This is a genomic window from Actinomyces haliotis (genome assembly GCF_015355765.1).
Lineage (GTDB): Bacteria > Actinomycetota > Actinomycetes > Actinomycetales > Actinomycetaceae > Actinomyces > Actinomyces haliotis.
This window is the reverse complement of sequence record NZ_JACWNA010000003.1, coordinates 1-57,671: the sequence shown is the minus strand read 5'-3', so window position 1 is coordinate 57,671 and position 57,671 is coordinate 1. Positions and strand designations below refer to the sequence as shown.

The following is a 57,671-nucleotide window of genomic DNA, read 5'->3' as shown; positions in this document are numbered from 1 at the left end:
GGGCGACGTGTCAGGGTGGTGCGCTGGTGGCCGCACCGCTGCGGCGATAGCATGCCCCTCATGTGGATCTTCCGTATGCGCTGAGCCGGCGGTGGCGCAGCGCGCCCTCGCCACTGACCCCAACCGCCCGGCAGCCGCCGGGACGGTCCGTCGAGCCTCGCTCCGGACCACTGCACGCATACGCACGAAGGACTCTTCTTGACCCACGAGAACCACGACCACACCGAGAACAACGGCGCCCTCAACCCGCGCAGTACCGACCATGAGCCCACCGAGGCGCCCACCCCCGAGGACATCGTCAGCCGCATCCTGTCGCGCACCGGCACGGCCCTGGCCTCGACCGCCGGCGAGCACGACCGCCGCGAGGAGATCGACGACGGCGCCCTCGAGCGCGAGGCCCGCGCCGGAACCCGCCGTGTCGAGGGCCTGAACACCGACCGCGAGGACATCAGCGAGGTCGAGTACCGCCAGGTCCGCCTCGAGCGCGTCGTCCTGGTCGGACTCGAGCTGCCCACAGCCCACGCGAGCACCACCGGCTCGGCCGGAGCCCGCCACGGCAGCGCCGTCGAGCTCGCCGACGCCCAGGACGTCGAGACGAGCCTCGCCGAGCTCGCAGCCCTCGCCGAGACCGCTGGCAGCCACGTCGTCGACGCCCTCATCCAGAAGCGCGACCACCCGGACCCCGCCACCTACCTCGGCTCCGGCAAGGCCAAGGAGCTCGCGGAGATGGTGCGCGACGCTGACGCGGACACCGTCGTCGTCGACGGGGCTCTCGCCCCCTCCCAGCGTCGCGCGCTCGAGGACGTCGTCAACGCCAAGGTCGTCGACCGCACCGCTCTCATCCTCGACATCTTCGCCCAGCACGCCAAGTCCCGGGAGGGCAAGGCCCAGGTCGAGCTCGCCCAGCTCGAGTACCTCCTTCCCCGTCTGCGCGGATGGGGCGACTCCATGTCCCGTCAGGCGGGCGGCCGCGTCGCCGGCGGTGCCGGCATCGGCTCGCGCGGACCCGGTGAGACGAAGATCGAGCTCGATCGCCGTCGCATCCGCGACCGCATGGCCAAGCTCCGCCGCGAGATCAAGGCGATGGCCCCCTCCCGTGAGGTCAAGCGCGGCTCGCGCCGCCGGGGCCCGATCCCGAGCGTGGCGATCGCCGGGTACACGAACGCGGGCAAGTCCTCCCTCATGAACCGGCTCACCGACGCCGGGCTCATGGTGCAGGACGCCCTCTTCGCGACCCTCGACCCGACCGTCCGCAAGGCGGAGACGTCCGACGGACGCGTCTACACGCTCACCGACACGGTCGGCTTCGTCCGCAACCTGCCCCACGAGCTCATCGAGGCCTTCCGCTCCACGCTCGAGGAGGTTGCCGGGGCGGACCTCGTCCTCCACGTCGTCGACGCCGCCCACCCCGACCCGCTCAGCCAGGTCGCCGCCGTCCGCGAGGTCCTCGCCGACATCCCAGGCGCCCTCGACGTCCCCGAGCTCATCGTTCTCAACAAGGCCGACCTCGCCGACCCTGTCACGCTCGCCGCCCTGCGCACGCGCCTGCCCGGCGCCCTCACCGTCTCCGCGTACACGGGGGAGGGGATCGACGAGCTGCGCGCCCGCGTCGACGAGATGCTCCCGCGCCCGGACGTGGCCGTCGACGTCGTCGTGCCCTACTCACGCGGCGACCTCGTCTCCAGGGTCCACGCCGACGGCGAGATCGACGAGGTCTCCTACGTCGAGGAGGGCACGCGGATCCGCGCGCGCGTGGACGCGCCGCTGGCCGCGGAGCTCCGCGCCGCCGACGTCGCCGCCGGCTCCGACGAGCAGTGAGCGACCGCCCGTGAGCAGCAAGGAGACCGAGGTCGAGCGCTCCGAGAAGGCCCTCGCCGAGGCCGTCTCGCGCCTCGGCGGCGCGCCGCGCGAGGGCCAGCTGGAGATGGTGCGCCGCGTCTCCGACGCCGTCGAGACCGGCAGCCACCTCCTCGTCCAGGCCGGCACCGGAACGGGGAAGTCCCTCGGCTACCTCGTGCCGTCGATGGTCCACGCCGTCGACGCGGACGAGCGCACCGTCGTATCGACGGCGACCCTGGCCCTCCAGCGCCAGGTCCTCACCAAGGACGCGCCCCTGGCCGCCGACGCCGTTGAGGCCGTCACGGGCACGCGCCCCACGGTCGCCCTGCTCAAGGGGTGGCAGAACTACGTGTGCAAGCACCGCGTCGAAGGTGGCTACCCGGCCGACGACGCCGACGCGCTCTTCTCCGCCTCCGACGCCACCACCCGCAAGCGGGTCGGCGAGGCGACGACGGCGAGCCTCGGCGAGCAGGTCGTGCGCCTGCGCGAGTGGGCGGCCGAGACCACCACCGGGGACCGCGACGACCTCGTCCCCGGCGTCTCCGACCGCGCCTGGGCCCAGGTCTCCGTCTCCAAGGCCGAGTGCCTGGGGTCCTCCTGCCCCTTCCATGAGGAGTGCTTCCCCGAGCTCGCCCGCGCAGCCGCGGCGGAGGCGGACCTCGTCGTCACCAACCACGCCATGCTCGGCATCGCTGCCGCCGGCAACCCCAACGTCCTGCCCGAGCACGACGTCCTCGTCGTCGACGAGGCCCACGAGCTCGCCGACCGCGTGCGCTCCCAGGGGACCGTCTCACTCTCCGCCTCGGCCGTCGCCCGCGTGGCCTCCACGGTGCGCCGCGACGCCGGCGTCATCGCCACCGAGCTCGAGGCCGCCGGGCAGACCCTCCAGCTGGCGCTCGCCGACCTCCCCGACGGGCGCCTCGCTGACGGGCTCCCGCCCGCCCTGCGCGACGCGCTCGTCCTGCTCGACACCGCTGGACGGCAGGTGGCGAGCGACGTCCGCGAGGCCGCCAAGGCCAGGAAGGGCGACGAGGCGGGGGCAGTCGCCCTGGCGCGCACCGCCGTCGGCGACATGGTCGACGCCGTTGAGCGCATGACCTCCGACTCCGTCGAGAACCACCGCGACGTCGCGTGGATCGAGCGCCCGCGGATGGGGCAGGAGCCTCCGCGTCTCACGCTCGCGCCCATCGACGTCGCCGGCTCCGTGGCGGACACGCTCCTCGCCGACCGCGCCGCCGTCCTCACCTCCGCCACCCTCGCCCTCGGCGGCTCCTTCGACTCGATGGCCCACGCCCTGGGACTCACGCTCTCGGACGCTCCGTGGGACGGGATCGACGTCGGCACTCCCTTCGACTACGCCCGCCAGGGCATCCTCTACACGCCGACGCACCTGCCCAAGCCGGGCTTCGGCATCTCCGAGGCGGCGCTCGACGAGGTCCTCGCCCTCGCGGAGGCGTCCAAGGGCGGGATGCTCGGCCTCTTCTCGTCACGTCGCGCCGCCGAGGACGCGGCCGAGCTCCTGCGCAAGGCCACGGACCTCACGGTCTACGCCCAGGGGGAGGACCAGCTGCCCACACTCGTCGAGGCCTTTGCCGCCGACGAGAACGCGTGCCTGGTGGGGACCCTGTCCCTGTGGCAGGGCGTCGACGTGCCTGGACGAACCTGCCGCCTCGTCGTCATCGACCGGATCCCCTTCCCTCGGCCGGACGACCCTGTCGCCCAGGCACGCTCCGAGGCGGTGCAGGCGGCGGGTGGCAACGGCTTCATGAGCGTCTCGGCGACTCATGCGGCGCTCCTCCTCGCCCAGGGTGCCGGCCGCCTCGTCCGACGGGCGGATGACCGCGGCGTCGTCGCCGTCCTGGACCCGCGCCTGCGCACGGCCCGGTACGGGGGCTTCCTGGCCCGCTCGATGCCGGCGCTGTGGCCCACGCGGGACCGGGACACGGTGCTCGCGGCCCTCGGCCGGCTCTCCGAGGCCGGGGAGTGACGGGGCGCGGCGTGGCGGTCCGGCAGCTGCTCGGGCCGCGACTGCCGCCGGACCTGCGGCGGGTCGCTTGCACCACGACGAGCGACGGCTACCGACCGATCGGTGGGGCAGGACCCTGGGCCCAGGTCGTCTGACGACCGTTTAGCTCCTCACACGGCAGATCGGGCGGATTCCTCGCGGCTGTCCCCCAGGCCGGGTGTCGCCGCGTAGACTCGGCCCTGGACGAGCACGCGAACGTGCTACCCGATCCCGATACCGGAGGAAACAGTGTCCGAGGCCGTCATCACCAACTCCGCGCAGGGCTCCTACCCCGTCAACCCGGGTGGGCGTCCCTCCAAGGTCGCCATCATCGGAGCTGGCGCCGTCGGCTCCACGCTCGCCTACGCCTGCGTCACCAAGGGCGTCGCCCGTGAGGTCGTCCTCCAGGACATCGCCAAGGAGAAGGTCGAGGCCGAGGCCCTCGACATCGCCCAGGGCATCCAGTTCACCTCCGCGGGCTCGGTCCAGGGCTCCGACGACCCGGAGATCTGCCGCGACGCGGACGTCATCGCCATCACCGCGGGCGCCAAGCAGAAGCCCGGCCAGTCCCGCCTCGAGCTTGCCGGCGCCACCGTCGGGATCATGGAGAAGATCCTCCCCAAGCTCGTCGAGGTCGCCCCGAACGCGATCTTCCTCCTGGTCGCCAACCCGGTCGACGTCGTCACCTACTGCTCCAAGAAGATCACCGGTCTGCCGGACAACCAGGTCTTCGGCTCGGGCACGGTGCTCGACACCGCCCGCATGCGCTACCTGCTCTCCCTTGAGACCGGCACCGCCACGCAGAACATCCACGGCTACATCGCCGGTGAGCACGGCGACTCCGAGGTCGCCCTCTGGTCCTCCACCGAGATCGGCGGCGTGCCGATCACGCAGTGGGGCGACTCTGTGCGCGGCGGCGGCATCGACCAGACTGTCCTCGACCGCGTCGCCACCGACGTCGTCCAGTCCGCGTACCGCATCATCGACGGCAAGGGCGTCACCAACTACGCCGTCGGTCTGGCCGTCCAGCGCATCATCTCCGCCATCCTCAATGACGAGCAGCGCGTGCTCACCATCTCCCCGGTCCTGCAGGACTGGCACGGGATCTCCGACGTCTGCATGTCGGTTCCGACGATCGTCGGCCGCGAGGGCGCCGGCCGTCGTCTTGAGCTCCCGCTCACGGACGATGAGCTCACGCGTCTGACCGAGTCCGCCTCACGCCTCCGTGAGGCGGCCCGCGGCCTGGGCTACTGACGCAGGGCTGACGTGGCGCAGGAGTCTCTCCGGCACTGATCACGCGAAGGAGGCCGGGGCCCCGACGGGGTCCCGGCCTCCTTCGCGTGCTGGAGGAAGGGCGAGGTGCGCTCAGAGCGCGCGCAGGACGGTGACGACCTTGCCCATGATGGTCGCCTCGTCACCGGGGATCGGCGCGTAGTCCGGGTTGCGGGGGAGGAGCCACTGGTGCCCGTCACGTCGCGAGAGCACCTTGACCGTTGCTGAGGCGCCGTCGACGTCCTCCAGCATCGCGGCGACGACGTCTCCGTTCGACGCGTCCGCCTGGGCCCGCACGACGACCCAGTCTCCGTCGCAGATGGCGGCGTCGATCATCGAGTCACCGTGGACCTCGAGCATGAAGAGCTCGCCGTCGCCGGTGAGGCGACGGGGGAGCGCCATGACGTCCTCGACGTCCTGCTCGGCGAGGATGGGAGATCCGGCTGCGATGCGGCCGACCAAGGGGACCGCCACCGCCTCTCCCTCGCCGACGCCCGGCAGCTGAGGGAGCGCAGGCGGCTCGGCGCCGGCTCTGTGCGAGTCGAGGTCGACGACGGCGGCGCTCGGTGCCTCCTCCGTGGTGCCCCCCGGGACGATCACCTCGAGGGCGCGAGGCCGCTTCGGGTCGCGGCGGACGAGCCCGAGCCGCTCGAGCTTGTCGAGCTGGTGCTTGACCGAGGAGGGACTCGTCAGGCCCACCTGCGCCCCGATCTCGCGCATGGAGGGCGGGTAGCCGTGGGTCGTGACCGCCTCTCGGACAGCCTCGTAGACGGCCCGTGCGCGCGCGTCGAGCGAGTGCAGTGCCTGCGCGGCGTCGTCCGTGTCCGTGAGCGGGGTGGTCATGACGGTGTCCTCGATCCGGGGCGGTCCGGCTGAGCCGGGACCCCTGGTGGTTAAGGGGGCCGAATTCGTGTCAGTGGCCGGTGGTGGTCTTGACGGGTCAAGCCTACGGGCGATCGACCGAGCGTTCAAACATGAGTTCGAACCCGCTCTGGACGTGTCGCCCATGGACGGATATCGTATCGAACAGGTGTTCGTCGAACACGTGTTCCCCAGGAGGATTCCCATGAGTGCTCTCGCTGCCATCCCCGCGCCCCGCCTTCGCGCCGTCCCCAGCGCCTCTCGCCCGGGTCGCGCTGGCGCTCCGCGCCGTCCGCACCTTCGCCTCGTGACGTCCGACTTCGTCCCGGAGCCCCGCCGCAACGCCGCCGTCGAGCTCCCGGTCGAGGTCACGCGCCGCCCCGCCCTGCCTGTCGCCGCCCGCCCGGCGGATGGTTCCCTTCCGCGCTCGCAGCGTCGGCTGCGCCGCACGGTCCGCGCCGTCTCCTCGGCACCGGTGGACGCCGTGGACGCGGCCGTCGGCGTGGGCGCCGGCCGAACCGCCGTCCGTGAGGACGCTCCGGTCGTCTCCTCGGCTCCCTCGGAGCGCCGCTCCTCGCAGCGCGTCGTCTCCGCGACCCCCGCCACCGGGCTCACGGTGCTCCCCGTCGTCGTGCGACGCGCCGTCGTCGCCGGCGCGGTGGTCCTCGCTGCGGTCGTCCTCGCCGCCGTCGGCATCATCGCCTCGGGCGCCGTCCAGGCCGACGCCGCCGTTCTCACCCGCACCACCGTCGCCACCGTCCAGTCCGGCGAGTCCCTCTGGGACGTCGCAGCGGCCACCGGCACCTCGGACGTGCGCGAGACGATGGCGCAGATCGCTGAGCTCAACTCTCTCAGCGGCTCCACCCTTGAGGCCGGTCAGACCCTGGTGGTGCCGGCTCACTGATCCGCGGTCCTCATGCGCAGCGCGCCTCCAGGCGTGCTCGGTCGCTTGGAGCCCCTGACCGCTCGGCGTCCCGCCCCCGCAGCGGCGGTGGTGTGGTCGGGCCGTCGAGGGCGTGAGGTGGTCGTCGTGCCGCTTGCCACCCCGGTGGTGCGCGCCTACGCTCCGAGGGACTGACCCCGCATCCCCGGAGAGGACCCGCGCGTGCACTGTCCCTTCTGCCGCTACGACGGCTCACGCGTCGTGGACTCGCGGACCTCCGAGGACGGCCTCTCCATCCGGCGCCGCCGCGAGTGCCCTGAGTGCGGTCGGCGCTTCACCACGACCGAGACCGCCAGCCTCTCCGTGCGCAAGCGCTCGGGCGCGGTCGAGCCCTTCTCCCGCGACAAGGTCATCGTCGGCGTGCGGCGCGCCTGCCAGGGCCGGCCCGTCTCCGACGACGACCTCGCCTATCTGGCTCACAAGGTCGAGGAGACGATTCGCTCCTCCGGCCAGGCCATCATCGACTCCCACGACGTCGGCCTCGCGATCCTCGGCCCCTTGCGGGACCTCGATGAGATCGCCTACCTGCGCTTCGCCTCCGTCTACTCCGACTTCAGCTCGCTCGACGACTTCGAGGAGGCCATCGCCGAGCTGCGCGCCGCGCACGCCGAGCGGGGCGCCGCTGAGGCCTGAACGGGCACTGAGCGCGCGTCCCCGAGCGTTCAGTCTCGAGCGCTCAGTGGCAGGCGTCCCGCTGACCGCAGGGTCGGACGAGGGACCGTCGCCGCGCAGGAGCACCAGGCGGTGGACCGCGAGGACCGTGTGCGCCGCGCAGGCACCGTGGCCGGCCGCTCATCGGTTCCCGTCCAGGGTCACCGTGCGTCGATCGTCTCCACGAGGCTCTCGACGAGCCTCGGCCACGTCCACTCCGACTGCATGAGCTCGCGGCCGGCGGCGCCCATCCGCGCACGCTCCTCGGGGCTGGTGAGCAGCCGCACCAGGGCGGCGACGAGCGCGTCCTCGTCGCGGCCGTCCACGACGAGACCGGTCACCCCCTCCGTCACCGTCTCCGGCGCACCGCCGCTCGTACCCGCGATGACCGGCACGCCCGCGGCCGAGGCCTCGAGGAAGACGATGCCGAGGCCCTCGACGTCGAGCCCACCGCCGCGCGTCCGGCACGGCATGGCGAAGAGGTCGCTCATCGCGACGTGCCGGGGCAGCTCCTCGTAGGGGACCTTGCCCGTGAGGATGATGTGGTCCCGCACGGGGGAGCGGCGCTTGAGCTGCGCGAGGCGCTTCGCGTACGGTCCCCAGCCGACGACGACGAGCCGGGCGTCCGGCACCTGCTCGACGACGCGCGGCCAGGCCTCGATGAGCGAGTCCTGACCCTTGCGCCGCACCAGCCGCGACACGCACACGACCGTCGGGGCGTCGGCGAGGCCGTAGCGCTCGCGCAGACGCGCCCGGGCGTCCGCGTCCGGGTGGAACCGGTCGACGTCGATGCCGCTCGGCAGACGCAGCGTGCGCGCCTCCGCGGGCATGAAGGGCCGCAGCCGTCCCAGCGTGTACTCGGAGATGTACGTGATGACGTCCGCGCCGGAGAAGATCCTCTCCAGGAGCTGGCGCGCCCCCGGGATCATCGACCAGCCGACCTCGTGGCCGTGCGTCGTCGCGATGACGCGGCTCGCACCGGCGGCCCGCGCCGCCCGCCCCAGCAGGCCGAGCGGCGCGGCGGCGCCGAACCAGACCGTCTCGACGCCGCGCTCCCGGATGATCGACTGCATCCGGGAGCGCACGTCGGGTGTCGGCAGGAGCACGTGCGTGGGCATGCGCACGACCTCGAAGGGGACCGTGGCGTCGTAGGCGGCGGCCGCCTCCGGCCCCTCGGGCGGGGTCGAGCACAGGACGATGAGGTCCTCGGCCGGCAGGCGTCTCGTGTAGTCCTCGAGGTAGGACTGGATCCCGCCCACGACGGGCGGGAAGTCGTTCGTCACCAGCAGGGTCGTGCGCATGCCCGCGAGTCTACGGTCGGCGTCAGGCGCTGGCCCGGACGCCCTCGCGACGCGTCCGGACGACGGCCCCGGATCGGGGCATCGTCGGCATCGTCTTGAGGTCGACGTCGAGGCCCGCGCGGGACAGCTCGACCTCCGGGAGGCACAGGGCTGCGACCGTCGTCGTGAGGGAGTCGACGACGATGCGCTCGCCCGGGCAGCGGTGGCCCGTGTGCACGTCGGCGCCGCCCTGCGGGATGAAGGAGGCGTTCGCCTCGGCCTCGGCCTTCGACGTGCCGAGGAACCGCTCGGGGTCGAAGACCTCAGGGGCGCTCCACGCCGTCGGGTCGGTGTTCGTGCCGAGGACGTCGAGGACCACGCGGTCCCCGGCAACGATCTGCTCGCCGTCGACCTCGAAGTCGGTGCGCGCGAATGCAGGCAGCATCGGCACGAAGGGAGAGAGACGGCGCACCTCCTGCGCGACTGCCTGCGCCACGGGCCCGTCCGTGAGGGCGCCGCCGCGGGAGGCCGTCTCCTCACGCACGCGCTCGAGCCACTCCGGGTTCTCGACGAGGTCCTTGGCGGCGAAGGCCGCGAAGCGGGCGACGGCGACGTGCGGCCGGATGCAGTTCTGGAGCTCCAGGCCGGCCGTGCGCGGGTCGAGCAGCGTGCCGTCGGGCTCGCGGTAGGCGGCCCACTCGTGCAGGGCCGTGCCCGGGGCGGCCGTGCGGCGGCCGGAGCGCTGCTCGCGGATGAGACGCGCGAACCAGGCGTCGGTGCGGTAGCGGTCGACCCAGGCGCGGGCATGATCGAGGTTGACGTGACCGAAGCCCTCGACGATGTCGCCGAGGCGCTTGGCCTGGACGTCGAGCTCCGAGTCCGGGCCCTCGATCCCGGCCCAGCGCAGGGAGGCACGGCCGTAGGCGATGACCATGGCGTCGTAGACGGTCTCCGGGTACTTGGCCCAACGGGCGACCGCCTCGCGGACCTCGGCCTCGACGAGGGGCTTGATCCGGTCGACCTGCTCCTGCTCGTAGCACACGGCCACGAAGAGCTCCTTGCGAGCCAGGTGGGGCTCGCCGTCGAGGGAGTGGACGGAGCCCTTGCCGAAGAGCGAGCCCTGGATGGGAGTCGGCATCGCGCCGTGGCGCTCGATGAGCTCCGGGTCGTAGAAGGTCGGGACGGCGCCCGAGCCGCGCAGCGCGTGCGCGCGTCGGCCGAGCAGGCCGAACCGGAACGGGCGGTCGTCGTCGGCGCCCGTGCGCTCCTCGCGCAGGGTGGGCAGGAAGCGGTAGCCGAGCCGCAGGAGGGAGAGCGTGTCGTCCTCCCCCCGGTGGAAGGGGCAGCCTCCTCCTGTCGTCGAGGTGCTCGGGGAGGTGTTCGAGGTGCTCATGGGAGCTCCTTCCGTCAGTGTGGTCTCCGCCACGCTACGGTCGCGAGGCCGATCGTGCGCGCCGAAAAGCGTTGTTTCGGCCCAGCGCGCACCCGGGCACGTTCCTGTTGACTCGCGGCGTCGACAGTGGCCTCCGGTCGTGCGCGACCGCCCCGACCGAGCACGGCTGCTCGGTCGGGGCGGTCACCCGCAGGGCTGGTAGCGGCTCGGCCGGTCGCGCCCGGCTCAGCCCTCCTCGGAGTTGCGGAGCGCCTCGCTCAGCCGGCGGGCGGCCGCCATGACGACGGGGCCGTGGACGCGGCCCGGCTGGCGGCCCATCCGCTCGATGGGGCCGGAGATGGACACGGCGGCGATGACCTTGCCGCTCGCCCCGCGCACGGGGGCGGAGACGCTCGCGACGCCGGGCTCGCGCTCGCCGACCGACTGCGCCCAGCCGCGACGGCGCACGGCGGAGAGCATGGTGGCGTTGAAGCGGGAGCCGACGAGGCCGCGGTGGAGGCGGTCCGGTTCCTCCCAGGCGAGGAGCACCTGGGCCCCTGAGCCGCCGAGCATGGACATGGTGGCGCCGACGGGGATGGAGTCGCGTAGGCCGATGGGGCGCTCGGCGTTGGCGACGCAGATGCGGACGTCGCCCTGGCGGCGGTAGAGCTGGGCGGACTCGTGGGTCTTGTCGCGCAGGGCGGCGAGCACGGGGCCCGCGGCGGACAGCAGGTGGTCCTCACCGGCGGCGGTGGCCAGCTCGGACAGGCGCGGCCCCAGGATGAAGCGGCCCTGGGAGTCGCGGGAGACGAGCCGGTGGAACTCCAGCGCGACCGCGATGCGGTGCGCGGTGGGGCGCGCCAGGTGGGTGGAGGTGACCAGCTGGGCGAGGGTGGCGGGCCCTGCCTCCAGCGCGCTCATGACTAGTGTGGCCTTGTCGATGACGCCAACGCCGCTGCTGCTCTCGGTCTCGCTCGAAGCGTCCATACTCTGATATTGCCATCCCACGCAGTGAGATATCAAGTGAGCGTTCCTCCAGAAACGCCGTCTCCGTGCGTGAAGGAGGCTGCGGGGCGACGAGCCCCACGGCGCTCGGGCCGAACAGGTCCCGACCGCGGCCCGATCGTGCCCCTCCGTCTCACACGTCGACGCCACCGACCCGCCCGTGGGCGGCCTCGGTAACCTCCCCTCCAGCCTCGCGGCAGCGCCCCCAGCGGCGCGGGCCGCACGCCGTCTTGCAAGGCCCGCAGCGCGGGCACCCCCTCGAAAGGAAGCGCAGCGATGGGACTCACCCTCGCCGAGAAGGTCTGGCGCGACCACGTCGTCTCCCAGGGCACCGACGGTGCCCCCGACCTGCTCTACATCGACCTTCACCTCGTCCACGAGGTCACCAGCCCTCAGGCCTTCGAGGGCCTTCGGCTCGTCGGCCGCACCGTCCGCCGCCCCGACCTCACGCTCGCCACCGAGGACCACAACACCCCGACGCTCGACATCGACCTGCCGATCGCCGACGTCACGAGCCGCACCCAGATCGAGACCCTCCGCAAGAACTGCGAGGAGTTCGGGGTGCGCATCCACTCCCTCGGTGACGCGGACCAGGGCATCGTCCACGCCGTCGGCCCCCAGCTCGGGCTCACGCAGCCCGGCATGACCGTCGTCTGCGGCGACTCCCACACCTCGACCCACGGCGCCTTCGGCGCCCTCGCCTTCGGCATCGGCACGAGCCAGGTCGAGCACGTCCTGGCCACCCAGACCCTCCAGATGGCGCCCTTCAAGACGATGAGCGTCCGGATCGACGGCGACCTGCCGGCCGGCGCCGGCGCGAAGGACATCATCCTGGCCATCATCGCCAAGATCGGCACCAATGGGGCCCAGGGCCACGTCATCGAGTACCGCGGCCGCGCCATCGAGCAGCTCTCGATGGAGGCCCGCATGACCATCTGCAACATGTCCATCGAGGGCGGCGCCCGCGCCGGCATGATCGCCCCCGACGAGACCACCTTCGAGTACCTCAAGGGCCGTCCGCACGCCCCCGAGGGCGAGGACTGGGACGCTGCCGTCGAGTACTGGCGCTCCCTGCGCACGGACGACGACGCCGTCTTCGACACGGAGGTCGTCCTCGAGGCCGAGGACATCGAGCCCTACGTCACCTGGGGCACCAACCCCGGTCAGGGCCTGCCCATCTCCGGCTCGGTCCCCGTCCCGGAGGAGATCGCCGACGAGACCCAGCGCCTCGCCGCCGAGCGCGCCATCGAGTACATGGACCTCACGCCCGGCACGCCGCTGCGGGACATCAAGGTCGACACCGTGTTCCTCGGGTCGTGCACCAACGGCCGCATCGAGGACCTCCGCGCCGCCGCCGAGGTCGTCAAGGGCCGCACCAAGGCCGAGGGTCTGCGCATGCTCGTCGTGCCCGCCTCCGCCCGGATCCGCATCCAGGCCGAGGAGGAGGGGCTCGACAAGGTCTTCACCGACTTCGGTGCCGAGTGGCGCAACGCCGGCTGCTCCATGTGCCTGGCCATGAACTCGGACAAGCTCGCCCCCGGTGAGCGCAGCGCCTCGACGTCGAACCGCAACTTCGAGGGGCGTCAGGGCAAGGGCGGTCGCACGCACCTCGTCTCGCCGGTCGTCGCCGCCGCCACGGCGGTGCGCGGCACGCTGTCCACGCCCGCCGACCTGCCTGCCCTCGAGCCCGTCGCCTGAGCCGGAGAGAAGGAACCCAGCCATGGAGAAGTTCATCCGCCACACCGGCGTCGGCGCCCCGCTGCGCCGCAGCGCCGTCGACACCGACCAGATCATCCCGGCCGTCTACCTCAAGCGCATCACCCGCACCGGCTTCGACGACGCCCTCTTCGCGGGCTGGCGCGCGGGCGAGGCCGACTTCGTCCTCAACCAGGACGCCTACAAGCGTGCGAGCGTCCTCGTCGCCGGCCCCGACTTCGGCACCGGCTCCTCCCGTGAGCACGCCGTGTGGGCCCTCAAGGACTACGGCTTCAAGGTCGTCCTCGCACCGCGCTTCGCGGACATCTTCCGCGGGAACGCCGGGAAGCAGGGGCTCGTCGCCGGCGTCATCACCCAGGAGGACGCCGAGCAGCTCTGGAAGATCCTCGAGACCGAACCCGGCACCGAGGTGACCGTCGACCTCGAGGAGCGCACCGTCACCGCCGCCGGCTTCCGCACCACCTTCCAGATCGACGACTACGTGCGCTGGACCCTCATGGAGGGGCTCGACGACATCTCCCTCACCCTCCAGCACGAGGACGAGATCGCCGCCTACGAGAAGGCCCGCCCAGCCTTCAAGCCGCGCACCCTGCCCGCCAAGCACCTGCCCGCTGCCGAGGTCGTCCCGGCCCGCGCCGTCGAGCTCGGCACGCCGACGCTCCGTCCGGGGGCCTGAGCCCCTCGCCCACCCGGAGCCGACCGGGCCACCGGGTCGTACCGAGCCTGGTCGCACCGTCCTGTCGCCCCACTCACGCCGCCCCACCGTCGCACGCCGACGGCGGGGCGGCGCCGTGCCAGCGCCGCGGACCAGTGCGCGGGCCGGTTCGGGGACGCCTGCCGTCTCGCGCCGCTGAGGCGCACGCCACGGGCCGTTCGCCCACGGCGCGCCGCCCACCGCCGCCCACCGCACCGAGGTCCCCCTATGCTGGGACGGCCCTGGGAACCTGCACCTGGGGCCGCGCGCGGTCCGGCACCTGCCGGTCCACCCCACCCGCGCGCACCACGGCTCCACGGGAGGTACGCATGGTCGACGGTCTGCTCCAGGTCCAGGGCGGGCGCCCGCTCACCGGTGAGATCACCGTGCGCGGCGCGAAGAACCTCGTCCCCAAGGCCATGGTGGCCGCGCTCCTGGGCACGACCCCGTCCGTCCTGCGCAACGTCCCCGTCATCCGCGACGTCGACGTCGTCTCCGGGCTCCTGTCGCTCCACGGCGTCGAGATCGACTACGACCAGACCGAGGGCGTCCTGCGCCTCGACCCGTCGAGCGTCGAGACCGCTCACATGGCCGACATCGACGCCCACGCCGGCTCCTCGCGCATCCCGATCCTCTTCTGCGGCCCGCTCCTCCACCGACTCGGAGAGGCCTTCATCCCCGACCTCGGCGGATGCCGCATCGGCGACCGCCCCATCGACTACCACCTCAACATCCTGCGCCAGTTCGGCGCCACCGTGGACAAGCTCGACGCGGGCATCCACATCACCGCGCCCGTGGGCCTCCACGGCACGGTCATCGACCTGCCCTACCCGAGCGTCGGCGCCACCGAGCAGACGCTGCTCACGGCCGTGCGCGCGGACGGCCTCACCGAGCTGCGAGGCGCCGCCGTCGAGCCCGAGATCATGGACCTCGTCGACGTCCTGCAGAAGATGGGTGCGATTATCTCGGTCGACACCGACCGCACCATCCACGTCGAGGGCGTCGACGAGCTCGTCGGCTACAACCACGCGGCCCTCCCGGACCGCATCGAGACCGCCTCCTGGGCCTCCGCGGCCCTGGCCACCCGCGGTGACGTCCTCGTCCGCGGCGCGCACCAGAGCGACATGACGACCTTTCTCAACGTCTTCCGCAAGGTCGGCGGCGCCTTCGACGTCCGCGACGACGGCATCCGCTTCTGGCACCCGGGCGGCGACCTCAAGCCCGCCGTCGTCGAGACCAACGTCCACCCCGGCTTCATGACGGACTGGCAGCAGCCCCTCGTCGTCGCCCTCACCCAGGCCGAGGGCCTCTCGATCGTCCACGAGACGGTCTACGAGAACCGCTTCGGCTTCACCCGGGCCCTGAACAAGATGGGCGCCCAGATCCAGGTCTACCGCGAGTGCCTCGGCGGGACCGCGTGCCGCTTCGGGCAGCGCAACTTCTACCACTCTGCCGTCATCTCCGGGCCGACGCCGCTGCACGGCGCTGACATCGTCGTGCCGGACCTGCGCGGTGGCTTCTCCCACCTCATCGCCGCGCTCGCCGCCGAGGGCACGAGCCGGGTCGAGGGCGTCAACCTCATCGACCGCGGCTACGAGAACTTTATGGGCAAGCTCCGGGCCCTTGAGGCGGACGTCACCCGTCTCGCCTGAGGCGCCTCCCAGGACTGGAACCTCCGCGCGCCGCTCCCGACGGGGAGCGCTCCCCACGGCTCCGGACGACGCCGCCGCGCCCACCGGTGCGGCGGCGCCGTCGCGTCCGGGGCCCGGCGGCTACCCTGGTGGGGTGGCCACTCGACGCATGACCCCCTTCTACCGCTTCGCCGCCCGCGGCGCGATCATCCCGTTCCTCAAGGGCGTGAGCCGCCAGCACGTCACGGGCGCGGAGAACATCCCCAGGGACCGCGGCTTCATCGCCGTCGCGAACCACCTCTCGGACCTGGACTCCCTCACGGCCATGCGCGCCCTCGTCGACGAGGACGTCCCGATCTACTCCCTCATCAAGTCCGGGCTCTACGACGCCCCCGTGCTCGGGCACGTCTTCAAGGCCGGCGGGCAGATCCCCGTCTACCGCGGCACCGCCAAGGCGGGCGACGCCCTCGTCGAGGCCGAGCGACGCCTGGCCCTGGGCGACCCCATCATGATCTTCCCCGAGGGCACCCTCTCAAGAGACCCCCTGCGCTGGCCCATGACCGGCAAGACCGGTGCCGCCCGCCTCGCCATGCGCACCGGCGTGCCCGTGCTCCCCATGGGGCAGTGGGGCGCCCACGAGATCCTCGACACCTACAACAAGAGCTTCCGGCCCTTCCCGCGCAAGGACGTCGAGGTGCGAATCGGGGAGCCGCTCGACCTCACGAGCTTCGGCTCCGACGTCGAGGACAAGGAGACCGTGCGCGCCTGCACCGCCGAGATCATGCGAGCCATCACCACCCTCGTCGAGGAGATCCGCGGCCAGAGGGCGCCCCGTCCCTTTGACATGAAGTACGACGGCGACCCCGGCAAGGGCCGTCTCGGTACCCGCCGCCCCGACCCGAGCACGGGGGAGACCGCCCCCGATGCCACGGCAAGCGACCCCTCACCTGCGCGCGGCGAGAAGGAGCCGCCCACGGGCCCCGACGTGGCCGCCGACGAGCCGGGACAGCCCGCGTGAGCGCCGCCGCCCCGTCGACGGCGCCCGTGGAGCCGCTGCCCTTCGAGCGCGCCGCCGTCATCGGCTCGGGCGCCTGGGGCACGACCTTCGCCTGCCTCCTTGGCGAGGTCGGTGTCCCGACGACCGTCTGGGCCCGCCGCGAGGAGGTCGCCCGCGAGATCACCGGCGGCACCAACGAGCGCTACGTCCCGGGCCGCCGCCTCCCGGAGGCCGTCACCGGCACGAGCGACCTGGCCGCCGCCGTCGACGGCGCCGGCCTCGTCGTCGTCGCCGTCCCCTCCCAGTCCGCCCGCGGCGTCCTCGCCCCGCTCGCCGGTGCCCACGCGGACGACGCCGCCGCCGTCTCCCTCATGAAGGGCGTCGAGCTCGGCACCGGGATGCGCATGAGCCAGGTCCTTGGCGAGGCTCTCGCCCTGCCCGAGGAGCGTGTCGCCGTCGTCTCGGGCCCCAACCTCGCCGACGAGATCGCCGCCGGGCAGCCGACCGCGACCGTCGTCGCTGCCCGCGACCAGGAGCTCGCCGCCCGCGTGGCCGCCGCCTGCGCCACGAGCACCTTCCGGCCCTACACGAACGCCGACGTCCTCGGCGTCGAGCTGTGCGGCGCCGTCAAGAACGTCATCGCCCTGGCCGTGGGCTGCGCCGTCGGGTGCGGCTTCGGGGACAACTCCAAGGCCACGATCATCACGCGCGGCCTCGTCGAGATCACTCGCCTCGGACTCGCTCTCGGGGCCAGCCCGGAGACCTTCGCCGGCCTGGCCGGCATGGGCGACCTCGTCGCCACCTGCTCCTCGCCGCTGAGCCGCAACCAGACCTTCGGCCGGCACCTCGGCGAGGGGATGAGCGTCGAGGAGGCGGCCGCCGCCTCACGCGGCGTCGCCGAGGGCGCCAGGTCGGCGCGCGCCGTCCTCGACCTCGCCACCTCGCACGGCGTCGACATGCCGATCACCGCGGGCGTCGTCGCCGTCGTGGAGGGCGCCGCCAGCGTCGACGAGGTCACCGACGCGCTCCTGTCCCGTCCCCGCAAGACCGAGGGCGTCCACGGCGCCACCCTCAGCTGAGGGCGGCCCCCGGCCCTCCCGCCCTCACAGCTCGATCGTCGCGCCCACCAGCACGGTCCGGTCCGGAGGGAGGTGGAGCACGACGGCGCCGTCGGCGGCGTTGCCCGCCATCGCCATGTAGACGCGCTTGCGCAGCCCCGTCCGCGAGCCGGGGCGGGGCCGGAGCTGGATGACCGGCAGGTAGTAGCGCGCGTCGGCCTCGCAGGAGTCCTCGAGCCCGTGGAGCCGGGGCAGCGCCAGGGCGAGCGCCTTGGGCACGTCCTGGGAGTCGTTGAAGCCCACGTGGCAGTCGACGTGGTGGATGCCGGAGGCAGGGCCTCCGACCTCCGTCACCTCGATCCTGTCGGCGTGCCGGACGTGCGGGACGTTCTCGTGGATGACCGAGATGATGACGTTGTGCTCGTGGAGGACGCCGTCGAAGTCGAGCGAGTCGCGCAGTGCCAGCGGCGTCGTCGTCCTCGACAGGTGCGGGTACACGGCGAGGCCGGGGACGCGCACCACGTCGCGCGAGGCGGCCGCCTCGGTGAGGGCCTCGACGGGGCCCTCGAGCCCCGAGCGGATGGCGACGACCCGCCGGTGCCCGGAGTCCCACACGACCATGAGCGAGCCGAGCACGAGGGCGATGAGGAGGGGCAGCCAGCCGCCCGAGACGATCTTGGTGCAGTTGGCCAGGAGGTAGAGGACCTCGAGGCCGCCGACGAGGACGGCGTAGAACCACCACTTCCAGGCCGCGACGTGCCACACCCGGCGGGCGAGCAGGAGGAAGAGCGCGCTGGTAAGGACGAAGGTGCCGGTGACGGCCAGACCGTAGGCGTCGGCGAGGCGGCTCGAGCTGCGGAAGATGAGGATGAGGACGAGCACGCCTGCGAAGAGCAGCCAGTTGACGGCCGGGACGTAGATCTGGCCGGCCTCCTCCCTCGACGTCTGGATGACCGTGAGCCGGGGGAGGAGCCCGAGCCGGTTGGCCTGGCGGGAGACGGTGAAGGCGCCGGAGATGACCGCCTGGGAGGCGATGATCGTCGCCAGGGTCGCGAGGACCACGAGGGGCAGCCGCGCCCACGCCGGCGCCAGGAGGTAGAAGGGGCTGCTGATCGCCGTCGGGTCCTTGAGGATGAGGGCGCCCTGGCCCAGGTAGTTGACCGTGAGCGCCGGGAAGACGAGCGCGAACCACGCGAGGCGGATCGGCCGCGAGCCGAAGTGCCCCATGTCCGCGTACAGGGCCTCCGCGCCGGTGATGGTGAGGATGCAGGCGCCGAGCGCCACGAAGGCGACGCCCGGCCGCTCCAGGAGGAAGAGGACCGCGTGGTGCGGGCTCAGCGCCCACAGGATCGCCGGGTCCTCGGCGATGCGTGGGATCCCGAGCAGCACGAGGACGAGGAACCAGACGATCATGACGGGTCCGAAGGCGCGCCCGACGGCGGAGGTGCCCTTGCGCTGGATGAGGAAGAGCCCGGTGAGGATGACGACGGAGACCGGCAGGACGAGCGATCCGGCGCCGGAGTCGACCACCTGGAGGCCCTCGACGGCGCTCATGACGGAGATCGCCGGCGTGATGACCGAGTCCCCGTAAAAGAGCGCCGCGCCGATGACCCCGAGCATGAGCACCGTCCGGGTGAGGCGGCGCCGGTCGGCGAGCCGGTCGCGCAGGAGGTGCACCAGGGCGAGGATGCCGCCCTCGCCGTCGTTGTCCGCCCGCATGACGAGCGCGACGTACTTGAGGGAGACGATGACGGCGATCGACCAGAACACCATGGAGATGACCCCGTAGACGTCGCCCTGGGTGGGCTGGACGTCGTTGTGGTCGATCGAGAAGACCGTCTGCATCGAGTAGAGCGGGCTCGTGCCGATGTCGCCGAAGACGACCCCGATGGCCGCCAGGACGAGAGCGGCCAGAGGCGAGCGGTGGGCCGCGGCTCCGATCGCCTCGGCGCCTCGCGGTGGGGTGGTGGGAGCGACCGGGGCAGTGCCCGACGTGCTGGCCGACGACTGCCCGGACTGCTCAGGGGAGGGCGGCACGGCGTCGCCGCGCTCAGCGGAGGGCTGCGAGCCCGCCTGCGTGCTGTTCACGGGTCGTCATCATGCTCCTGTCCGGAGCTGAGTGCGCTACCGGTCGCGGTGTGCTGCGCACGACTCCACGGCCGCTCCACGGGGAGTGCCCGTCCGCGCGGGCTCAGGGGCGCTTGACGTCGATGACGAGGCGCGTCGGGTTGCTCAGCGTGAAGACCCGGTACTCGGTGGCGTCAGTTCCGATGACCACCTGGAACTGGCCCTCGAAGGTCCCGTCGAGGTACACGCCGGCGATCGTCTCGTCGCCCACCTCGTGCAGGCCGAGGTCCGTGTAGGCGACCTTTCGGAGCTCCTCGGTCACCGGCATGGTCGTGCCGCGGCCGATGACCTGGAGCGTGTGGGTCCCTCCCACGGAGATCGGGTCGCCCTTGCCCTGGGTGGCGGCCGCGTCGACGTAGGTGGCGCGGAAGCCGAGCGTGCCGTCTCCGCTGGTCTCGACGACGACGCGGTCGTAGCCGTCGTGGGATCCGATCCGCAGGTCGGTCTCGACGCCGGCGTCACCGGCTGTCCCGCCGTCGCTCGGCCCGGAGACCCAGCCGGCGTCGTCGGCGGGGTCCTCGGTCGCCTCGGTCCGGGTGAGGCGCCCGGGCGTGCCCGAGGCCGTGGCCTTAGGGCCGGGCGCACCGGTGGTGCTGCTCGTCGTGGCTGCCGAGGCCGAGGCTGCCCCGCTCGCTGAGGGTGCGGCCGGGGTTGACGAGGTCGTGGGTGCCGAGGAGCCGGTTGAGCCTGCGGACGCGACGCTCGCGGTGGAGGAGTCGTCGCCCCCGCAGCCGGCGAGGCCGAGGGACAGGGCGGCGGCCGCGGTGAGGGCGGCCGCGCGACGGGTCGCGGGGGAGGTGCGGAACGGGCTTCGCTGGGATCGCATCGGAGGCTCCTGGGGACGGGGTTCCTGGCTCGTGTCCCGCAGGCGCTGCGACGCGGTGACCAGCGGGACGGCGTCACCAGCGTATCGGGTCCGGCGGTAGCGTTGGGGGCATGTCTGACACGTCGGCGCCCCTGAGCGCGAGCAGCACCTCACCCGGCTCGGAGACCCCGCGGGACGCGCGCCGGACGCGCGTCGCCGTCGTCTTCGGAGGACGCTCGGGAGAGCACACGATCTCCTGCGCCACCGCGGCCGGGGTCCTCGCCGCGATCGACCGCGACCGCTACGAGGTCGTCCCGGTCGGGATCACCCAGGCCGGCCAGTGGGTGCTCGTCGACGACGACCCCGCCCCCCTCGAGCTCACCGACGGCGCCCCCGTCGAGATCACGGCCGACGGCCTCGGCCGCGGCGAGCTCGCCATGGAGCTCGGAGGCGGGCCACTCACCGCCCTCACCCCGACCGGCCCGAGCACCCTCGGCACCGTCGACGTCGTCCTCCCGCTCCTCCACGGGCCCTACGGTGAGGACGGCACCATCCAGGGCATGCTCGAGATGCTCGACCTGCCCTACGTGGGCTGCGGCGTCCTCGCCTCGGCCGCCGGCATGGACAAGCAGGTCACCAAGGTGCTGCTCAACGCCGCCGGCATCCCCACCGCGCCGCACGTCGTCGTCGGGCCCCACCAGTGGAACCGGGACCGGGCCCTCATCCTGGACGCCTGCGCCTCCCTCGACTACCCGCTCTTCGTCAAGCCCGCCCGCGCCGGCTCCTCGCTCGGCATCACGAAGGTCGAGCGTCCCGACGACCTTGAGGCCGCCATCGAGGCCGCCCGCGCCGTCGACCCCAAGGTCCTCGTCGAGTCCGGCGTCGTGGGGCGCGAGGTCGAGGTCGCCGTCCTCGGCGGTCACGGCGACGACGCCCCCCGCGTGGCCGAGCCCGGCGAGGTCGTCATGGACGCCGAGCACGGCGCCGGCGAGTTCTACGACTACGAGACGAAGTACCTCGCCCACGACGCCGTCCAGATGGTCTGCCCAGCGCGCGTCACCCCGGAGGAGCGCGAGCTCCTCATGACCACCGCCGCCCGCGCCTTCGAGGCCATCGGAGGCGAGGGCCTCACCCGCGTCGACTTCTTCCTCACCCCGCGCGGCGAGGCCGTCGTCAACGAGGTCAACACGATGCCGGGCTTCACGCCCTTCTCCATGTACCCGTACATGTGGCAGGTCTCCGGCCTGGGCTACACCGAGCTCGTCACCGAGCTCATCGAGCTCGCCCTCGAGCGCCCGCTCGGCGTCAACCGCTGAGGCAGTCGTGAGCACCCCCGACGCGACCGCGCACGAGCCCGCCACGGCTGCCGCCGACCTCCTCGTCTCCGAGCTGTCCGAGGAGGCGCTGCTGGCCGCCTTCACCCCGCTGCTGCCCCGCTCCGACCGCGAGGTCGTCGGCAACGGAGACGACTGCGCCGTCCTCGCCTCCCCCGACGGCCGCTACGTCGTGAGCACGGACGTGCTCGTCGAGGGGCACCACTTCCGCACCGACTGGTCGTGCGCCCGGGAGGTCGGGCGGCGCGCCGCCGCCCAGAACCTCGCCGACGCCGCCGCCATGGGGGCCCGCCCCACCGCTCTCGTCATGAGCCTCGTCCTGCCCGGCTCGACGCCCGTCGCCTGGGTGCAGGACATGGCGCGCGGACTCGCTGAGGCCTGCGCACCGGTCGGCGCCGGCGTCGTCGGCGGGGACCTGTCCGGAGGGGAGGCCCTCGTCCTCGCCGTCACGGTCCACGGCGACCTGGAGGGGCGCGACCCCGTGCTGCGCTCCGGGGCGCGCCCCGGCGACCTCCTCGTCCACGTCGGAGTCCCCGGGCGCTCACTCGCCGGCTACGAGCTCCTCGCTGCGGGGTGGGAGCCGAACGGCGCCCCCGCGCCGGGACCGAGCGACGTTACCGCGCCCGCGCGAGCGACCTCGCAGCCCGGATCGAGGAGCGCCGCCGACGTCGCCTTCCGCTGCCAGAGCCTGTTCCGGGCGCCGGAGCCTCCGCTCGCCGCCGGGCCCGCGCTCGCGGACGCCGGCGCCACGGCGATGATGGACGTCTCGGACTCCCTCCTGCGCGACGCCGGGCGCATCGCACGCGCCTCCGGCGTCCTCATCGACGTGAACGACCCTGCCGACCCCGGCTCGCCGCTGCACGCCGACGTCCTCGCCCTCGCACCCGTCGCGGCCCTGCTCGAGCCCGATGCTGAGTCAGCCGGCCGCGACGTTTCCGCTCGAGCCCGCCGATGGGTCCTCACCGGCGGTGAGGACCACGGGATGCTCGCCACCGTCCCCGCCGACGCCGTGGACCGCCTCCCGCAGGGCGCCGCCGTCATCGGGACCGTGGAGACGCCGGCTGAGTCCGGCCCGGGCGTGCTCGTCGGTGGCCGTCCCTGGGAGGGGTCCGTCGGCTGGGACCACTTCAGCGCCTGAGCGTCAGCCGCGCGGGTCACGGGGAGGAGGGGCCCGCGCAGCACGCCGGTCAGGGGGGGAGCACCACGCGTCGAGCCCGGCCAGCAGCGCACCGGGCCCGTCGGCGCCATCGCCCCCGACGCCGAGACTCGTCCCCTCGGGCACCACGGAGCGCAGCGCCTGGGCGGCGGCCCGCGCGGCCTCGGGACCGTGGGGCAGCGTCGGCAGCTTGAGCGCGACGACGCCGTCGACCCCGGCGAGGCGCTCGTAGAGGGGCAGGCCCATGACCTGGTGGGTCGTGCCCGGGTTGTCGTAGACGACGACGGGCAGGTCCGCACGCGCCGCGACGCGCTCGACGAGACCCACGACCTCGTCGTCCGTCAGCTCGTGGTACGCGAGGGCCGGCAGCAGGACGGCGGCGGCGCCCGCACGCGCAGCCGCCCGGGCACGAGCGACGACGTCGGACTCGCGCAGCGCCCCGACGCCGACCAGGACGGGGAGACCGCCCGCGTGCGCGACCGTGATCGCGACGGCACGGTCCCGCTCGGACGGGGAGAGGCACGGGTAGCAACCCGTCGAGCCGAGCGCGCCGATCGAGTCGACGCCCGAGGCCGCGAGGCGATCGATGAGCGTCGCGAACGCCTCCTCGTCGAGGGTGTCGTCGTGCAGGGGAGTCAGGGGAAGGCGGACAGACCTGTCAGGGTGAAGGACATGACGGTTCCTCTCGGAGGACGGGACCCGGGCCATCATGCCGCCCGGGGCTCAGGGCGTCGGACGCCGAGCACGACGAAGGCCGCCACCCCATCGGGGTGACGGCCCTCCAGTGCCTGATCGGCGGGTACGCGCTCAGATGTTGCGCGTGACCTTGCCGGCCTTGAGGCAGGACGTGCACACGTTGAGGCGCTTGGGGGCGCCGTTCACGATCGCACGAACACGCTGGATGTTGGGGTTCCACCGGCGGTTGGTCCGCACGTGGGAGTGCGAGACGCTCTTGCCGAAGATGGGGCCCTTGCCGCAGACGTCGCACACAGCAGCCACGGTTCACTCCTGAAATCTTCTTGCTTCAACGCTCGAACCATCCGGTCCGGCGCCAGGTCCACCGCCCAGGGACAGACGTCCCGGGCAACCCGAACACAATAGCCGACGGCGGTACCGCGTCCCAAGCAGGCTGGGCGTGGGCTGAGGCACACGGCCACCGGGGCCGGAGTCAGCACAGGCCCGCAAGGACTCGGCCCGCGGCAGGAGAGCGCGCTCGCGCCAGGGTACCCTGACGGTGCGGGCCATCGCCCCCGATGCGGGAGAGGCGCTGGACCCGCCGACGCACCGGGACGCCCCCGGTGGCGCAGCACAGCAGGGGAGGGGCACGTGACACCGACGCCGGCAGCTCCCGCCGCCCTCGACGCCGCGCTCCTGCGCCGCTGGATCCGACTGGCCGAGCACACCGCCGGCACCACCCGCGGCCTGGTCGACTCCCTCAACGTCTTCCCCGTCCCGGACTCCGACACTGGCTCCAACGTCTGGCTCACCCTGCGGTGGGCTGCCGACGCCCTCGACCTCCTGCCCGCCCGTGCCGACCTCTCGCAGACCGCTCGCGCCGTCGCCGACGGTGCCGTCCGAGGAGCCCGCGGGAACGCCGGCCTCCTCGTCTCCCAGGCCATCGCAGCCGTCGCCGACGTGGCCGCCGAGGCCCCCGACCCCGCCCGGCTCCGCCCCGTCGAGCTCGTCCACGTCTACGAGCGCATGGCTGCCACCACCTGGGCCGCCGTCTCCCGACCCGTCACCGCCACCCTTCTCACCGTCGCCCACGACGCCGCGGCGTCAGCCCGCAGCAGCCTGGAGGAGGCCACGCCCGCGCGGCCGGTCACCATCAGCCTCATCGCCTCCTCGGCCGCGCTGGGTGCCCAGGAGAGCGTCGTCGAGACCGCCGGACTCGGCCACGGCCCCGTCGACGCCGGTGGCGCCGCCCTCATGCTCCTCCTCACCAGCCTCACGGACGCCGTCGAGTCGGCGGGGACGCGGGACCCCGCTCTCGGCGGGGACGTGAGCGCGCTGCCCGCGACCTACACGGAGGTCGCCCGGCAGATGCTCGTCGACCTCGCCTCCGGCGGCGTCACCCACGCCGGTGAGGACCGCCTCGCACCGGAGGACGCCTCCCAGGGCGAGTTCGAGGTCATGTACCTCCTCGAGGCCACCGCCGCGCAGGCCCGCGAGCTGCGAACCCGCCTCGAGGCCATCGGGGACTCGGTCGGCGTCGTCGGCACCCCGGACGCCCTCGGCGTCGGCCTCTTCCAGGTGCACGTCCACACCGACACCCCGCGCGCCGCCCTTCCCGCCGTCGGCCGCGCCCGCCAGGTGTGCGTCCACCACCTCCACCCCACCGCCCTCGCCGTCGCCACCGGCTGGGAGGCCGACGAGCCGCCCCTGCCGTGGGGCGCCTCCGAGGACGCGGACGACGGCCGCGTCGTCTCCTTCGAGCGGCTCGCCGCCCGCCGCGAGCAGCGCCGCGCTGCGGAGCGCGAGAGCTCGCGTCGTGTCCACCCCTCCCAGCGCGGCGCACGTCCCCACCCGACCGCCGCCCGCCGTGGCACCGGCGTTATCGCCTGCACGCGCGCCCCCGGGCTGCTCGAGCAGCTCGCCCGCACGGGCGCCGTCGTCGTCCTCGATCCCGAGCGCGAGGGCATCGTGCGCGCCGCGGGCGACCTCGGCCTGCCTGAGGCGCTCGTCCTGCCCTGCGACGCCGCCTCGACCTCCCAGGCGCACGAGGCCGCCCGCTTCCTCGCCGCCCGCTCCGCCGTCTCCACCGTGCGCGGCCCTGGCGGTGCCCGAAGCACCGACGACGCCCATCAGGCCGGTCACGCCACCGCGGGCACGCGCCTCCTCGTCGCCGACACCGACGACGAGGCCCGTGTCCTCGCCTCCGCCGTCGCCGTCGCCGGACACGGCGAGCACGAGGACCTCGCCGCGCTCTCGCGCCGCGCCTGGGACGCCGCCGCCGTGCTGCGCACCACCGCCCTCACGGGCCCCGCCTCGGACCCCGACGCCGCCGCCCGCGCCGTCACGGAGATCCTCCGGCCGGAGGACGAGCTCCTCACCGTCATCCTCGGCCGCGACGCCCTGCCCGACGTCGGGGCCCTCGTCTCCGACGCCGCCGCCCGCTTCGGCGAGGAGATCCTCGGGGACGCCGACGCCGTCGAGGTCGTCCTCCACGCCGGCGGCCAGGGCGACCCCGACGTTCTCATCGCCGTCGAGTAGCAGCGAGCCCACCGCGACATGCCCCGAACCAGCCCCGCCGCGCCCGCACCGCGCGGCGCCGTCCCCCTCCTCGACCGGTCGCTCGACAAGGTCCTCGGCAAGCGCACCGCTGACCAGCTCGCCAAGCAGGGCGTCGAGACCGCCGGCCAGCTCCTCCGCCTCCTGCCACGCCGCTACGACACCTGGGGCGACCTCACCGACCTGCGCACCCTCGTCGAGGGCGAGCAGGCCACGATCCAGGCGCAGGTCGTGCGTTCCTCGACCCGCCGCACCCGCTCCGGCCGCCCGCCCGCCATCCTCGAGGCCACCGTCACCGACGGAGCCGGCACCATGGACGTCGTCCTCTTCGGTGCCGTCGGGCTCCTCGCCCACCAGGCTGAGCAGCTCAGCCCCGGCACCACCGTCCTCATGTCCGGCAAGGTCGGCTCGCACCACGGGCACGCCCAGCTCGCCGGGCCGCGCTTCCAGGTCCTCGACGAGCTTGACGAGGCCGAGCGCGAGGCCCTGGTCGCCCGCCCCATGCCCGTCTACCCGGCCACGGAGGCGCTCCCGTCCTGGCGCGTCGCCAAGGCCGTCCAGGTCGTCCTCGACCAGCTCGGCCCAGACGACGTCCCCGAGCCCCTGCCGCCCGAGGTCCGCGAGGCCAACCACCTCGTCGACGCGCTCACCGCCTACCGCTACGTCCACGTCCCCGAGGACGCCGAGCAGTGGCACGCCGGCCGCGACCGCCTGCGCCACGAGGAGGCCTTCGTCCTCCAGGCCGCCCTCGCCCAGCGCCGGGCCGCGCACGAGGCCAGCCGCACCGCCGTCGCCTGGCCGGTCCCCGAGCCGAGCGGCTCGCTGCGCGCCGACCTCGACGCCGCCCTGCCCTACGAGCTCACCGCCGGGCAGCGCCGCGTCGGCGACGAGCTCGCGCAGGCACTCGCCTCCACCGTCCCCATGCAGCGCCTCCTCCAGGGCGACGTCGGCTCCGGCAAGACCCTCGTCGCCCTGCGCGCCATGCTCCAGGTGGTCGGCGCCGGAGGTCAGGCCGCTCTGCTCGCACCCACGGAGGTTCTCGCCGCCCAGCACCGGGCGAGCCTCGAGGCCCTGCTCGGCCCCCTCGGCCAGGCGGGGCTCCTCGGGGGCGCCGACAGCCACGGCGGGCGTGCCACGCGCGTCCACCTCCTCACCGGCTCCACGCCGGCGGCCCAGCGCCGCGAGGTGCTGGCCGCGCTCGCGGCCGGAGAGCCAGCCATCGTCGTCGGCACGCACGCCCTGCTGTCCGACTCGGTGCAGATCCCGTTCCTCGGTCTCGTCGTCGTCGACGAGCAGCACCGCTTCGGCGTCGCCCAGCGCGACGCCCTGCGCGAGCGCGGCGACGCCCGCGACCCCCGCGCCCGCCCGGACGACCCTGCCGCCTCCGAGCCGCGCACGCCGCACCTCCTCGTCATGACGGCCACCCCGATCCCTCGCACCATCGCCATGACCGTCTTCGGGGACCTGGAGACGAGCACGCTCGACGAGCTGCCGGCCGGGCGCAGCCCCGTCGAGACGCACCTCGTGCCCTGGGAACGGCAGTCCTGGGTCGACGGCATCTGGCGGCGCGCCGCCCAGGAGGTCGCCGCCGGGGGCCGGGTCTACGTCGTCTGCCCGCGCATCGACGTCACCGAGGAGACGCAACAGTCCCTCGCCGACGGAGCTGAGGACGGGGGAGAGGACCTGCCCGCCGACCTCCTCGACGCGCTCGCCGACGACGACGACGCCCCCTCCCGCCCCCTCGCCGCGGTCACCGAGTGGGAGCAGCGGCTCGCCGCCGAGCCCGCGCTCGCGGGCCTGGGGATCGCGACCGTGACCGGCCGGATGAGCCAGGCGGAGAAGGACGCCGCCATGGCGAGCTTCGCCTCCGGGGAGACGCCGATCCTCCTCGCGACGACCGTCATCGAGGTTGGCGTCGACGTCCCCGCCGCCACGATGATGGTCATCCTCGACGCGGACCGCTTCGGCCTGTCCCAGCTCCACCAGCTGCGCGGACGCGTCGGGCGGGGCTCCCGTCCCAGCATCTGCATGGCGGTCACCGGCGTCGAGGTGGGCTCACCCGCCTTCCACCGGCTCAAGGCCTTCGCGGAGACGACCGACGGCTTCGCCCTGGCGGAGGCGGACCTCGAGCTGCGCAGCGAGGGGAACGTGCTCGGCGCCGCCCAGTCCGGGCGCCGGTCCGACCTCGCCCTCCTGCGCGTGACGAAGGACGGGCGGCTCATCGAGCGAGCACGCCGGGAGGCCGAGGAGGTCGTCGCCGCGGACCCGGAGCTGGCGGAGCACCGCGACCTCGCCGCGGCCATCGCGGACCGTCTCGACGAGGAGTCCCAGGCCTTCCTCGAGAGGGCCTGAGCCTCCGGGGCGCGCTCTGTGCGCGTGACTATTGGCCCAGGCAGCGACGTCGGGGAGAGGGCCGCTACTCGCCCGGCGTCTCGGCGTTCTCGGAGTTTTCGGCGACGTCCGGCTCGGCGAACCAGACGGCCGTCTCCCCGTACCTCTTCTCGCTGAATCTCCGCAGGCCCTGCGGCCAGCTCGGCTCCGGCGAGCGGGTGGAGCGCTCGAGGGCGATGACGGCGCCGGGCGCCAGCCACGGGTCCTCCGTGCGCGCCAGCGGCTCGAGCATCGCGAGGACGCCCGTCTCGTCGACGTCGTAGGGCGGGTCGATGAGGACGAGGTCCACCGGAGCCCCGGCCGGTCCGGCGAGGAAGGCCGCGACCTTCGCCGTCACGGTCCGCACGCCCTTGAGCCCCAGGGCCCGCGTGTTCGCCTGGCAGATCTGGGCGGCGGGGCGTGCGGCGTCGACGAGCGTGACGTCTGTGGCGCCGCGGCTCGCAGCCTCCAGGCCGAGCGCACCGGACCCGGCGCACAGGTCGAGGACGCGGGCGCCGTCGACGACCCCGTAGTGCTCGAGGCGGCCGAACAGGGCCTCCCGGACGCGCTCGGAGGTGGGGCGCGTCCCCGAGCGGGGCACGTCGATCCTGCGTCCGCCGGCGACCCCGGCCACGATCCTCGTCATGACCCCGACCCTATCGGAGCGCGAGACCCAGGGCTCCGCAGGCGGCGGCTGCCGACTAGGCTGGGCGGGACCGCGATGACGCCGCGCCCAGGAGGTCCACCGATGACCTGCGTCCCGAGCCGCCCCAGCTGGATGCTTCCCCTCACGCCCGGCCCCGGGCTCGGCCGCCACCTCCCGCCGCGTGCCTGGACGTCCCGCTCCGACGCACCGTCGGTCAGTCTCAACGGCACCTGGTCGTTCCGTCTCTACGCGGGCGCGCACCCCGAGGGCAACGGCCCCGACGGCGCGCTCACCGAGCCCACGTTCGACACCGACGACGAGGCGCTCGGCCCGTGGGAGACCATCGACCTGCCCGCGACATGGGTCCTCACCGGCGACGGCGAGCGCGGTCTGCCGATCTACACCAACGTCCAGCTCCCCATCCCGCTCGACCCGCCCTTCGTCCCCGACGTGAACCCGACGGCCGACCACGTCCGCACCGTCGAGGTCCCCGGGGACTGGGGCGTCGGCGAGGAGGGCTCCCTCGACGTCCTGCGGCTCGACGGTGTCGAGTCCTTCGCCTCCGTCTGGGTCAACGGCACCTGGGTCGGCACCACCCAGGGGTCGCGGCTCGCCACCGAGCTCGACCTCACCGGGGTCCTGCGCGTCGGGGAGAACACGATCGCGATCCGCGTCTCCCAGTGGTCGCCGGCCACCTACGTCGAGGACCAGGACCAGTGGTGGCTGCCGGGGATCTTCCGAGACGTCACGCTCCTGCACCGTCCTGCCGGACGCGTCGATGACGTCTTCGCACGGGCCGACTACGACCCGGCCACGGGCGCGGGCCTCCTCGAGGTCGACGTCGACGCCCCGGCGGTCGCCTTCCCGGTCACGGTCCGCGTCCCCGAGCTCGACGCGTGCGCCGTCCTCGACCGACCCGGCACCGCGCGCCTCGACCTGCCAGCGGTCGAGCCCTGGAGCGCCGAGGAGCCCCGCCTCTACGACCTCGCCGTCGAGGCCTCCGGAGAGACCGTGTGCACGCGCGTCGGCTTCCGACGCCTCGAGGTCGTCGACGGGCAGGTCCGCGTCAACGGCCGCCGCCTCGTCCTGGCCGGCGTCAACCGGCACGAGGTGAGCGCCGCCCGCGGCCGCGTCTTCAACGAGGAGTGGGTCCGCTCCGACCTCGCCCTCATGAAGGCGCACAACGTCAACGCGATCCGCACCTCCCACTACCCGCCGCACCCGCGCGTCCTCGAGCTCGCCGACGAGCTTGGGTTCTGGGTGATGGAGGAGTGCGACCTCGAGACCCACGCCTTCGAGACGGCCGGCTGGGAGGAGAACCCCACCGACGACCCCACCTGGACCGAGGCCCTCGTCGACCGCGCCCGCCGCATGGTCGAGCGCGACAAGAACCACCCCTCCATCGTCTTCTGGTCGCTCGGCAACGAGTCCGGCACGGGGGAGAACCTCGCCGCGATGAGCGCCTGGATCCACTCCCGGGACCCGCACCGCCCCGTCCACTACGAGTCCGACTTCGCCGGCTCCTACACGGACCTCAGCTCGCGGATGTACCCGACGCTCGAGGAGGTCGACGCCGCCGTCGGCGCCTCCTCGCGCGACGCCGTCGGCGCCCCGGCGGCCACCCCGATCGCCTGTCCCGGCTACCCCGCCTCCGAGATCTCGCCGGCCCAGGCCGCCCACCTCCGAGCACTGCCCTACGTCATGTGCGAGTACCTCCACGCCATGGGCACCGGACCCGGCGGCATCGAGGGCTACACCGCCCAGGCCCTGCCGAGCCCCCGCCACCTCGGCGGCTTCGTCTGGGAGTGGCGCGACCACGCCCTCGCCGATCCCCGCCCGGCGGCCGGCGGTGCGCTGCGCTACGGCGGCGACTTCGGCGAGACCGTCCACGACGGCAACTTCGTGTGCGACGGCATGGTGAGCGCCGCCTCCGTCCCCAGCGCCGGCACGACCGCCTGGGCCAACGCCGTCGCCCCCGTCCTCGCCACCCCGCTCGCCGACGCTCCCGGCTCGGTCCTCGTCGAGAACCGCTTCCACACGCGCACCACCGGACGCCTGCTCCTCACCGTCCAGGCGCTCGTCGAGAACTCCGGCGACGGCGTGCGCGTCCTGCGCTCCGAGCTGCCTGACCTCGCGCCGGGCGAGTCCGAGGTCATCGAGGTCGGCGGGCTTGCCGAGGCGATCGAGGACCTGCGCGGCAGCGCCGACGGTGAGGCGGTCCATGTCCTCGCCGCTGTCCTCGACCCCCTCGTCCCGGGCGCTCCCGACGACGGTCCCGTCCAGGTCGACCCGGCCACCGGAGCCGCTCTCCTACGCCAGGTCGGCCGCGACGAAGACGGCCTGCGCGTCATGTCCACTCGTGAGACGGCCCTGACCACGGCTCCCGTCACCGCACCGGCCGTCCCACGGGTCAGCGGGCTCGCGGCCGCAGTCGACGCGGTCACCGATGATGCCGTGTCCCGCCTGACCGACGGCGCCCTCGACCTCGGCGCCGGCCTGCATCTCGCCGCGGACGGCCGCACCCTCACCCTGGGCGGCGTCGCGCTCACCGGTCCGGCCGTCACCGCCTGGCGCGCCCCCACGGACAACGACGAGGGCCACGGCCCCGTCGAGTACTGGACGAGGCCCCCGGCGGCCGCGGACCTCGGCCTCGGTGGCGGCGAGGGCGGCTGGGGCCTGCCCTCCTCCGCCGACCGCTGGAGACAGGCCCGCCTCCACCTCCTCACCGAGCGGCACGTCTCCACCCGCCTCGAGGCGAGCAACGGCCCCGGCGGCGCACGCGTCGTCTCGGCCGTCGTCACGAGCCGGGCCTCCGCGCCCAACGCCGCCTGGCACCTCGACGTCACCACCCGCGTCACTCCCGAGCGCGGGGGAGTGCGCCTGCGCACGACGATCCTCCCGTCCGGCCCGCTGCCGCCCGTGCTCCCGCGCCTCGGAGTGCGCCTCGGGCTCCCCTCCTCGTTGAGCAGCGCCACCTGGACCGGCACCGGCCCCGCCCCGTCCTACGCCGACCTCACGGGGGCGCTGCGCCACGGCGTCTTCACCGGCGACGTCGACGAGCTCTGGCAGCAGCCCGTCCGGCCCCAGGAGGGCGGCACCCGGCCCGGCCTGCGCAGCCTGTGGCTCGACGGTGGGGGGCTGCGGGCGATGGTCCTCGTCCCACGAGGCCTGCCGACCTCCTTCTCCCTCAGCCCCTGGAGCCTGGAGAACCTCACGGCGGCGGAGCACGTCGAGGAGCTCGAGCGCGACGAGCACCTCTGGCTCCACCTCGACGCCCTCCACCACGGCATCGGCACCCGCTCCTGCGGCCCCGACGTCCGACCCGAGGCGGCCGCCGCGCCGCGTCCCGTCGTCGTCGAGGCCTGGATCGGCGTCCAGGCTGCCGGCTGAGCGCGGGTCCCTCGCCGCCGGTCGCGTTCGCGGCGCGCGTCACTGCGCCCGACGCGCCCGGCGTGTGGCACGCCCGGCTCGCTCGTCGATACCCTGGGACTCATGACGCTCGCCGTGTACCCCGGAACCTTCGACCCGATCACCCTCGGGCACGTCGACGTCGTCCGCCGAGCCCTCAGCGTCTTCGACGAGGTCGTCCTCGGCGTCGCCCAGAACGCCGCCAAGTCCGGCAACCACCTCTTCACCGCCGAGCGCCGCGTGGCCCTCGCCCGTGAGGCGCTCGCGGACCTGCCCGGTGCCCGGGTCGACGTCGTCCCCGGTCTCCTCGCCGACTACTGCCGCGAGGCCGGCGCCACCGCCGTCGTCAAGGGCCTGCGCTCCGGCACGGACCTCGACGCCGAGGTCCCCATGGCCCTCCTCAACCGCGACCTCGGCGCTCCGGAGACGGTCTTCCTCGTGGCCGCTCCCGCGCACGCCCACGTCTCCTCCTCGCTCGTCAAGGACGTCGCCCGCCACGGCGGCGACGTCTCCGGCCTCGTTCCCGCCGGCGTCCTCACCGCCCTCACCGAGACCCTCGGCGCCTGACGCCCCGCCCACAGCCCGCACAGCCCCCACCTTCGGAAGGACCACTCGTGACCACCACCCCCGACGCCGGCGACGACCTCCTGTCCATCCTCGACGAGCTCGACGAGCTCATCGCCACCGCGCGCTCCATGCCGATGAGCGCCTCCGCCATCGTCAACCGCGACGAGGCCCTCGACCTCATCGACCGCGCCCGCCAGGCCGTCCCGGACACCGTCCACCGCGCGGAGGACATCGTCGCCGGTGCCGACTCCGTCGTCGCCGACGGCCGCGCCGAGTCCGACCGCCTCATCGCCCGCGCGCAGGAGGAGGCCGACCGCCTCGTCTCCAACGAGGCCGTCGTCCGCGCCGCCCACGAGCGCGCCGACCGCATCGTCGCCGACGCCGAGGAGAAGGCCGCCCGGCTGCGCGCCGGTGCCGACCAGTACTCCGACCGCTCCCTCGAGGGCCTCGAGAAGGAGCTCGCCAAGATCGCCGAGCAGGTCCGCCACGGCCGCGAGGCGCTCGCGCCGCGACTCACCGAGACCCGCGAGACCACCGACGAGCACGACGACCAGGGCTCCGGCTCCGCGGCCTCCGCCGCCCGCCCGGCCCAGCCCTCGCCCGACCTCCAGCGCCGCTTCCCGGGCTGGTCCGTCGATCCCGCCGGTCAGCAGGACTGAGACACCGGCTCGCGCCCCTGGGGGGCGCGTGCCGCACCACCGCGGGGGCGCACCGCCCGGCCGAGCAGACGGCCCCGAGCCGACGGGCGCCCCGCCCCGCAGCCACACCGATCCCATCAGGAGGGACCCATGCCCGGACTCGTCGTCGACATCGCCGACCTCCCCCAGAAGGCCGGCTCCTTCAAGGACGTCCACGTCGAGACGCCCGCCCCGGTCGACCTCGGCACCGAGGTCATCGGCGTGCCGGCGGACAGCCCGCTCGTCCTCGACGCCCAGCTCGTCTCCGTCGACGACGGCGTCCTGGCCCGAGGACGCGCCGACCTCCACGTCCACGGCGAGTGCGTCCGCTGCCTGCGCGACCTCGATGACGACCGCACCGTCTCCTTCGACGAGATGTACTTCCTGCCCGAGGCCGCCAATGCCCAGGCCGCTGAGGGCGACGAGGAGGCCGAGGACCTCTTCCTCGTGGGGGAGACGACGATCGACCTCGAGCCCGCGCTGCGCGACGCGCTCGTCCTCGACCTGCCCTTCCGTCCCCTGTGCCGCCCGGACTGCCGTGGGCTGTGCCCCGACTGCGGCGAGCGCCTCGACGACCTTCCGGCCGACCACCACCACGACCACCTCGACCCGCGCTGGAACGCCCTGGCCGGCCTCCTCAAGGGCGACGCCGGCACCGCCGACGACGGTGACGGCTCCGACGAGCCGGGTGCGGGGGCTCGTGCCTGATGGCGAGCAGCAGCCGCAGGTCCGCGCGCCGCGAGGCCGAGCCAGCCCGCACCGACACGGAGGTCCTCGTCTACCGCTGGGGCTGCTCCGTGGAGCCCGAGCTCCTCGACCTCGCCCTCACCCACCGCTCCTACGCGCACGAGCACGGCGGCCTGCCCACCAACGAGCGCCTCGAGTTCCTCGGCGACGCCGTCCTCCAGATCGTCGTCACCGAGCGCCTCTACACCGACAACCCGGACCTGCCCGAGGGGCAGCTCGCCAAGATGCGCGCCGCCACCGTCTCCGAGCCGGCCCTCGCCGAGATCGCCCGCGACCTGGGCCTGGGAGAGTTCATCCACCTCGGCAAGGGGGAGGCGCTCTCCGGCGGCCGGGACAAGGACTCGATCCTCTCCGACACGGTCGAGGCCCTCATCGGCGCCACCTACCTCACGCAGGGCCTCGAGCCCTCCCGGGCCGTCGTCGAGCGGCTCGTCGCCCGCTTCCTCACCGCCGCCCGCACCCGCGGCGCGGGTCTCGACTGGAAGACGAGCCTCCAGGAGCTCGCCGCCGCGCACCGCCTCGGCAACCCCTCCTACGAGGTCGAGGGCGTCGGCCCGGACCACCAGCGCGTCTTCACCGCCCGAGCCGTCGTCGACGGGACCGTGCGGGGCGAGGGCACCGGCTCCTCGAAGAAGACCGCGGAGCACGATGCCGCCGAGGCCGCCTACGCCACGATCCTCGCTGAGCTCGGCGACGGCGGACTCAGCCTCCCGGGTGTCAACGAGGCGCTGCGCGCCGACCTCACGCGCGGGGCCTGAGGGCGCCGTGCCCGAGCTGCCGGAGGTCGAGGCGGTCCGTGCCGGGCTGGCGCGCCACCTCACGGGCCGCCGCGTCGACCGCGTCGAGGTCCTCGACGCCCGGCCCCTGCGCCGCCAGGCCGGCGGCGCCCAGGCCTTCGTGGACGAGCTCACCGGCCGCACGCTCACCGCGGCGGTTCGGCGGGGCAAGCGCATGTGGCTGCCCCTGGACGACGGCAGGGCCCTGTCGGCGCACCTGGGCATGTCCGGTCAGCTCCTCGTGCGGGGCACCGCACCGGTCCCGGACCGGGCGGCTGCCGGCGCAGACGGTGCCCCCGACGGCAGCGGCGCCGGCAGCGCCCTCCTCGCCGACCCGGAGGCGCCCGCCGTCGACCTCTCGGCCACACGGGCCCCCACGCTCGTGCGCGACCTCTCGCAGCGGCCCCGGCACCTGCGCGTCCGCCTCCACCTCTCGGCGCTCCCGGGCGACCCGGGCGATGCCGTCCTCCTCGACCTCGTCGACCAGCGCATGCTCGGCGGCCTCCACCTCACCGACCTCGTGCCGACCGCGGACGGCGCGCCCGGGGGAGCGGGATCGCCCGAGCCTCTCCTGCCCGCCGACGCCACCGGCCTAGCCCGGGACCTCCTCGACCCGCAGCTCGACCGTGCCGCCGTCGTCAACCGGATCCGTTCCTCGCGACGGGCCGTCAAGACGATCCTCATGGATCAGGGCGTCGTCTCGGGCGTCGGCAACATCTACGCCGACGAGGGACTGTGGGGCGCGCGCCTCCACGGGCTGCGCGCCGGCTGCGAGCTCGGGCCGCGCGTGGTGTCCCGTCTCCTGAGCGAGACCGCCGCCGTCATGGAGCGGGCCCTGGCCGTCGGCGGCACCAGCTTCGACGCCCTCTACGTCGACGCGGACGGGGCGCCCGGCTACTTCGCGCGCTCCCTGGCGGTCTACGGAAGGGCGGGCGAGCCCTGCCTCCGGTGCGAGGCCCCGCTGCGCCGCGAGGTCATCGCGGCACGTTCCCACACCTCCTGCCCCCGGTGCCAGACCCGACCTCGCGTGCGGCGACGCTGACCCACGGGGCCGGGCCCCGCACAGAGGGCTGTGCGCGCCTCTGGCAACCGAGTAGCAGGACGGCCTTCCGGCCCGTCCCGAAACGGCGTCAGGACGCCGAATTTGTGACGAAGGTCCGTGGCGCTGCTACCCTCATCCTCATGCCGAGCCCCACGAGTGCTGAGAACGTCCGCGTCATGATCGTGGACGATCACGAGATCGTCCGCCGCGGTATCGCCGAGATCATCGACCGGGCTGACGGCCTCGACGTCGTGGCTGAGGCCGGCTCCCGCGCGGAGGCCGTTCGCCGGGCCGAGCTCGTCCGCCCCGACGTCGTCCTCGTCGACCTGCAGCTCCCTGACGGCACCGGGATCGAGCTCATGCGCGAGCTCCACGACTCCGTCCCGAACGCCCTGCCGATCGTCCTCACCTCCTTCGACGACGACGAGGCGCTCGCTGAGGCCCTCGACGCCGGTGCCCGGGCCTACCTCCTCAAGACCGTCCACGGCGCCGAGATCTCCGACGTCGTCAAGGCCGTCGCCTCGGGTCGGGTCCTCCTCGACGAGCGCACCGTGACGCGTCGTCGCGCCGACCACGACGACCCCACCGCCGACCTCACGAACGCGGAGCGCAAGGTCCTCGAGCTCATCGGCGACGGCCTGTCCAACCGCGAGATCGGCGAGCGCCTCGGCGTCGCCGAGAAGACCGTCAAGAACCACATCACTTCGCTCCTGGCCAAGATGGGCCTCCAGCGGCGCACCCAGGTGGCCGCCTGGGTCGCCGGGCAGCGCGCCTCCGGCTGGCGCAACGGCTGAGCCGGTCGCACGCCCGAGCACGACGAGGGTCTCCACCCGCAGGGGTGGAGGCCCTCGTCTCATCCTGCGGCTCCAGCCCGAGCCGTCATCCTTCAGCCTCGGCGGCCGGCGGTGTCGAGCGGTACCCGCCAGGTGAAGCAGGTGCCGCGGCGCTCGCCGTCCGAGTGGGCACGCGGTCCGATGACGAAGGTTCCTCCGTGCCGCCGGGCGCGCTCGGCCATGTTCGCCGTCCCCGATCGGCGCGTCACGCGGGGGTCGACGCCGACGCCGTCGTCCCGGCAGACGACCTCGACGACCGGGTGCGCGGCCGGACCGAGGGAGCCCTCCACGTCGGTGGCGGCAGCGGCCTCCCCGGCGTCGACGTCCGCGAGGACCGATCCGCCCGGGAGGACGCCGGTGAGGAGGATGTCGACGGTGGCGGACGAGGCGTGCGCGTGCCGGGCGATGTTGGACAGCCCCTCGCGGACGACCGCGACCATGTCGTCGGCGACGTCGGGGTCGACGGCGGCGTCGACCGCGTCGATGAGCTCGTCCTCGGCGTCCCGCTCCGCAGCGGCCGAGACGTCCCGCCCGTCGACCGAGAGCATGAGGGAGGGTGCGTACCCCAGCGACGTGCGTGCCAGGGAGGCCTCGCGCCGGAGGCGCTCGACGACGCTCACGTCCTCGTCGCGGTCCCGCAGGGAGCGGACGATGGAGCGGATCTGGCTCACGGAGTCGTCGACGGCCGCGAGCGAGGAGTCCAGCGCGGCGCACACGGCGTCGACGTCGAGGGGCTCGTCCGGAGCGCGGTCCCGCAGGCGCTGCTTCGCAGCAGTGATCTGCATTCCCGTGGCGAAGAGCTGCTGGATGGCGAGGTCGTGCAGGTCGCGGCCGATGCGTGCGCGCTCGTCCAGGAGGGTGGCCATCTCCTCGGCGTGCTGGGCGTCGGCGAGCTCGAAGGCCATCGTCGCCTGCCCGGCGACGAGCTCGGCGATCTCGAGGTCCTTCTCGGTGAAGGCGGGGGCACCGACCTCACGCATGAGCAGCATGACGCCGACCCCGCGACCGCGATGGATCATTGGGGCGTACAGCGCCGGCCCGAAGACCGACAGCGCGGGCACCTTGAGATCATCCGCTCCCCAGGCGGCGTGGAGCGACGGCACGACGAACCCGGACTGATGGTCCAGCGTGGTCAGGGCTCGCCCGTCCCGCGGAAAGGGGACGCCGACGAGCTCGTCGGCGCGCTCGCCGTCCGCGATCTCGCAGACCCAGGTGTCCCCGACGCTCGGCAGGACGAGGACGCTCGTCGAGGCGTGCGCGACCTCGCGGACGCGGCGGGCGATGAGCGTGAGGGCGTCGTCCTCCTCAGCGCCCGAGAGCAGGAGCGTCGTGAGCTCCTGGGAGACGCTCATCCACTGCTCGCGGTCCCGGGCCTCGCGGTACAGGCGGGCGTTCTCGACGGCGAGCGCGGCGGCCTCCGCGAGGGTGAGGACGGTCGTGACGTCGTCCTGGCCGAAGCCGCCCTCCTTGTCGCACAGGTAGAGGCGGCCGTAGACCTGGCCGTGGACCCTGAGCGGGGCGGACAGGAGCGAGCCGGAGGCCTCGCCCTCGATGGCGCCGGTGAAGGCCGAGGCCGTGCCGAGATCGTTGGCGATGACGACGCCGCCCTCCGCGGGGCCCGCCGGCACGGCGCCGTCGAGCATCTCGCGGAGGGAGTCCGTGTCGGTCGTGGCCGAGCCGGCCGAGAAGGGGGCTGACGGGTCGACGGCGACGTCGGCCTGGTGGCGCACGGCGATCGTGCCCCAGGCGGCCCCCGTGATCGAGCAGGCGGAGGAGACGAGGCGGCGCAGGGCCTCGGGCACCTCGAGCGATGACGTGAGGCGCAGGGCCGCCTCGAGGAGCGCGGCGGCGCTCTGCGACCCCGTGGCGGGACCCGAGGCGGCGCTGCGCGTGGAGGCGAGCTGCTCCGCGTGGACGGCGTAGGCCAGGGAGCCGATCCCGGCCGGGTCGTCGGGGGTGGGACCCGCTGACGGGCCCCGCTGCCCGGACTCCGCGGACCGGCTCGTGGCGCTCGGCTGGCGCATGCCTCAGGCCTCCTGGTGCTCGTTCTCCTCCTGCTCCAGTGACCAACGGTATCCCGCGTCAGTGGCGGCGAGGTCCGCGTGGGAGCCCCGGCGCAGGACAGTGGCGGGCCGTCCCGCCTCCGGGCGGCCGACCATGAGGACCTCGTCAGCGTGGGCGAGGGCGGAGAGCCGGTGGGTGACGAGCAGGACGCCCCGGCGCGCCGTCGGGTCCTGCGCGAGGCCCGCGTCGAGGAGGTCGCCGACGAGCCGGTCCGCGGTCTCGGCGTCGAGGTGCTCGCCGGGCTCGTCGAGCAGCATGAGGGGGGCCGGAGCGGCGAGCGCCCGGGCCAGGAGGAGACGGCGCCGTTCGCCACCGGAGACGGTCGTGCCGTCGAAGCCGAGCGGTGTGTCGAGCCCCCCGGGCAGGGAGGAGAGCCAGGTGCCCAGGCCCGCGCGCTCGAGGAGCTCCGTGGCCTCCGCTGCCCCGAGGGCGCCTCGGGCGACGCGCAGGTTCTCCAGGACGCTCGTGTCGAAGACGTGGGCGTCCTCGGCCGTGAGGGTGACGCGGGCGGCCACTGCGGTGCGCTCACCGGTCCAGGGACTGACGCCGTCGAGAGTCAGCTCGCCGGCCTTGGGCTCGAGGAGCCCGGCGAGGGTGAGCAGGAGGGTCGTCTTGCCGATGCCCGAGGGACCGACGACGGCGAGGCGGTCGCCGGGGGCGAGGTCGAGGTCGATGCCCTCGGCGACGACCGGGCCGCCGGGCCAGCCGACGGCGAGGCCGCGGGCGCGCAGGCGGGGGCCACCGTCTGCGGGTGCCGGCAGCTCCTGGCGCTCGGGGACCTCCGCGGCGGAGGCCTCGGCCCGGTCGACGAGCTCGACGATGCGCACGGCGGCGCCGGCGGACTTGATGAGCTGGACCGAGGCGGGGCCGAGGTTGGCCGTGGCCTCGAAGGCCGACAGGGGCACGAGGACGATGACGGCGAGCCAGACCTCGCCGATGCGTCCGCTCGTCACGGCGGGCACGCCGACGACGAGGCTGCCGAGGACGGACAGGCCCATGGCGAGGACGTCGATGGCGGCCGCGGCCGCTGCGGGTCGGGCGGCACGGTCGCGAGTCGTGGCGAGGTGGTGCTCGACGCCCGCGAGGGACTCCATGACGCGGGGCATGCGACCCGAGACGGAGAGCTCGGAGCCGCCGTCGAGGGCGGTCAGGACCGTCGCGGACAGGTCCGTAGCCTGCTCCTGGCGGGCGAGCTCGGCAGCTCGGGCGGAGCGCATCGTGATGAGCGGGCCGCCGACGCCGGACAGGAGGAGGCACAGGCCGAGGATGAGACCGGCGGGCCAGTAGACGATCCCGACGCCGACGGCAGTGAGCAGGCCGACGCTGCCGGCGACCGCCATCGGGAGGTACGAGCGCACGACCAGGTCGCCGACGGAGTCGACGTCGGCGCCGACACGGGCGAGGACGTCGCCGCGGCGCAGGCCCGCGACGGTGTCCGTGCGCGAGCCGGCGAGGATCTCGTAGAGGTGGGTGCGCAGGGCGTTCATGCCCCGCAGGGCCGTGTCGTGGGAGACGAGGCGCTCGCAGTAGCGCAGCACGGACCGTGAGATGCCGAAGAGGCGCACCATGACAGGCGCGACGCCGAGCGCGATGACGTCGGGCATCTGGGAGGCGCGGGCGATCATCCAGGCGGCGACGCCGGACAGGCCGAGCGCGCTGAGGAGCCCGAGGGCGCCGAGGGCGACGGAGGCGGCGAAGCGGCCGCGGTCGAGGTCGAGGAGCTGGACGGCGCGACGCAGGGCACGGCGCTCGGTGGGGGTCAGGGCGCTCACTGGGCGGCCTCCTCGTCGGTCGCGTCGGTGGCCGCGGGAGCATCGGTGGGGGGCTCGTCGAGCAGCGGGGGCTCGCTCGGGACCCCTGCGGCTGCGGCCGCCAGGGCCGGGGCGTCCTCGCCGTCCGCGTCGGTCGGCAGGAGCTCCGGGGCGGGCGCCGAGGTGACGGTGACGACGTCGTCGGCCATCGCGATGAGGGAGGCCCGGTGGGCGATGACGAGGACGGTGCGTCCGGCCTCGCGCAGCGCGGCGACGCCGTCGAGGACGTGGGTCTCGCTGGCCGCGTCGAGGTGGGCGGTGGGCTCGTCGAGGACGATGAGCGGCGTGGTGGCGACGAGGGCCCGTGTGAGGGCGAGGCGCTGGCGCTGGCCGACGGAGAGGCCGACGCCGCCCTGACCGACGGGCGTGTCCCAGCCGGCGGGGAGGACCGCGAGGACCTCGTCGAAGCCGGTGGCCCTCGCGGCGGCGGCGAGGGCGGGGGAGAAGGCGGCGCCGGGCTCCTGGGCGGCGTCCTCCCCGAGGACGTTGCTCAGGGCCGTGCCGGGGACGAGGACGGGGCGCTGGGGAACCCAGGAGATCTGTTCCCACCACGACTCGGCGGTGAGGGTCGCGAGGTCGACGGGCTCGCCGTCCTCGGGGACGACGAGCACGCGGCCGTGCTCTGCGGGCAGGAGACCGAGCAGGACCTGGGTCGTCGTCGTCTTGCCGGCGCCCGAGGCGCCCGTGAGGGCGACGAGGCGGCCGGGGCGGATCTCCGCGGTGAGCGCGTGCGGCGCCCACGCGCCGCGGGCGGCGACGGAGAGCTCCTCGACGCGGATCGTCGAGCGGGACAGGTCGGGTGCGGGGGAGCTACCGTGCTCGGGCAGCGGGGTCTCGAGGACCTCGAAGACGGCGTTGGCGGCGGCGACGCCGTTGGCGGAGGCGTGGAACTGGAAGCCGACCTGACGCAGGGGCGCGTAGACCTCGGGAGCGATCATGAGGACGAAGAGGCCCGTCTCAAGCCCCATCTTCCCGAAGATGAGTCGGAAGCCGATCTCGACGGCGATGATCGCGACCGACAGGGTGGTGATGAACTCCAGGACGGCCCCGGAGAGGAAGGCGACGCGCAGGGTGGACATCGTGGTCCGGTTGTAGGCCCGGCCGAGCTCCTTGACGCGCCGGGCGGGGCCCGCCTCGCGTCCGAGGGCCTGGAGGGTGGGCAGGCCGGCGAGGAGGTCGAGGACCTGCCCGCCGAGCTTCTCCATGGCGACGAGGCGGTCGGCGGAGTGCCGCTGGGTGAGGCGCCCGATGAAGATCATGAAGATCGGGATGAGGGGGATGGTGCAGGCCACGGCGATCGTGGAGGGGACGTCCTGGGTGAGCATGACGAGGCCCGTGAGCGGCGTGACCGTGGCGGCGAGCAGAAGCTGTGGCAGGTAGCGCGTGAAGTAGGGCTCGAAGTCGTCGAGGCCTCGGGTCAGCAGGGTGGCGGTGTCGGCGCCGTGCACGGCCTGCCAGCGGGGGCCGAGGGAAGCGGCGTGGGAGAGGACCTGCTTGCGAAGGTCGGTGGTGGTCTCGATGGCGGCCCGGTGCGCGAGGGCCTCCTGGACGTAGAGCACGACGACTCGTCCGAGCACGACGGCGGCGAGCGCGATGACGAGCGGACGGACCGTCGTCCAGGTGGCGGTGCGGCCGACGACCGGAGAGACGGAGCGCGAGATGAGGAAGGCCTGCGCGATGACGAGCAGGGCGGTCAGCGTCCCCGTGACGGCCGTGATGATGATGTAGCGCCTGGCCGCGCGCGCGTGGCGCATCAGCCGGGGATCGAGTGGCTTCACCTCGTCAGGATATGCGCGCCCGAACCGCGTTCCCGCCAGCGACGACGTGCCTCGCGCCTCATTTCTCCCGGTTGGCTCCGGTGGGCGGACAGCGCCGACGGCAGAGGGCGTCCCGCGCTCGGCGTCGCCGTGCCACGAGAGCTCCTGCGCCGGTCGGCGGGACGGGCGAGGGCCCGTCCCACCGGTCGGCGGGACGGGCCCTCAGCAGGTCCTGACGAGAGGCGTCCTCGTGGGGCGCCCTCGAGGCGTCAGTAGCCGATCGCGGCCTCGGGCTGGGCCGAGTCGCGAACACGCCTCGGGTCGAGACCGCCCTCGGCGGGGTTGACCTTGGCGGGGTTGATGCGGCGGGCGAAGACCTTGTAGCCCCAGATCGTGTAGAAGAGCACGACGGGGACGAAGATGATCGCGGCGACGGTCATGATGATAAGCGTCGTGTCCGTCGAGGCCGCCTGCTCGTAGGTGAGCGAGTAGGCCGGGTCGATGGAGGAGCGCATGACGTCGGGGGCCATCGTCGAGAAGATGAAGGCGACGGCGCCCGCGATGCCCGCGAAGTGGAGCCCGAAGGCGAGTCCCTCGCGGTCCTGGTAGGTCACGGCCAGGGAGGCGATGAGCGCGACGGCCGTGATGACGAGGGGCAGCCAGGACAGGCCGTTGGGGGAGTAGGCGAGCTGTGCCCACAGGGCCCACACGGCGGTGACGGCCGTGGAGACGATGCCGGACTTCTTGGCGAAGCCCAGGGCTCGCTCGTGGAGATCGCCCTCGGTCTTGAGGGCGATGAAGAGCGCGCCGTGCGTGAGGAACAGCGTGCAGGTGACGATGCCGCCCACGATCGTGAAGGGGGTCAGGAGGCTCCAGAACCCGCCGGTGAGCTGGTTCGAGGCGCCGGCCATGAGGGAGTCGGACGCGACCTGGGAGGCCGGGACGACCTCACCGGTCTTGGTCATGACGACCTCGATCTTCATGCCCTGGACCATGTTCGCGAAGGCGACGCCCCACACGATGGAGGGGATCCAGGCGACGACGGTGTGGATCCAGTCCCAGCGGTCGCGCCAGGCCTGGTCGTTGATCTTGCTGCGCCACTCGATGGCGCACACGCGCACGATGAGGCACAGGAGGATGAGGAAGAGGGCGACGTAGGCGCCGGAGAAGAGGGTGCCGTACCACTCGGGGAAGGCGGCGAAGGTGGCGCCTCCAGCGGTGAGGAGCCAGACCTCGTTGCCGTCCCAGTGCGGGCCGATGGCCTGCATCATCGAGCGGCGGTCGCGCTCGTCCTTGCCGAGGACGTGGAGGAGCATGCCGACGCCGAAGTCGAAGCCCTCGAGGGTGAGGTAGCCGGTCCACAGGACCGCGATGAGGATGAGCCAGAGGATGGAGAGAGTCATGGTGTGTTCCTTCTTCCGACTCAGTACTGGAAGGAGAGGACCGGCGCTTCAGTGCCCTCGACCTTGGCGCGCTTCTTGGCGGCCACGGTCTCGGCGGTCTGCGTGCGGACGCCCTCACGGATGTAGCGGCGCTCCAGGACGAACCAGACGACGCCGAGGGCGGCGTACAGGAGCGTGAAGATGACCATCGAGGCCAGGACGGTGCCGGAGGCGACGACGGTGGAGACGCCGTCGGAGGTGAGCATGAGCACCTGCGAGACGGGGTCGGAGAGGTTCGGGGCGACGATGAAGGGCTGACGGCCCATCTCCGTGAAGATCCAGCCGAAGGAGATGCCGATGAAGGGCAGCCACATGGTGCCGATCGCCCAGCCGCGCCAGCCGCGGGCGGTGAGGACCTTGTCCTTGCGGATGGCCAACAGCACGACGAGTCCGAGCAGGAGCGAGAGCATGCCCAGACCGATCATGAGGCGGAAGGACCAGAAGGTCACCATGACGTTCGGGGTGAAGGTGTTGTCCGCGCCGACGAGCGAGCCGTAGCGGTCCGCGTACATCTGCTGGGCCTGGTGCACGCCCATGACCTCGGCGTTGGGGTCGTTCTTCGCCATGAAGGAGTAGACCTTCGGGACGGTGATGACCTTGGTGACGCCGGAGTCGCAGTCGCCGAAGGCCATCGCGGTGAAGCCCGCGCCGGACTCGGAGTCGCACAGGGCCTCGGCGGCGGCCATCTTGCCGGGCTGCTCGCGGGTCATGATCTGGCCCATGATGTGGCCGGAGCCGGCGACGACGAGGCCGCCGATGATCATGGTGACGGCGCCGAACTTGGCGAGGCGGCGCCACAGCTCGCGCGCCTCGAAGTGCTGGCCGGCGTCGGAGGCCTTGACCATCCACCACACGGAGACGCCGACGATGACGGCGCCCGCGGTGAGCAGCGAGGAGAAGATGGTGTGGAAGAAGGTCGTCCACAGGAGCGAGTTGGACAGCACGGCGAGGAAGCCCGAGACGCCGTCGAGCTCGGCGCGGCCGGTGGTCTCGTTGAGGACGGCGCCGACCGGGTGCTGCATCCAGGAGTTGGCCGCGAGGATGAACAGCGCGGAGAACTGGGTGCCGATCGCGACGAGCCACATGCAGGCGTTGTGCATCTTGGCGGACAGACGGTCCCAGCCGAAGATCCACAGGCCCAGGAAGGTGGACTCCATGAAGAAGGCGAGGAGGGCCTCGAAGGCGAGGGGGGCGCCGAAGATGTTGCCGACGAAGCGTGAGTACTCGGACCAGTTCATGCCGAACTGGAACTCCTGCACGATGCCGGTCGCGACGCCGAGCGCGAAGTTGATGAGGAGGATCTTGCCGAAGAACTTCGTCGCGACCTTCCACTGCTCGTTGCCGGTGCGGTTGTAGTTCGTCTCCATCAGGGCGACGAGGGGTGCGAGACCGATCGTCAGCGGGACCAGGATGAAGTGGTAGACGGTCGTGATGCCGAACTGCCACCGAGCAAGGTCGAGGGAGTCCAGCGCCATCGGTGCGATGACCATCAGCGCCACCTTTCGAAAGGAATGATGAGAATCATAGGAACTTCCGCGAGGGTGCTCGCGGAGGGATACGCGGAGTCTATTCGTGCAGGTAAAGCGACGCCCTGTAAGAACCTCCGGCGACGGGTGAATTCGCGGGTGTGAGCGTCGACTCAGTGGTCGTGCAGGCCCTCAACTAGGACTTCAGTCCCGTACGCCCCTGGCGAGATGAGACCCGCCGACGAGCCCGCGAGCGGCGAGGTCCGATCCCCGTGTGGGATACTCGTCCCGGCCCCGAGCGCCTCGTACCGGCACTCGGTGTCCGAACTCCGACGCCGACCCGTCCGGGAACTTGCGCCGCCGTCTCCGTGACGAGCGTCGCCGCGGTCCCGCCTCGTGAGTCAGGCCGCCGGGGCCGGCGCCCTCAGGCGCACACACAGACTTTTCCTGCTTCCCGCTGCGCGGGGAGCGAGAGCGCGCCCAACGCGCCGCGGGTACGGCGGTGGCAGGGCGCTCGGAGAGTGCGACGCACCATGACGAACGACACGACGACCGACAACACGCCTGAGAACGAGCAGGTCTCACCTGCTGGGGAGGCGTCCGGGCCTGCTGCCGAGCCGGGCGGCCCCGGGCAGCAGACCGAGGGGCGGCCCCGGAGCCGCCGCCGCAAGGCGACCGCGAGCCAGTCCGCACCGGAGAAGGCTCCAGAGGCTCCGGCCGCCGAACTCACTCCGGCGCAGGTCGGGGAGACCTCCGCGAACGAGAGCGGGGCCGCCGTCCAGGTGGAGCCCGAGCCGACCGCTCCTGGCCGCCCCAAGCGTCGCCGTCGCGCGACGGCCGCACAGGCCGCGCCGCAGACGGCTGCGCCCGCTGAGGCGCACCCCGTCCTGGCCGCCGCCGAGGTGACTCAGGCGGAGGCTCCCAACGACGGTAACGCCGACGGTGGCAGCGCCGTCGACGCCACCGCGTACGCCGAGAGCCCTGAGGCGGCGGACGCCGCATCCGTCGACGACGAGGACGCGGAGGAGGTGGGCGTCGACGGCGGGGTCGACGACGAGCCTGACACGGCTGATGAGGACGGGCCCGTCCTCCCGGCCGCCTCGCTTCTGTTCCAGGCGCCCGACCCGGCTCGCGCGCGGCGACGGCGCCGCGTCACCGCCGCCAGCGGCAGCCCGAAGGCTGCGCCCGCGGCTGTCCAGTCCTCCTTCGGGGCCGGTGCCGGCCAGGAGGACGAGAAGGACGAGACTGCATCGAAGCGTGCGCGCCGATCCTCGCGCAAGACGTCTGGCGAGAAAGTGTCGACCGCGCGTGAGAACGCGACCGAGACGGATGACGAGGAGACGGAGCCCAGGTCGCGCGGCCGCCGTCGCCGGAAGGCCACGGCTGAGGCCGCCGCGCCCGAGCACGTCGAGGAGGCTGCGGAGACCACTGCCGCGGATGACGCCGAGGAGGCCGAGGGGAGCTCCGAGGGGGAGGGCTCGTCCAAGGGACGCGGCCGCCGTCGGCGCAAGCCGCGCTCCGGCGGCTCGGCCGAGGCGCAGGAGGAGCCAGCTGAGAACGCCTCCGCGGATGACGAGGACGACGAGGCCTCTGAGGAGTCTGACGCGGACGGCGCCGACGACGCCCAGGAGAGCGGCTCCGGCCGCCGCAAGCGCCGCCGCGGCGGCCGTGGTCGGCGCTCCCGCTCGCGCGGCGACGACCGCCCCTCGGACGAGTCCTCTGCCGACTCCGACGACTCCGCCGGTTCCGACTCCGACTCCGACGCCTCGGACGACGGTGCCGACGCCTCTGAGGACTCCGGCGACCAGGGCGGCTCCTCGAGCTCCTCGCGCCGGCGCCGTCGTCGCTCGCGCTCCCGGTCCGACTCGGGCCGCGAGGGCCGCGACGTCCGCGACGAGGTCACTGCACTCAAGGGCTCGACCCGTCTCGAGGCCAAGCGCCAGCGTCGTCGTGAGGGTCGCGCCGCCGGTCGCCGTCGCCCGATCGTCACCGAGGCCGAGTTCCTCGCCCGCCGCGAGAGCGTCGACCGCGAGATGATCGTGCGCGAGCAGGACGGCCTCAACCAGATCGCCGTCCTCGAGGACGGGCTGCTCGTCGAGCACTACGTCGCCCGCCACACCCAGACCTCCCTGGTCGGCAATGTCTACGTCGGGCGCGTCCAGAACGTCCTGCCCTCGATGGAGGCCGCCTTCGTCGACCTCGGCAAGGGGCGCAACGCCGTCCTCTACGCCGGTGAGGTCAACTGGGACGCCGCCGGCATGGAGGGCAAGCCTCGCCGCATCGAGGACGCCCTCAAGAGCGGTGACACCGTCCTCGTCCAGGTCACCAAGGACCCGATCGGTCACAAGGGTGCGCGTCTCACGAGCCAGATCACGCTCGCCGGCCGCTACCTCGTCCTCGTCCCGGGCGGCTCCATGACGGGCATCTCCCGCAAGCTGCCCGACACCGAGCGCACCCGCCTCAAGAAGATCCTCAAGCGGATCGTGCCCGACGACGCCGGCGTCATCGTGCGCACCGCCGCCGAGGGCGCCACCGAGGAGCAGCTCAAGTCCGACGTCGACCGGCTCGCCAAGCAGTGGGAGTCGATCGACAAGAAGGCGAGCTCCGTGCTCAAGGGCTCCGGCAAGGCGCCGGTCCTCCTCAAGGGCGAGCCCGAGCTCGCCGTGCGCGTCGTCCGCGACGTCTTCAACGAGGACTTCCGCAAGCTCATCGTCCAGGGGCCCGACGCCTGGAAGACGATCAGCCAGTACGTCACCGACGTGAGCCCCGACCTGGCCGAGCGCCTCGAGCACTGGGTGAGCGCTGAGGACGTCTTCACCGCCCGCCGGGTCGACGAGCAGCTCGCCAAGGGCTTCGACCGCAAGGTCTGGCTGCCCAGCGGCGGCACGCTCATCATCGACCGCACCGAGGCCATGACCGTCATCGACGTCAACACCGGCCGCTTCACCGGCGCCGGCGGCACGCTCGAGGAGACCGTCACCCGCAACAACATCGAGGCGGCTGAGGAGATCGTCCGGCAGCTGCGCCTGCGCGACATCGGCGGCATGGTCGTCATCGACTTCGTCGACATGGTCCTCGAGTCGAACCGCGACCTCGTCCTGCGCCGTCTGGTCGAGTGCCTCGGCCGTGACCGCACCCGGCACCAGGTCACCGAGGTCACGAGCCTCGGCCTGGTCCAGATGACCCGCAAGCGCGTCGGGCAGGGCCTCGTGGAGGCCTTCTCCACGCAGTGCGAGGAGTGCGGCGGCCGCGGGTTCATCGTCCACGAGAACCCCGTGGAGAACCAGCAGGTCGACATGTCGGCCTCCGCCTCGCGCGGATCAGGCTCCGGCCGTGGTCGCGGGCGCGGCAAGGGCGGCCAGTCCGGCCAGGAGCGATCCGGGTCCCGCAAGGGCGGAAAGGGCGGCAAGGGCTCAGAGGCCGCGGACAAGGAGAGCGCCGAGGTCTCGGTCGATGAGCAGGACGACGCGACCCGCGAGGCCGTGCGCCGCTCCCTGGCCCAGATCGCCGCCGCCGCTGAGCAGGCCCACAAGGAGCAGGTCGAGCAGGTGGCCGACGATCCCGTGCGGCCCGAGTCCGCCGAGGGCGTGGCGGACCCTGAGGCTGACGCGGTCGCCCAGGCGGACTCCGAGGCGGGGGAGAAGGACGACGCCGGCTCCGGGCCGTCCGAGCCCTCCGACGAGGCCTCAGAGGCGCCTGTGACTGATGAGGCCGCTCCTGCCGCGGAGGATCCCGCGGGTGAGTGACGCCGTGACTCCGCACGGCGGCGGTTTGCGCCGCCGCCGTGCGGAAGAACACAGGTGGCGGCCCGGGAGCCGGGTTGGTCCCACGGTGTCGATCGCATAAAGTGGTCCGCCGGTGCGTTCTTGCACCGCAGCCCAGGAGACAGCCCTCCCGTCCTCCCGCCCAGAGTGAGGAGCCCGGAGGAGAGCGTCCGAAGATACGACAGAATTGAGCATCCAAGTGGTCTACGCGATCGTCAAGGCCGGCGGCCGTCAGGAGAAGGTCTCCGTCGGCGACGTCGTGGTTGTCGACAAGCTTGCCGGCAAGATCGGCGACGAGGTCTCCCTCGCCCCCGTCGTGCTGGTGGACGGCGACAAGGTGACCACCGCCGCTGCCGACCTGGCCAAGGCCTCCGTCACCGCCGAGATCGTCGGCGACGAGAAGGGCCCCAAGATCAACATCCTCAAGTTCAAGAACAAGACGGGCTTCCGCAAGCGCCAGGGTCACCGCGCCAAGCTCACGGCCGTCAAGGTCACCGCGATCAAGTGACCGCCCTCGCGGCATCCTGAACGCATCGCTCGAGAGAAAGAAGCCTCACCATGGCACACAAGAAGGGTCTTGGTTCCTCCCGCAACGGCCGTGACTCGAACGCGCAGCGCCTCGGCGTCAAGCGCTTCGGCGGCCAGTTCGTCGGCGCCGGCGAGATCATCGTCCGTCAGCGCGGCACCCACTTCCACCCCGGCAACAACGTGAGCCGCGGCAAGGACGACACCCTGTTCGCCACCGCCGACGGCAGCGTCGAGTTCGGCACGCGCCACGGCCGCAAGGTCGTCAACGTCGTGCTCGCTGAGGCCTGAGCCTCACCGCGCAAGCATCACCACGCGAGGGCGAACGGCTTCGGCCGTCCGCCCTCGCGCCGCGTCCGGGCACTGGTGAGCACCAGGGTGTCCCGGACGCACCGACCGCCACCGACCACCCACGTCCAGGAGGACGCTCATGCCCAGCTTCATCGACCGAGTGGTCCTCCACGTCGCCGGCGGCGACGGCGGCAACGGCTGCACCTCCATCCACCGGGAGAAGTTCAAGCCCCTCGCGGGCCCTGACGGCGGCGACGGCGGTCACGGGGGCGACGTCGTCCTCACCGTCGACCCCCAGGTGACGACCCTGCTCACCTACCACCGCTCACCGCACCAGGTTGCCGGCAAGGGCACCCCCGGCATGGGCGACTGGCGCCGCGGGGTGGACGGCAAGGACCTCGTCCTGCCCGTCCCGCAGGGCACCGTCGTCAAGGACGAGGACGGCACCGTCATCGCCGACCTCATCGAGCCCGACGCGAGCGTCGTCATCGCCCGCGGTGGCACCGGCGGACGCGGCAACTTCTCGCTCGCCTCCTCCAAGCGCCGCGCGCCGGGCTTCCACCTCCTGGGACTGCCCGGACAGGCCCACGACGTCACCCTCGAGCTCAAGACGATCGCCGACGTCGCCCTCGTCGGCTACCCGAGCGCCGGCAAGTCCTCCCTCATCGCGGCGATGAGCGCCGCGCGCCCGAAGATCGCCGACTACCCCTTCACCACCCTCGTGCCGAACCTCGGGGTCGTCGAGGCGGGCTCCACCCGGTACACGATCGCCGACGTACCCGGTCTCATCCCGGGCGCCTCCGAGGGCAAGGGGCTCGGCCTGGAGTTCCTCCGGCACATCGAGCGCACGAGCGTCATCGTTCACGTCCTCGACTGCGCGACGCTCGAGCCGGGACGCGACCCGCTCTCCGACCTCGACACGATCGAGGCCGAGCTCGCCGCCTACTCCGAGCGCCTCGGCGACACCGAGGACGATCCCTCCGTCACCGGCCGCGTGCCCCTCATGGAACGGCCCCGTGTCGTCGTCCTCAACAAGGTCGACGTCCCTGAGGCGGCTGAGCTCGCCGAGTTCGTGCGCGCCGACGTCGAGGCCCGGGGCCTTCCGGTCTTCGAGGTCTCCGCCGTCGCCCACACCGGCCTGCGCCCCTTCTCCTTCGCCCTCGCCGAGCGCGTTGAGGCCGCCCGCAAGGCCGCCGAGGCCGCGGAGGCCGCCGAGCAGGAGGCACGGCCCGTCATCCGCCCTGCCTCGGTCGGCCGTCGCAAGGGCGAGCCCGTTGCCAGCGTCCGTGCCGTCCACCATCCCACGGAGGGCCTTGTCTACCAGGTCCGCGGCGAGAAGCCCGAGGAGTGGGTCCTCCAGACCGACTTCGGCAACAACGAGGCCGTCGGCTACCTCGCCGACCGCCTCGCCACCGCCGGCGTCGAGGACGAGCTCGTCAAGGCCGGCGCCCACGCCGGCGACGCGGTCCTCATCGGCGACCTCGAGGGCGGTGTCATGTTCTCCTGGGAGCCGACCGTCTCCACCGGCGCCGAGCTGCTCGGGGCCCGCGGCACCGACACCCGCGTCGAGGACTACCGCCGCCGCACCAACGCCGAGCGTCGCGCGCAGTACCACGACCGCATGGACGCCAAGGAGGCTGCCCGCCAGGAGCTGCGCGAGGAGGCGGCCGAGGGTCTGTGGACCGACGCCGGCTGGGACGAGGACGCGCAGTGACCGAGCGGCCCGCGGCGCTGTCGGCGGGGGCGCGCGTCGTCCTCAAGGTCGGCTCGTCCTCCCTGACGCGGCCTGACGGCGGGCTCAACCTCAACCGCATCGACATCCTCGCCCGCCTCATCGCGGGCCTTAAGCGCCGGGGCCACGAGGTCGTCCTCGTCTCCTCGGGCGCCGTCGCCGCCGGTCTTCCGGCCCTCGGGCTCGACGAGCGCCCCGGCGAGCTGCGCCTGCTCCAGGCGGCCGCCTCGGTCGGTCAGGGACGCCTCGTCTCCCGGTGGGAGACCGCGATGAGCGCCTACGGCGTCGTGACCGCGCAGGTGCTGCTCACGGCCCAGGACGTCGCCGTGCGGCACCACTACCGCACGGTGCGCTCCACCTTCGCCGCTCTGCTGTCCATGGGTGCCGTCCCCATCGTCAACGAGAACGACGCCGTGGCCACGACCGAGTTCAACCTCGGCGACAACGACCACCTCGCCGCCCTCGTCGCGCACCTCGTCACCGCCGACGTCCTCGTGCTCTTCACCGACGTCGACGGCATGTGGACCGACCGGCCCGGCAACCCCGGGGCTCGCCCCGTCCGCCTCGTCTCCGGCCCCGGGGACCTCGAGCGGGTCAACGTCTCGGGGCGTGGCAGCGCGCTCGGCACCGGTGGGATGCGCACGAAGGCGCAGGCCGCGGCTATCGCGGGCGCCTCCGGGACGGCGACGATCATCGCCTCGGCCGACGACGCCCCGCGCCTCCTCGGCGGTCCCGAGGTCCCGGCGGAGCTGGGCACCTGGTTCCTCCCGACGGGGCCGCACCGCCCGAGCCGCCGTCTCTGGATGGCCCACGCCTCGCAGCCCGAGGGCCGCGTCCTCGTCGACGCCGGGGCGGCCCGCGCCGTCACCGTGGGCAAGAAGTCGCTCCTCCTGCCCGGCGTCATCGGCGTGGACGGGGACTTCGAGTCCGGCTCCGTCGTCGAGGTCGTCGGCCCCGAGCGGACCGTGGCGCGCGGGATCTGCCGGTACTCGGCGGCGGACCTCGCCGAGGTGCTCGCGGCGCGCGCCGCCGGGCGTCCCGCACCTGATCACGTCGCTCCCGTCGTCCACCGGGATGACCTCGCTGAGCTGCCCCGGACCGCGGGGGAGTAGCGCCCGGCGCTCCGCCGTCACCGGATCGTGACCGTGACGCTCGCGACGCCGCCGAGCCGCGGTCGGCCGGCGAGGACCGACCATGACCTGCGCAGGCGTCTGAGGGCAGGGCCGTCCGCGCCCGGGTGGTGCGGCGTCCGCAGTATGACCGTCGTCCCAGCCCTCGGGGGCGGGCCCTAGCATGGGCCCATGTCCGTGACCACCCTCCCCGATCCCAGCGACGCGACCGCGTACGTCGAGGCCCTCGCCGTGCGGGCCCGCGCCGCGCAGCGTGCCGTCGCCGTCGCCACGCGCGACATGAAGGACGCCGCTCTCGGCGCTCTCGCCGACGCCCTCGAGGCCGCCACGGAGCGCGTCGTCGCGGCGAACGCTGAGGACCTCGAGCGCGCCCGCGCCGCCGGGATGAAGGAGGGGCTCGTCGACCGCCTCACGCTCACGCCCGAGCGCGTCGCCGCCATCGCCGAGGCCGTCCGCGAGGTTGCCTCCCTTCCCGACCCGGTGGGCGAGGTCGTCGACGGGCAGACCCTCCCCAACGGGCTGCGCGTGCGCCGCCGTCGCGTCCCCCTCGGCGTCGTCGGCATGATCTACGAGGCCCGCCCCAACGTCACCGTCGACGTCGCCGCCCTCACCCTCAAGTCCGGGAACGCCGTCCTCCTGCGGGGCGGCAGCGCCGCGGAGTCCTCCAACGCGGCCATCGTCGACGTCCTGCGCGCCGCCCTCGAGGACGTCGGGCTCCCCGCGGACCTCGTCGCCACCATCGACCCGGCCGGGCGTGCGGGGGCGACAGCCCTCATGCAGGCCCGCGGGCTCGTCGACGTCCTCGTGCCCCGCGGCGGCGCCGGGCTCATCAGGGCCGTCGTCGAGCAGTCATCGGTGCCCGTCATCGAGACCGGCTCCGGGAACTGCCACGTCTACGTCGACGCCTCCGCGGACGTGGACGACGCCGTCGCCATCATCGTCAACGCCAAGACCCAGCGCGTCGGCGTGTGCAACGCCGCCGAGACCCTCCTCGTCCACCGCGACGTCGCTGAGGAGTACCTGCCCGTGGCGGCCGCCGCCCTCTGGGAGAAGGGCACGACGCTCCACGCCGACGACGCCGCCCGTGCCGTCCTCACCGCCCCCGCGGCGGAGACCGGCCACGAGGACCTCCTCGTCCCGGCCACCGAGAAGGACTGGGCCACCGAGTACGGCAGCCTCGACCTGGCGGTCCGCGTCGTCGACGACGCCGACGACGCCATCGAGCACATCGCCCGGTACTCGACCGGCCACACCGAGGCGGTCCTGGCGACCGACGTGCGCGTCATCAACCGCTTCGCCTCCCTCGTGGACTCCGCCGCCATCATGGTCAACGCCTCGACACGCTTCACCGACGGGGGTCAGCTCGGCCTCGGCGCCGAGCTCGGCATCTCCACCCAGAAGCTCCACGCCCGGGGCCCCATGGGACTCAGCGCCCTGACAACGACCTCGTGGCTCGTCGAGGGGGAAGGACACGTGCGGCCGTGACCAGCTTCTACGACTTCACCGCCAACACCATCGACGGGACTCCCCTGTCGATGGAGGAGTTCCGCGGCAAGACCGTCATCGTGACGAACACAGCGACGCGCTGCCCACTCGTCTTCCAGCTGCGGGGGTTCGAGCGGCTCTGGCGTGACTACGCCGACAGGGGCGTCGTCGTGCTGGGCTTCCCGTGCAACCAGTTCCTCCACGAGGAGCCGGGATCCAACGCGCAGGTCGAGTCCGTCTGCCAGGACCGCTACGGGATCACCTTCCCGCTCTTCGCCAAGGTCGAGGTCAACGGCCCCTTCGCTCACCCGCTGTGGCAGTGGATGCAGCACGAGAAGCCCGGCCGCGCGAGCTCCGCGATCCGGTGGAACTACACGAAGTTCCTCATCTCGCGGGACGGACGGGTGCTGTCCCGCTTCGCGCCGACGACGGCGCCCGAGCGCCTGCGCAGGGCCATCGACGCCGCCCTGTGGGCCTGACGAGCGCTCGCGCGTCCGGCCGCGCGGCTCCGTCCCGCCGAGGTACGAGGCGGCCCGGTCTCCGCGACCCCGGGCTCAGACCGTCCTGATCTCGACGCCGGCGGCGCGGAGCGGTGCCAGCTGCGCCTCGGTCGCGCCCTCGTCCGTGAGGAGCAGGTCGATGGCGCTGGTCTCGCAGATGACCGCGAAGGCCTGCTGACCGAGCTTGCTGGAATCAACGACGGCGACGACGCGTCGCGCCGCCCGCACGAAGGCTCCGTTGACCGCGGCCTCGCCCTCGTGCTGCGCGTAGGCCGCCCGGCCGTCGAGGCCCTCGGCCCCGAGGAAGAGCGTTCCCACGGAGATCGACGGCAGGATGAGCTCGGAGAGCGGGCCCGTCAGCTCGTAGGAGCGCGAGCGCGCCACGCCGCCCGTGACGACGACACGCACGCCCTGCCTCACCGTGAGCTCCGAGGCGATGTTGACCGCGTTCGTCACGACGGTGACCGGTGCCGTCGGAGTCCCCAGAGCCGGCAGGAGCGCGATCTCCCGGGCCACCTCGGTCGTCGTGGTGCCACCGTTGAGCCCGACCGTGTCCCCGGGGGAGACGAGTGCGGCCGCGGCCCGTGCGATCCGTGTCTTCTCGTCGCCCATGCGCGTGGTCCGGTACCGCAGCGGGAGCTCGGCCGACGAGGGGTTGGCGGAGGCACCACCGCGTGTCCGGATGACGAGCTGCTGCTCGGCGAGGCGGTCCAGGTCCCGCCGTGCCGTCGCGGGGGAGACCCCGAGGCGGTCCACGATCTCGGCGACGGAGACGCCGCCCGCCTCCACGACCATGCCGAGGATGGCGGAGAGCCTGTCATGACGGTTCATCGGGTGCCTTCCCGCTCGGTGGCCCCAGCGTGAGCGCCGGTGTCGGGCTCGGCCAGCATAGGGCACCGCCGCTGCCTGCCCGAGGCGAGCGGGCCAGATGACGCTGATGCTGTGCGGGGAGACCGACGCGCCGTCGAGTCCCCGCAGAGCGGTCAGCAGGGCGTCGAGACCGCGCACCGCGGGCTGAGCGGTCCGCGCGACGTCGAGACCGCGCCTTTGCCCACGAGACCGTGCCCTGGGAGCACACACTCGTGAGGGCGGGTTCTAGCGGTCCTCGCAACGCTTTCTACCTGGAAGGGGTTGCGAGGATCGTGTCGTTGTCGGATAAGGAGAGGTTGTTCGTTGAGCTGGACCGCTGCGAGGGGGTTATCCGCTTGGCCGCCCGGCGTGTGGGGGTCAACGAGAACACGGCGTACGGGTGGGCGCGCAAGGCGGGCGTGAGCGGCACGGGAACGGCTCCGTCCCGTCCTCATCCCCGGCGTGGCGAGTACGAGCAGTTGCGTCAGGATGGCGTGCCCCGGGCCCGAGCGGCCAGGACCGTGGGCGTCAACGTGCGCACGGCCCGGGACTGAGACCTGGGCGTGCGCAAGAGCCACGGAGTGCGTCTCTACCTTGACCTCCGGAGGGCGGATTCGGCCGGCGGGCGCGTCACCATGGTGGGCATGACGTCCTCACCGCTGAGTGCCGAGGCCCTGACCCGGCCGTTGCATCGCCGGTTCCTGACCCTTCTCGAGCGCGAGACGATCGCCGACATGCGCCGCGAGGGCGAGTCCTTGCGGGCCATCGCTCGGGCGCTGGGCCGGCCGGCCTCGACCGTCAAGAGGGAGATCGACCATCACGGTGGCGCCGACGGGTACTACCGCCCCTACCAGGCGCAGCGCGCCTGGGTCGTGTCCCGGCGTCGTCCCAAGGCCGCCAAGCTCGTCGCCCCAGGGCCCCTGCGCGACGTCGTGGTCGAGCGCCTGGGGCTGCAGTGGTCGCCTGAGCAGATCCATCATGCGATCGTTCGCGAGTACCCCGACGACGAGAGCATGCGCGTGAGCACCGAGACGATCTACCAGGCGATCTACGTCCAGGCCCGCGGGGCGTGAGGCGGGAGGTTGCCGCTGCCCTGCGAACTGGGCGGGTGCGACGCCACCTCCACAAGGACCCGACCCGACGCACCCACAGGTTCGTCGACGAGATGATCAACATCAGCCAGCGACCCGCGAGTGTGGAGGACAGGGCGGTGCCGGGCCACTGGGAGGGCGACCTGATCATCGGCAAAAACAACGCCTGGGCGATCGCCACGCGCGTGGAGCGCTCCACCAGGTACGTGATGCTCGCTCACCTGCCAGGTGGGTCCACGACATCGTCACGGTCCGCGACGCGCAGGTCAGAACAATGTCCGCCCTGCCTGAGCACCTGCGAAGGTCCCTGACCTGGGACCAGGGTACGGAGATGGCACTGCACCGCTCCTTCACGCTGGACACAGGCGTCCAGGTCTACTTCAGTGCCCGTTACCTTGTTGGTGGTTGCCGGTGTAGGGATGCCGGTGGCCGGGCCAGCGGTGGTCGGCATGATGTCTTGCCCCTGTCTTCACAATGATCCGGGGGGTGTTGTCACCGGCCGCCGCAGGGCTGCTGGTTCACCGCTGATCAGGGGAACGGACCGAGACTCGAGTCCTTTCGTAACGTGGGTGCGGGACCAGCCGCTCGAGGCTGGAGCCTGTCAAGGTTTTTGTGTAAGTGGGGTTGTCAGAGGTAGGGGTTGATGCGGTCGGGGTAGGCGGCGGTGAGCTGGGCGAGGGCCTGCTTCCAGCCGTTGGTGGCCTGGCCTTGCACGAGGCGG

44 protein-coding genes and 1 pseudogene (1 of these 45 running past the window's edge) are annotated in these 57,671 nt (G+C 73.2%); 30 read left to right on the top strand and 15 right to left on the bottom strand.

What is annotated here, in order from left to right:
* The 4 genes from IXW69_RS02670 to IXW69_RS02655 all read left to right on the top strand — a co-directional run.
* A protein-coding gene (locus IXW69_RS02670; RefSeq protein ID WP_194784851.1) for a hypothetical protein crosses the window boundary here: on the top strand, positions 1-50 show its end. The gene continues 532 nt to the left of window position 1, outside the view; only the last 50 of its 582 coding nucleotides appear in the window; its start codon lies off the left edge, out of view; the stop codon is at positions 48-50.
* Between the two features lie 244 nt (positions 51-294).
* Positions 295-1,818, top strand: a complete 1,524-nt coding sequence (hflX, locus tag IXW69_RS02665; protein ID WP_323745143.1) for a GTPase HflX — start codon at positions 295-297, stop codon at positions 1,816-1,818.
* 106 nt (positions 1,819-1,924) lie between these two features.
* Positions 1,925-3,826 carry an ATP-dependent DNA helicase gene (locus IXW69_RS02660; protein WP_194784946.1) on the top strand — a complete coding sequence of 634 codons (1,902 nt, stop codon included), beginning with the start codon at positions 1,925-1,927 and terminating at the stop codon, positions 3,824-3,826.
* A 267-nt stretch (positions 3,827-4,093) separates the two neighbouring features.
* Complete coding sequence (locus tag IXW69_RS02655; protein WP_194784849.1) at positions 4,094-5,098, top strand: L-lactate dehydrogenase; 1,005 nt, start codon at positions 4,094-4,096, stop codon at positions 5,096-5,098.
* Positions 5,099-5,209: 111 nt separating this feature from the next.
* Here the strand turns inward: IXW69_RS02655 and lexA are convergent, their stop codons facing one another.
* Positions 5,210-5,959: a transcriptional repressor LexA gene (gene lexA, locus IXW69_RS02650; RefSeq protein WP_194784848.1), complete on the bottom strand. Its 750-nt coding sequence runs from the start codon at positions 5,957-5,959 to the stop codon at positions 5,210-5,212.
* A 325-nt stretch (positions 5,960-6,284) separates the two neighbouring features.
* On the opposite strand from lexA, the gene IXW69_RS11855 reads away from it, so the two are divergent.
* Together IXW69_RS11855 and nrdR are read left to right on the top strand one after the other, a co-directional pair.
* Entirely contained in the window at positions 6,285-6,881 is a 597-nt protein-coding gene (locus IXW69_RS11855; RefSeq protein ID WP_323745135.1) for a LysM peptidoglycan-binding domain-containing protein, read from the top strand.
* 201 nt (positions 6,882-7,082) lie between these two features.
* The gene (nrdR, locus tag IXW69_RS02640; protein WP_194784847.1) at positions 7,083-7,553 is read left to right on the top strand and encodes a transcriptional regulator NrdR; all 471 of its coding nucleotides are present in this window, start codon (positions 7,083-7,085) and stop codon (positions 7,551-7,553) included.
* 179 nt (positions 7,554-7,732) lie between these two features.
* On the opposite strand, the gene IXW69_RS02635 is transcribed toward nrdR, so the two are convergent.
* From IXW69_RS02635 to IXW69_RS02625, 3 genes are all read right to left on the bottom strand, one after another.
* On the bottom strand, positions 7,733-8,872 hold the full coding sequence (locus tag IXW69_RS02635; protein WP_194784846.1) for a glycosyltransferase family 4 protein: 1,140 nt from the start codon (positions 8,870-8,872) through the stop codon (positions 7,733-7,735).
* A 22-nt stretch (positions 8,873-8,894) separates the two neighbouring features.
* Positions 8,895-10,244 (bottom strand): cytochrome P450, encoded by a 1,350-nt coding sequence (locus IXW69_RS02630; RefSeq protein ID WP_194784845.1) that lies wholly within the window; start codon positions 10,242-10,244, stop codon positions 8,895-8,897.
* A gap of 225 nt (positions 10,245-10,469) precedes the next feature.
* Positions 10,470-11,210: an IclR family transcriptional regulator gene (locus IXW69_RS02625; protein ID WP_194784844.1), complete on the bottom strand. Its 741-nt coding sequence runs from the start codon at positions 11,208-11,210 to the stop codon at positions 10,470-10,472.
* Positions 11,211-11,504: 294 nt separating this feature from the next.
* On the opposite strand from IXW69_RS02625, the gene leuC reads away from it, so the two are divergent.
* From leuC to IXW69_RS02600, 5 genes are all read left to right on the top strand, one after another.
* The gene (leuC, locus tag IXW69_RS02620) at positions 11,505-12,926 is read left to right on the top strand and encodes a 3-isopropylmalate dehydratase large subunit (RefSeq protein ID WP_194784843.1); all 1,422 of its coding nucleotides are present in this window, start codon (positions 11,505-11,507) and stop codon (positions 12,924-12,926) included.
* Between the two features lie 22 nt (positions 12,927-12,948).
* Complete coding sequence (gene leuD / locus IXW69_RS02615; RefSeq protein WP_194784842.1) at positions 12,949-13,620, top strand: 3-isopropylmalate dehydratase small subunit; 672 nt, start codon at positions 12,949-12,951, stop codon at positions 13,618-13,620.
* 347 nt (positions 13,621-13,967) lie between these two features.
* The gene (gene murA / locus IXW69_RS02610; RefSeq protein ID WP_194784841.1) at positions 13,968-15,290 is read left to right on the top strand and encodes a UDP-N-acetylglucosamine 1-carboxyvinyltransferase; all 1,323 of its coding nucleotides are present in this window, start codon (positions 13,968-13,970) and stop codon (positions 15,288-15,290) included.
* A 148-nt stretch (positions 15,291-15,438) separates the two neighbouring features.
* Positions 15,439-16,287 (top strand): lysophospholipid acyltransferase family protein, encoded by an 849-nt coding sequence (locus tag IXW69_RS02605; RefSeq protein ID WP_194784944.1) that lies wholly within the window; start codon positions 15,439-15,441, stop codon positions 16,285-16,287.
* Complete coding sequence (locus tag IXW69_RS02600) at positions 16,284-17,345, top strand: NAD(P)H-dependent glycerol-3-phosphate dehydrogenase (RefSeq protein WP_194784840.1); 1,062 nt, start codon at positions 16,284-16,286, stop codon at positions 17,343-17,345. The genes IXW69_RS02605 and IXW69_RS02600 overlap by 4 nt, the downstream gene beginning before the upstream one ends.
* Positions 17,346-17,369: 24 nt before the next feature.
* On the opposite strand, the gene IXW69_RS02595 is transcribed toward IXW69_RS02600, so the two are convergent.
* Positions 17,370-19,412 carry a potassium transporter Kup gene (locus IXW69_RS02595; RefSeq protein ID WP_323745133.1) on the bottom strand — a complete coding sequence of 681 codons (2,043 nt, stop codon included), beginning with the start codon at positions 19,410-19,412 and terminating at the stop codon, positions 17,370-17,372.
* Positions 19,413-19,515: 103 nt separating this feature from the next.
* A complete protein-coding gene (locus IXW69_RS02590; protein ID WP_194784839.1) occupies positions 19,516-20,277 on the bottom strand; it encodes an AMIN-like domain-containing (lipo)protein in 762 nt (253 codons plus the stop codon).
* A 110-nt stretch (positions 20,278-20,387) separates the two neighbouring features.
* Here IXW69_RS02590 and IXW69_RS02585 point away from each other — a divergent pair, with 110 nt between their 5' ends.
* Together IXW69_RS02585 and IXW69_RS02580 are read left to right on the top strand one after the other, a co-directional pair.
* Complete coding sequence (locus IXW69_RS02585) at positions 20,388-21,572, top strand: D-alanine--D-alanine ligase family protein (protein ID WP_194784838.1); 1,185 nt, start codon at positions 20,388-20,390, stop codon at positions 21,570-21,572.
* A 7-nt stretch (positions 21,573-21,579) separates the two neighbouring features.
* Positions 21,580-22,728 carry a thiamine-phosphate kinase gene (locus IXW69_RS02580; RefSeq protein WP_194784837.1) on the top strand — a complete coding sequence of 383 codons (1,149 nt, stop codon included), beginning with the start codon at positions 21,580-21,582 and terminating at the stop codon, positions 22,726-22,728.
* A 3-nt stretch (positions 22,729-22,731) separates the two neighbouring features.
* On the opposite strand, the gene IXW69_RS02575 is transcribed toward IXW69_RS02580, so the two are convergent.
* Positions 22,732-23,457 carry a dihydrodipicolinate synthase family protein gene (locus tag IXW69_RS02575; protein ID WP_194784836.1) on the bottom strand — a complete coding sequence of 242 codons (726 nt, stop codon included), beginning with the start codon at positions 23,455-23,457 and terminating at the stop codon, positions 22,732-22,734.
* 96 nt (positions 23,458-23,553) lie between these two features.
* Complete coding sequence (rpmB, locus tag IXW69_RS02570; protein ID WP_194784835.1) at positions 23,554-23,745, bottom strand: 50S ribosomal protein L28; 192 nt, start codon at positions 23,743-23,745, stop codon at positions 23,554-23,556.
* 327 nt (positions 23,746-24,072) lie between these two features.
* Here rpmB and IXW69_RS02565 point away from each other — a divergent pair, with 327 nt between their 5' ends.
* Together IXW69_RS02565 and IXW69_RS02560 are read left to right on the top strand one after the other, a co-directional pair.
* Positions 24,073-25,959 (top strand): DAK2 domain-containing protein, encoded by a 1,887-nt coding sequence (locus IXW69_RS02565; protein WP_323745132.1) that lies wholly within the window; start codon positions 24,073-24,075, stop codon positions 25,957-25,959.
* Positions 25,960-25,977: 18 nt separating this feature from the next.
* Positions 25,978-28,329, top strand: a complete 2,352-nt coding sequence (locus IXW69_RS02560; RefSeq protein ID WP_194784834.1) for an ATP-dependent DNA helicase RecG — start codon at positions 25,978-25,980, stop codon at positions 28,327-28,329.
* A 64-nt stretch (positions 28,330-28,393) separates the two neighbouring features.
* Here the strand turns inward: IXW69_RS02560 and rsmD are convergent, their stop codons facing one another.
* Entirely contained in the window at positions 28,394-28,993 is a 600-nt protein-coding gene (gene rsmD / locus IXW69_RS02555) for a 16S rRNA (guanine(966)-N(2))-methyltransferase RsmD (RefSeq protein ID WP_194784833.1), read from the bottom strand.
* Positions 28,994-29,095: 102 nt separating this feature from the next.
* On the opposite strand from rsmD, the gene IXW69_RS02550 reads away from it, so the two are divergent.
* From IXW69_RS02550 to IXW69_RS02520, 7 genes are all read left to right on the top strand, one after another.
* Entirely contained in the window at positions 29,096-32,383 is a 3,288-nt protein-coding gene (locus tag IXW69_RS02550; RefSeq protein ID WP_194784832.1) for a glycoside hydrolase family 2 TIM barrel-domain containing protein, read from the top strand.
* Between the two features lie 102 nt (positions 32,384-32,485).
* Complete coding sequence (gene coaD / locus IXW69_RS02545; RefSeq protein ID WP_194784831.1) at positions 32,486-32,968, top strand: pantetheine-phosphate adenylyltransferase; 483 nt, start codon at positions 32,486-32,488, stop codon at positions 32,966-32,968.
* Positions 32,969-33,015: 47 nt separating this feature from the next.
* Positions 33,016-33,627, top strand: a complete 612-nt coding sequence (locus IXW69_RS02540) for an ATPase (protein ID WP_323745131.1) — start codon at positions 33,016-33,018, stop codon at positions 33,625-33,627.
* A 129-nt stretch (positions 33,628-33,756) separates the two neighbouring features.
* Entirely contained in the window at positions 33,757-34,353 is a 597-nt protein-coding gene (locus IXW69_RS02535) for a YceD family protein (RefSeq protein ID WP_194784830.1), read from the top strand.
* Positions 34,353-35,150 carry a ribonuclease III gene (gene rnc / locus IXW69_RS02530; protein ID WP_194784829.1) on the top strand — a complete coding sequence of 266 codons (798 nt, stop codon included), beginning with the start codon at positions 34,353-34,355 and terminating at the stop codon, positions 35,148-35,150. Before IXW69_RS02535 ends, rnc begins: the two co-directional genes overlap by 1 nt.
* Before the next feature lie 7 nt (positions 35,151-35,157).
* Entirely contained in the window at positions 35,158-36,210 is a 1,053-nt protein-coding gene (gene mutM / locus IXW69_RS02525; RefSeq protein ID WP_194784828.1) for a bifunctional DNA-formamidopyrimidine glycosylase/DNA-(apurinic or apyrimidinic site) lyase, read from the top strand.
* 140 nt (positions 36,211-36,350) lie between these two features.
* Entirely contained in the window at positions 36,351-37,004 is a 654-nt protein-coding gene (locus tag IXW69_RS02520) for a response regulator (protein ID WP_067943670.1), read from the top strand.
* Positions 37,005-37,096: 92 nt separating this feature from the next.
* On the opposite strand, the gene IXW69_RS02515 is transcribed toward IXW69_RS02520, so the two are convergent.
* The 5 genes from IXW69_RS02515 to IXW69_RS02495 all read right to left on the bottom strand — a co-directional run bounded on the left by IXW69_RS02515 (position 37,097) and on the right by IXW69_RS02495 (position 45,607).
* Positions 37,097-39,067: a GAF domain-containing sensor histidine kinase gene (locus IXW69_RS02515; RefSeq protein ID WP_194784827.1), complete on the bottom strand. Its 1,971-nt coding sequence runs from the start codon at positions 39,065-39,067 to the stop codon at positions 37,097-37,099.
* A 3-nt stretch (positions 39,068-39,070) separates the two neighbouring features.
* Positions 39,071-40,879, bottom strand: a complete 1,809-nt coding sequence (gene cydC, locus IXW69_RS02510; RefSeq protein WP_194784826.1) for a thiol reductant ABC exporter subunit CydC — start codon at positions 40,877-40,879, stop codon at positions 39,071-39,073.
* Positions 40,876-42,696, bottom strand: a complete 1,821-nt coding sequence (gene cydD, locus IXW69_RS02505; protein WP_194784825.1) for a thiol reductant ABC exporter subunit CydD — start codon at positions 42,694-42,696, stop codon at positions 40,876-40,878. The genes cydC and cydD overlap by 4 nt, the downstream gene beginning before the upstream one ends.
* A 248-nt stretch (positions 42,697-42,944) precedes the next feature.
* Positions 42,945-44,078 carry a cytochrome d ubiquinol oxidase subunit II gene (gene cydB, locus IXW69_RS02500; protein ID WP_194784824.1) on the bottom strand — a complete coding sequence of 378 codons (1,134 nt, stop codon included), beginning with the start codon at positions 44,076-44,078 and terminating at the stop codon, positions 42,945-42,947.
* A 20-nt stretch (positions 44,079-44,098) separates the two neighbouring features.
* Positions 44,099-45,607, bottom strand: coding sequence for a cytochrome ubiquinol oxidase subunit I (locus IXW69_RS02495; protein ID WP_194784823.1), 1,509 nt, complete (start codon positions 45,605-45,607; stop codon positions 44,099-44,101).
* A 509-nt stretch (positions 45,608-46,116) separates the two neighbouring features.
* Between IXW69_RS02495 and IXW69_RS02490 the strand changes: the two genes are divergently transcribed.
* The 7 genes from IXW69_RS02490 (at position 46,117) to IXW69_RS02460 (ending at position 54,989) form a co-directional block, all read left to right on the top strand.
* On the top strand, positions 46,117-49,329 hold the full coding sequence (locus tag IXW69_RS02490; protein ID WP_194784822.1) for an Rne/Rng family ribonuclease: 3,213 nt from the start codon (positions 46,117-46,119) through the stop codon (positions 49,327-49,329).
* 205 nt (positions 49,330-49,534) lie between these two features.
* A complete protein-coding gene (rplU, locus tag IXW69_RS02485; RefSeq protein ID WP_067943661.1) occupies positions 49,535-49,855 on the top strand; it encodes a 50S ribosomal protein L21 in 321 nt (106 codons plus the stop codon).
* Positions 49,856-49,905: 50 nt separating this feature from the next.
* On the top strand, positions 49,906-50,163 hold the full coding sequence (gene rpmA / locus IXW69_RS02480) for a 50S ribosomal protein L27 (RefSeq protein ID WP_194784821.1): 258 nt from the start codon (positions 49,906-49,908) through the stop codon (positions 50,161-50,163).
* A gap of 139 nt (positions 50,164-50,302) precedes the next feature.
* Positions 50,303-51,877, top strand: coding sequence for a GTPase ObgE (gene obgE / locus IXW69_RS02475; protein WP_194784820.1), 1,575 nt, complete (start codon positions 50,303-50,305; stop codon positions 51,875-51,877).
* Positions 51,874-53,007 (top strand): glutamate 5-kinase, encoded by a 1,134-nt coding sequence (proB, locus tag IXW69_RS02470; protein WP_194784819.1) that lies wholly within the window; start codon positions 51,874-51,876, stop codon positions 53,005-53,007. The genes obgE and proB overlap by 4 nt, the downstream gene beginning before the upstream one ends.
* Positions 53,008-53,196: 189 nt before the next feature.
* Entirely contained in the window at positions 53,197-54,510 is a 1,314-nt protein-coding gene (locus IXW69_RS02465) for a glutamate-5-semialdehyde dehydrogenase (RefSeq protein WP_194784818.1), read from the top strand.
* Positions 54,507-54,989 carry a glutathione peroxidase gene (locus tag IXW69_RS02460; RefSeq protein WP_194784817.1) on the top strand — a complete coding sequence of 161 codons (483 nt, stop codon included), beginning with the start codon at positions 54,507-54,509 and terminating at the stop codon, positions 54,987-54,989. The genes IXW69_RS02465 and IXW69_RS02460 overlap by 4 nt, the downstream gene beginning before the upstream one ends.
* Positions 54,990-55,064: 75 nt before the next feature.
* On the opposite strand, the gene IXW69_RS02455 is transcribed toward IXW69_RS02460, so the two are convergent.
* Positions 55,065-55,841 carry a DeoR/GlpR family DNA-binding transcription regulator gene (locus IXW69_RS02455; protein WP_194784816.1) on the bottom strand — a complete coding sequence of 259 codons (777 nt, stop codon included), beginning with the start codon at positions 55,839-55,841 and terminating at the stop codon, positions 55,065-55,067.
* A 512-nt stretch (positions 55,842-56,353) separates the two neighbouring features.
* Between IXW69_RS02455 and IXW69_RS11975 the strand changes: the two are divergent.
* A pseudogene (locus IXW69_RS11975) lies at positions 56,354-57,332 on the top strand (IS30 family transposase); the annotation flags it as partial.
* Positions 57,333-57,671 lie beyond the last annotated feature (339 nt).

Bases quoted from the DNA above. Each gene is read 5' to 3' on its own strand.
- IXW69_RS02660 (WP_194784946.1), top strand. From the start codon at position 1,925: ATGGTGCGCCGCGTCTCCGACGCCGTCGAGACCGGCAGCCACCTCCTC.
- lexA (WP_194784848.1), bottom strand. From the start codon at position 5,959: ATGACCACCCCGCTCACGGACACGGACGACGCCGCGCAGGCACTGCAC.
- IXW69_RS02635 (WP_194784846.1), bottom strand. From the start codon at position 8,872: ATGCGCACGACCCTGCTGGTGACGAACGACTTCCCGCCCGTCGTGGGC.
- IXW69_RS02630 (WP_194784845.1), bottom strand. From the start codon at position 10,244: ATGAGCACCTCGAACACCTCCCCGAGCACCTCGACGACAGGAGGAGGC.
- IXW69_RS02625 (WP_194784844.1), bottom strand. From the start codon at position 11,210: ATGGACGCTTCGAGCGAGACCGAGAGCAGCAGCGGCGTTGGCGTCATC.
- leuC (WP_194784843.1), top strand. From the start codon at position 11,505: ATGGGACTCACCCTCGCCGAGAAGGTCTGGCGCGACCACGTCGTCTCC.
- leuD (WP_194784842.1), top strand. From the start codon at position 12,949: ATGGAGAAGTTCATCCGCCACACCGGCGTCGGCGCCCCGCTGCGCCGC.
- murA (WP_194784841.1), top strand. From the start codon at position 13,968: ATGGTCGACGGTCTGCTCCAGGTCCAGGGCGGGCGCCCGCTCACCGGT.
- IXW69_RS02605 (WP_194784944.1), top strand. From the start codon at position 15,439: ATGACCCCCTTCTACCGCTTCGCCGCCCGCGGCGCGATCATCCCGTTC.
- IXW69_RS02590 (WP_194784839.1), bottom strand. From the start codon at position 20,277: ATGCGATCCCAGCGAAGCCCGTTCCGCACCTCCCCCGCGACCCGTCGC.
- IXW69_RS02585 (WP_194784838.1), top strand. From the start codon at position 20,388: ATGTCTGACACGTCGGCGCCCCTGAGCGCGAGCAGCACCTCACCCGGC.
- IXW69_RS02575 (WP_194784836.1), bottom strand. From the start codon at position 23,457: ATGATGGCCCGGGTCCCGTCCTCCGAGAGGAACCGTCATGTCCTTCAC.
- IXW69_RS02560 (WP_194784834.1), top strand. From the start codon at position 25,978: ATGCCCCGAACCAGCCCCGCCGCGCCCGCACCGCGCGGCGCCGTCCCC.
- rsmD (WP_194784833.1), bottom strand. From the start codon at position 28,993: ATGACGAGGATCGTGGCCGGGGTCGCCGGCGGACGCAGGATCGACGTG.
- IXW69_RS02550 (WP_194784832.1), top strand. From the start codon at position 29,096: ATGACCTGCGTCCCGAGCCGCCCCAGCTGGATGCTTCCCCTCACGCCC.
- coaD (WP_194784831.1), top strand. From the start codon at position 32,486: ATGACGCTCGCCGTGTACCCCGGAACCTTCGACCCGATCACCCTCGGG.
- IXW69_RS02535 (WP_194784830.1), top strand. From the start codon at position 33,757: ATGCCCGGACTCGTCGTCGACATCGCCGACCTCCCCCAGAAGGCCGGC.
- rnc (WP_194784829.1), top strand. From the start codon at position 34,353: ATGGCGAGCAGCAGCCGCAGGTCCGCGCGCCGCGAGGCCGAGCCAGCC.
- IXW69_RS02520 (WP_067943670.1), top strand. From the start codon at position 36,351: ATGCCGAGCCCCACGAGTGCTGAGAACGTCCGCGTCATGATCGTGGAC.
- IXW69_RS02515 (WP_194784827.1), bottom strand. From the start codon at position 39,067: ATGCGCCAGCCGAGCGCCACGAGCCGGTCCGCGGAGTCCGGGCAGCGG.
- cydB (WP_194784824.1), bottom strand. From the start codon at position 44,078: ATGACTCTCTCCATCCTCTGGCTCATCCTCATCGCGGTCCTGTGGACC.
- IXW69_RS02495 (WP_194784823.1), bottom strand. From the start codon at position 45,607: ATGGTCATCGCACCGATGGCGCTGGACTCCCTCGACCTTGCTCGGTGG.
- IXW69_RS02490 (WP_194784822.1), top strand. From the start codon at position 46,117: ATGACGAACGACACGACGACCGACAACACGCCTGAGAACGAGCAGGTC.
- rpmA (WP_194784821.1), top strand. From the start codon at position 49,906: ATGGCACACAAGAAGGGTCTTGGTTCCTCCCGCAACGGCCGTGACTCG.
- obgE (WP_194784820.1), top strand. From the start codon at position 50,303: ATGCCCAGCTTCATCGACCGAGTGGTCCTCCACGTCGCCGGCGGCGAC.
- IXW69_RS02465 (WP_194784818.1), top strand. From the start codon at position 53,197: ATGTCCGTGACCACCCTCCCCGATCCCAGCGACGCGACCGCGTACGTC.
- IXW69_RS02455 (WP_194784816.1), bottom strand. From the start codon at position 55,841: ATGAACCGTCATGACAGGCTCTCCGCCATCCTCGGCATGGTCGTGGAG.